Annotated in this window: 46 protein-coding genes, 2 pseudogenes and 1 riboswitch (1 of these 49 only partly in view); of the genes and pseudogenes, 20 read left to right on the top strand and 28 right to left on the bottom strand. The window is 36.2% G+C overall.

The features are described 5' to 3' along the window. Window positions 1–61 precede the first annotated feature (61 nt). The 3 genes from WAZ07_RS19380 to WAZ07_RS19370 all read left to right on the top strand — a co-directional run bounded on the left by WAZ07_RS19380 (window position 62) and on the right by WAZ07_RS19370 (window position 4,840). Window positions 62–1,459: an amino acid permease gene (locus WAZ07_RS19380; protein ID WP_090918930.1), complete on the top strand. Its 1,398-nt coding sequence runs from the start codon at window positions 62–64 to the stop codon at window positions 1,457–1,459. Between the two features lie 232 nt (window positions 1,460–1,691). After that, complete coding sequence (locus WAZ07_RS19375; RefSeq protein WP_336473740.1) at window positions 1,692–3,278, top strand: DNA-binding protein; 1,587 nt, start codon at window positions 1,692–1,694, stop codon at window positions 3,276–3,278. A 176-nt stretch (window positions 3,279–3,454) separates the two neighbouring features. Further along, the gene (locus WAZ07_RS19370; RefSeq protein WP_336473739.1) at window positions 3,455–4,840 is read left to right on the top strand and encodes a peptide MFS transporter; all 1,386 of its coding nucleotides are present in this window, start codon (window positions 3,455–3,457) and stop codon (window positions 4,838–4,840) included. Between the two features lie 180 nt (window positions 4,841–5,020). Here WAZ07_RS19370 and WAZ07_RS19365 read toward each other — a convergent pair whose 3' ends face one another. From WAZ07_RS19365 to WAZ07_RS19345, 5 genes are all read right to left on the bottom strand, one after another. Further along, entirely contained in the window at window positions 5,021–5,653 is a 633-nt protein-coding gene (locus tag WAZ07_RS19365) for a class A sortase (RefSeq protein WP_336473738.1), read from the bottom strand. A 124-nt stretch (window positions 5,654–5,777) separates the two neighbouring features. Then, window positions 5,778–7,211, bottom strand: a complete 1,434-nt coding sequence (locus WAZ07_RS19360; protein WP_336473737.1) for a YncE family protein — start codon at window positions 7,209–7,211, stop codon at window positions 5,778–5,780. Window positions 7,212–7,358: 147 nt separating this feature from the next. Continuing rightward, window positions 7,359–7,832 carry a DUF2178 domain-containing protein gene (locus tag WAZ07_RS19355; protein WP_336473736.1) on the bottom strand — a complete coding sequence of 158 codons (474 nt, stop codon included), beginning with the start codon at window positions 7,830–7,832 and terminating at the stop codon, window positions 7,359–7,361. Continuing rightward, window positions 7,825–8,043 carry a helix-turn-helix transcriptional regulator gene (locus tag WAZ07_RS19350; protein WP_336473735.1) on the bottom strand — a complete coding sequence of 73 codons (219 nt, stop codon included), beginning with the start codon at window positions 8,041–8,043 and terminating at the stop codon, window positions 7,825–7,827. The genes WAZ07_RS19355 and WAZ07_RS19350 overlap by 8 nt, the downstream gene beginning before the upstream one ends. A gap of 109 nt (window positions 8,044–8,152) precedes the next feature. Further along, window positions 8,153–9,343 (bottom strand): 3D domain-containing protein, encoded by a 1,191-nt coding sequence (locus WAZ07_RS19345; RefSeq protein WP_336473734.1) that lies wholly within the window; start codon window positions 9,341–9,343, stop codon window positions 8,153–8,155. Between the two features lie 731 nt (window positions 9,344–10,074). After that, window positions 10,075–10,216, top strand: a riboswitch (cyclic di-AMP (ydaO/yuaA leader). A gap of 60 nt (window positions 10,217–10,276) precedes the next feature. Here WAZ07_RS19345 and WAZ07_RS19340 point away from each other — a divergent pair. Beyond that, window positions 10,277–10,570, top strand: a complete 294-nt coding sequence (locus WAZ07_RS19340) for an antibiotic biosynthesis monooxygenase family protein (RefSeq protein ID WP_336473733.1) — start codon at window positions 10,277–10,279, stop codon at window positions 10,568–10,570. Window positions 10,571–10,947: 377 nt separating this feature from the next. Here the strand turns inward: WAZ07_RS19340 and WAZ07_RS19335 are convergent, their stop codons facing one another. From WAZ07_RS19335 to WAZ07_RS19325, 3 genes are all read right to left on the bottom strand, one after another. Continuing rightward, window positions 10,948–12,258 (bottom strand): D-arabinono-1,4-lactone oxidase, encoded by a 1,311-nt coding sequence (locus WAZ07_RS19335; RefSeq protein WP_336473732.1) that lies wholly within the window; start codon window positions 12,256–12,258, stop codon window positions 10,948–10,950. Further along, a complete protein-coding gene (locus tag WAZ07_RS19330) occupies window positions 12,246–13,418 on the bottom strand; it encodes an amino acid deaminase/aldolase (protein WP_336473731.1) in 1,173 nt (390 codons plus the stop codon). Before WAZ07_RS19330 ends, WAZ07_RS19335 begins: the two co-directional genes overlap by 13 nt. Window positions 13,419–13,596: 178 nt before the next feature. Further along, the gene (locus tag WAZ07_RS19325; protein WP_336473730.1) at window positions 13,597–14,448 is read right to left on the bottom strand and encodes a phospholipase C; all 852 of its coding nucleotides are present in this window, start codon (window positions 14,446–14,448) and stop codon (window positions 13,597–13,599) included. Between the two features lie 565 nt (window positions 14,449–15,013). On the opposite strand from WAZ07_RS19325, the gene WAZ07_RS19320 reads away from it, so the two are divergent. From WAZ07_RS19320 to WAZ07_RS19310, 3 genes and pseudogenes are all read left to right on the top strand, one after another. Next, window positions 15,014–15,553 carry a DUF3967 domain-containing protein gene (locus WAZ07_RS19320; protein WP_336473729.1) on the top strand — a complete coding sequence of 180 codons (540 nt, stop codon included), beginning with the start codon at window positions 15,014–15,016 and terminating at the stop codon, window positions 15,551–15,553. A gap of 1,285 nt (window positions 15,554–16,838) precedes the next feature. Further along, window positions 16,839–17,216, top strand: a pseudogene (locus WAZ07_RS19315) (CAP domain-containing protein); the annotation flags it as partial. Between the two features lie 561 nt (window positions 17,217–17,777). Continuing rightward, window positions 17,778–18,932: an MFS transporter gene (locus WAZ07_RS19310; protein ID WP_336473728.1), complete on the top strand. Its 1,155-nt coding sequence runs from the start codon at window positions 17,778–17,780 to the stop codon at window positions 18,930–18,932. Between the two features lie 601 nt (window positions 18,933–19,533). Here WAZ07_RS19310 and WAZ07_RS19305 read toward each other — a convergent pair. The 14 genes and pseudogenes from WAZ07_RS19305 to WAZ07_RS19240 all read right to left on the bottom strand — a co-directional run bounded on the left by WAZ07_RS19305 (window position 19,534) and on the right by WAZ07_RS19240 (window position 33,327). Further along, a complete protein-coding gene (locus WAZ07_RS19305; RefSeq protein WP_336473727.1) occupies window positions 19,534–20,223 on the bottom strand; it encodes a helix-turn-helix domain-containing protein in 690 nt (229 codons plus the stop codon). 1,284 nt (window positions 20,224–21,507) lie between these two features. Further along, window positions 21,508–22,155, bottom strand: a complete 648-nt coding sequence (gene fsa, locus WAZ07_RS19300) for a fructose-6-phosphate aldolase (protein WP_090920526.1) — start codon at window positions 22,153–22,155, stop codon at window positions 21,508–21,510. Between the two features lie 296 nt (window positions 22,156–22,451). Next, window positions 22,452–22,750, bottom strand: a pseudogene (gene rbsC / locus WAZ07_RS19295) (ribose ABC transporter permease); the annotation flags it as partial. Beyond that, the gene (gene rbsK / locus WAZ07_RS19290) at window positions 22,746–23,651 is read right to left on the bottom strand and encodes a ribokinase (protein WP_336473726.1); all 906 of its coding nucleotides are present in this window, start codon (window positions 23,649–23,651) and stop codon (window positions 22,746–22,748) included. The gene rbsK and the pseudogene rbsC, both read right to left, overlap by 5 nt. 339 nt (window positions 23,652–23,990) lie before the next feature. Further along, the gene (locus tag WAZ07_RS19285; protein WP_336473725.1) at window positions 23,991–25,613 is read right to left on the bottom strand and encodes an MDR family MFS transporter; all 1,623 of its coding nucleotides are present in this window, start codon (window positions 25,611–25,613) and stop codon (window positions 23,991–23,993) included. A gap of 19 nt (window positions 25,614–25,632) precedes the next feature. Further along, window positions 25,633–26,091, bottom strand: coding sequence for a MarR family winged helix-turn-helix transcriptional regulator (locus tag WAZ07_RS19280; protein ID WP_336473724.1), 459 nt, complete (start codon window positions 26,089–26,091; stop codon window positions 25,633–25,635). A 413-nt stretch (window positions 26,092–26,504) separates the two neighbouring features. Continuing rightward, on the bottom strand, window positions 26,505–26,882 hold the full coding sequence (locus tag WAZ07_RS19275) for an OsmC family protein (RefSeq protein WP_336473723.1): 378 nt from the start codon (window positions 26,880–26,882) through the stop codon (window positions 26,505–26,507). Next, the gene (locus WAZ07_RS19270) at window positions 26,857–28,284 is read right to left on the bottom strand and encodes an amino acid permease (RefSeq protein ID WP_336473722.1); all 1,428 of its coding nucleotides are present in this window, start codon (window positions 28,282–28,284) and stop codon (window positions 26,857–26,859) included. Before WAZ07_RS19270 ends, WAZ07_RS19275 begins: the two co-directional genes overlap by 26 nt. A gap of 189 nt (window positions 28,285–28,473) precedes the next feature. Next, window positions 28,474–29,118, bottom strand: a complete 645-nt coding sequence (locus WAZ07_RS19265; protein WP_090917509.1) for an amino acid ABC transporter permease — start codon at window positions 29,116–29,118, stop codon at window positions 28,474–28,476. Next, a complete protein-coding gene (locus WAZ07_RS19260; RefSeq protein WP_336473721.1) occupies window positions 29,119–29,775 on the bottom strand; it encodes an amino acid ABC transporter permease in 657 nt (218 codons plus the stop codon). A gap of 72 nt (window positions 29,776–29,847) precedes the next feature. Continuing rightward, the gene (locus WAZ07_RS19255) at window positions 29,848–30,672 is read right to left on the bottom strand and encodes a glutamate ABC transporter substrate-binding protein (RefSeq protein WP_336473720.1); all 825 of its coding nucleotides are present in this window, start codon (window positions 30,670–30,672) and stop codon (window positions 29,848–29,850) included. Between the two features lie 12 nt (window positions 30,673–30,684). Further along, the gene (locus WAZ07_RS19250) at window positions 30,685–31,413 is read right to left on the bottom strand and encodes an amino acid ABC transporter ATP-binding protein (RefSeq protein WP_090917514.1); all 729 of its coding nucleotides are present in this window, start codon (window positions 31,411–31,413) and stop codon (window positions 30,685–30,687) included. Window positions 31,414–32,019: 606 nt separating this feature from the next. After that, window positions 32,020–32,994 (bottom strand): phosphotransferase enzyme family protein, encoded by a 975-nt coding sequence (locus tag WAZ07_RS19245; protein WP_336473719.1) that lies wholly within the window; start codon window positions 32,992–32,994, stop codon window positions 32,020–32,022. A 129-nt stretch (window positions 32,995–33,123) separates the two neighbouring features. After that, window positions 33,124–33,327, bottom strand: coding sequence for a hypothetical protein (locus WAZ07_RS19240; RefSeq protein WP_336473718.1), 204 nt, complete (start codon window positions 33,325–33,327; stop codon window positions 33,124–33,126). Window positions 33,328–33,629: 302 nt separating this feature from the next. Here WAZ07_RS19240 and WAZ07_RS19235 point away from each other — a divergent pair, with 302 nt between their 5' ends. Beyond that, window positions 33,630–34,520, top strand: a complete 891-nt coding sequence (locus WAZ07_RS19235) for an SDR family oxidoreductase (protein ID WP_336473717.1) — start codon at window positions 33,630–33,632, stop codon at window positions 34,518–34,520. Window positions 34,521–34,588: 68 nt separating this feature from the next. Here the strand turns inward: WAZ07_RS19235 and WAZ07_RS19230 are convergent, their stop codons facing one another. Continuing rightward, the gene (locus WAZ07_RS19230) at window positions 34,589–36,547 is read right to left on the bottom strand and encodes an electron transport protein (RefSeq protein ID WP_336473716.1); all 1,959 of its coding nucleotides are present in this window, start codon (window positions 36,545–36,547) and stop codon (window positions 34,589–34,591) included. 566 nt (window positions 36,548–37,113) lie between these two features. Between WAZ07_RS19230 and WAZ07_RS19225 the strand changes: the two genes are divergently transcribed. From WAZ07_RS19225 to WAZ07_RS19185, 9 genes are all read left to right on the top strand, one after another. After that, window positions 37,114–38,538 carry an amino acid permease gene (locus tag WAZ07_RS19225; RefSeq protein ID WP_336473715.1) on the top strand — a complete coding sequence of 475 codons (1,425 nt, stop codon included), beginning with the start codon at window positions 37,114–37,116 and terminating at the stop codon, window positions 38,536–38,538. Window positions 38,539–39,192: 654 nt separating this feature from the next. Beyond that, window positions 39,193–40,755, top strand: coding sequence for a spore germination protein (locus tag WAZ07_RS19220; protein ID WP_336473714.1), 1,563 nt, complete (start codon window positions 39,193–39,195; stop codon window positions 40,753–40,755). Window positions 40,756–40,757: 2 nt separating this feature from the next. Further along, the gene (locus WAZ07_RS19215) at window positions 40,758–41,873 is read left to right on the top strand and encodes a GerAB/ArcD/ProY family transporter (protein ID WP_336473713.1); all 1,116 of its coding nucleotides are present in this window, start codon (window positions 40,758–40,760) and stop codon (window positions 41,871–41,873) included. Next, window positions 41,870–43,069 (top strand): Ger(x)C family spore germination protein, encoded by a 1,200-nt coding sequence (locus WAZ07_RS19210; protein ID WP_336473712.1) that lies wholly within the window; start codon window positions 41,870–41,872, stop codon window positions 43,067–43,069. Before WAZ07_RS19215 ends, WAZ07_RS19210 begins: the two co-directional genes overlap by 4 nt. Next, complete coding sequence (locus WAZ07_RS19205; RefSeq protein ID WP_090917531.1) at window positions 43,066–43,293, top strand: hypothetical protein; 228 nt, start codon at window positions 43,066–43,068, stop codon at window positions 43,291–43,293. Before WAZ07_RS19210 ends, WAZ07_RS19205 begins: the two co-directional genes overlap by 4 nt. Before the next feature lie 701 nt (window positions 43,294–43,994). Further along, window positions 43,995–45,521 (top strand): cardiolipin synthase, encoded by a 1,527-nt coding sequence (locus WAZ07_RS19200; protein WP_336473711.1) that lies wholly within the window; start codon window positions 43,995–43,997, stop codon window positions 45,519–45,521. Between the two features lie 259 nt (window positions 45,522–45,780). Continuing rightward, window positions 45,781–46,674: an ATP-binding protein gene (locus WAZ07_RS19195; protein ID WP_336473710.1), complete on the top strand. Its 894-nt coding sequence runs from the start codon at window positions 45,781–45,783 to the stop codon at window positions 46,672–46,674. A 3-nt stretch (window positions 46,675–46,677) separates the two neighbouring features. Beyond that, window positions 46,678–48,561 (top strand): vWA domain-containing protein, encoded by a 1,884-nt coding sequence (locus WAZ07_RS19190; protein ID WP_336473709.1) that lies wholly within the window; start codon window positions 46,678–46,680, stop codon window positions 48,559–48,561. Between the two features lie 169 nt (window positions 48,562–48,730). Beyond that, the gene (locus WAZ07_RS19185; RefSeq protein ID WP_336473708.1) at window positions 48,731–48,967 is read left to right on the top strand and encodes a hypothetical protein; all 237 of its coding nucleotides are present in this window, start codon (window positions 48,731–48,733) and stop codon (window positions 48,965–48,967) included. 65 nt (window positions 48,968–49,032) lie between these two features. Here WAZ07_RS19185 and WAZ07_RS19180 read toward each other — a convergent pair whose 3' ends face one another. Both WAZ07_RS19180 and WAZ07_RS19175 read right to left on the bottom strand, forming a co-directional pair. After that, complete coding sequence (locus WAZ07_RS19180; protein WP_336473707.1) at window positions 49,033–50,007, bottom strand: L-threonine 3-dehydrogenase; 975 nt, start codon at window positions 50,005–50,007, stop codon at window positions 49,033–49,035. A 34-nt stretch (window positions 50,008–50,041) separates the two neighbouring features. After that, window positions 50,042–51,232 (bottom strand): glycine C-acetyltransferase, encoded by a 1,191-nt coding sequence (locus WAZ07_RS19175; RefSeq protein WP_336473706.1) that lies wholly within the window; start codon window positions 51,230–51,232, stop codon window positions 50,042–50,044. Between the two features lie 207 nt (window positions 51,233–51,439). Here WAZ07_RS19175 and WAZ07_RS19170 point away from each other — a divergent pair, with 207 nt between their 5' ends. After that, window positions 51,440–52,171 carry a class I SAM-dependent DNA methyltransferase gene (locus tag WAZ07_RS19170; RefSeq protein WP_336473705.1) on the top strand — a complete coding sequence of 244 codons (732 nt, stop codon included), beginning with the start codon at window positions 51,440–51,442 and terminating at the stop codon, window positions 52,169–52,171. Window positions 52,172–52,212: 41 nt separating this feature from the next. On the opposite strand, the gene WAZ07_RS19165 is transcribed toward WAZ07_RS19170, so the two are convergent. The 3 genes from WAZ07_RS19165 to WAZ07_RS19155 all read right to left on the bottom strand — a co-directional run bounded on the left by WAZ07_RS19165 (window position 52,213) and on the right by WAZ07_RS19155 (window position 55,149). Beyond that, window positions 52,213–53,025 carry an ABC transporter ATP-binding protein gene (locus WAZ07_RS19165; protein ID WP_090917547.1) on the bottom strand — a complete coding sequence of 271 codons (813 nt, stop codon included), beginning with the start codon at window positions 53,023–53,025 and terminating at the stop codon, window positions 52,213–52,215. A gap of 64 nt (window positions 53,026–53,089) precedes the next feature. Beyond that, window positions 53,090–54,148, bottom strand: a complete 1,059-nt coding sequence (locus WAZ07_RS19160; RefSeq protein ID WP_336473704.1) for a FecCD family ABC transporter permease — start codon at window positions 54,146–54,148, stop codon at window positions 53,090–53,092. After that, window positions 54,145–55,149 carry a FecCD family ABC transporter permease gene (locus WAZ07_RS19155; RefSeq protein WP_336473703.1) on the bottom strand — a complete coding sequence of 335 codons (1,005 nt, stop codon included), beginning with the start codon at window positions 55,147–55,149 and terminating at the stop codon, window positions 54,145–54,147. Before WAZ07_RS19155 ends, WAZ07_RS19160 begins: the two co-directional genes overlap by 4 nt. Window positions 55,150–55,323: 174 nt before the next feature. Between WAZ07_RS19155 and WAZ07_RS19150 the strand changes: the two genes are divergently transcribed. Further along, window positions 55,324–56,289, top strand: coding sequence for an ABC transporter substrate-binding protein (locus tag WAZ07_RS19150; protein WP_336473702.1), 966 nt, complete (start codon window positions 55,324–55,326; stop codon window positions 56,287–56,289). Window positions 56,290–56,743: 454 nt separating this feature from the next. Further along, window positions 56,744–57,671: the 5' portion of a peptide MFS transporter gene (locus tag WAZ07_RS19145; RefSeq protein ID WP_336473701.1), read on the top strand. The gene runs 464 nt beyond the window's last position; 928 of the gene's 1,392 nt are visible here — the first part of the coding sequence; it begins with the start codon at window positions 56,744–56,746; its stop codon lies off the right edge, out of view.

Below are 57,671 nucleotides of genomic sequence, written 5' to 3'. Positions count from 1 at the left end.
ATAGTTAAATAAATTTGTAAGCGGATACAATATGTTTCTTACTAATTAAAGGAGGTTTATTATGCAGCAAACAAACAAAGCAGAAAATTTAAACCGTGGATTAAAACAACGACATATTACCCTTATGTCGCTTGGCTCTGCCATTGGGGTTGGACTCTTTTTAGGATCAGCTTCGGCTATTAAACTCGCAGGACCATCTATTTTATTTGCTTATATCATTGCTGGCCTTGCAATCTTTTTCATTATGCGAGCGCTTGGAGAAATGGCAATTGAGCAACCTGTTGCCGGTTCATTCAGTAAATATGCACATGACTATTTAGGTCCACTAGCAGGGTATATAACGGGCTGGAACTATTGGTTCTTATGGGTTGTAACTTGTATGGCTGAAATTACGGCAGCAGGAATTTATATGCAATATTGGTTCCCAAACACTGAACGCTGGGTGTGGGCGTTAATTGCTCTTGTATTAATGAGCGCATTAAACTTTTTATCTGTTAAGGTGTACGGAGAACTTGAGTTTTGGTTTGCTTTAATTAAAATTGTCACAATTATCTGTATGATCGTAATTGGCACCGGTATTATTTTATTCGGGTTTGGAAACGGCGGCGTAGCGACTGGAATTTCAAACCTTTGGTCACATGGCGGTTGGTTCCCAAATGGATTTTCTGGCCTTCTTCTCTCATTACAGATGGTACTATTTGCTTACTTAGGAGTAGAGTTAATTGGTGTAACAGCTGGAGAAGCAGAAAACCCGAAAAAAACATTATCTAAAGCGATTGATAACGTTTTTTGGCGTATTTTAATCTTCTATGTAGGTGCCTTATTCGTTATGATGGCAATTTATCCATGGAATGAGATTGGTGAAAAAGGAAGTCCATTTGTACTAACGTTTGAACAAATCGGCATTGCGAAAGCAGCAGGAATTATTAACTTTGTTGTCTTAACAGCTGCTCTTTCTTCTTGTAATGGAGGTCTCTTTAGTACAGGTCGTATGTTATTTACATTAGCACAACAAAAACAAGCACCAGAAAAATTTGGTCAATTAAATAAAAATGGAATTCCAAGCAAAGGAATTTTAGCAACAGCTTTCGTATTGTTAATAGGAGTTGCATTAAACTACGTTGTTCCAGCAAAAGTATTTACGTGGCTAACGAGTATTTCCACGTTCGGAGCAATTTGGACTTGGGGTGTCATTTTAGTTGCACAGCTTCGTTTCCGCAAAGGACTATCACAGGAGGCGCAAGGCAAATTAACGTACAAACTGCCATTGTATCCACTTAGCTCTTATGTTACGCTCGCTTTCCTTGCTTTAGTATTAGGTATTATGGCATACTCCGCTGATACACGTATCGCATTAATCGTTGGACCAATTTGGCTTATCGCTTTAGTAGCTGTTTATTATGCAAAAGGATTTCACACAACAGATAAAACATCGAAATCTTCTTCGCAAATTGGGTAAAGCTAATCCCTTCCTCATATGAGGAAGGGATTTTTTCTCCTCTACTGCTATATACAAAAATATTTCTCAACAAAATTCATCTTATTTTTACAAAATTTTATGAATTCCCCCTTTCTTCTTCCGTTATATTTCGGTAAAGTAATATAGAGACACTTTTATCCGTAGGGGCAGCTGATAGTTAGTTGAAAGAATCACACTCTTACTTAATTAAACTTACTTTAGGGGGATTATTATGAAGAAAGAAAAATGGCTGAAGCTCACATTAGCAACCGGAATGACTTTAAGTATGGCCACCATGTTTAGTTCAACGACTTTTGCTGAAAGCGCTTTAGATCCAGCTCCACAAATTGCAGCAAAAATCGTGAACGAAAACGCTGGAAAAAAAGTATTATTTGATAATACACATGCTCAAACAGCAGGAACAGCTGATTGGGTTATTGATGGGGGATTTTCTGATTTCGGAAACGGCATTGCAAACAAAGGCTTTTTTGTAAAAGAACTACGTAAATCAACACCTATTACTTATGATGACTTAAAAGATTACAATGTGTTCATCATTCCAGAAGCAAACATTCCGTATAAAAAATCAGAACAAGATGCGATGCTGCAATATGTGAAAAATGGCGGAAGTATCTTTTTTATAGCCGATCATTATAATGCAGACCGTAATAAAAACCGCTGGGATTCCTCAGAAGTTTTCAACGGGTATCGCCGCGGGGCATGGGAAAACCCTGCAAAAGGAATGTCTTCTGAAGAAGCATCTTCACAAGCTATGCAAGGTGTAGAAAGTTCTGATTGGCTAGCAAACAACTTTGGCGTACGCTTTCGCTATAATGCAATTGGCGATGTTTCAACAGATAAAATTGTAGCGCCAGATCAATCATTCGGAATTACTACAGGTGTTTCATCTGTTGCTATGCATGCAGGATCTACAATTGCAATTGTAAACCCGAATTTAGCAAAAGGAATTGTCTACTTACCAGAAAGTTTACCTAAATGGAATAACGCTGTAGATAGTGGTGTATATAACGGTGGCGGCATCGCTGAAGGCGCTTACGTTGCGGTGGCAAAAGTTGGTTTAGGAAAAGCAGCCTTTATCGGTGACTCTTCGCCAGTTGAAGATGCAACGCCAAAATATGTTCGTGAAGATACAGGACAGTCTAAAAAAACATATGATGGATATAAAGAAGAAAGCGATGCTACTTTATTAACAAATGTCGTAAAATGGCTTTCTACAAAAGAATCATATACGAGCTTAAAACAAGTAAACGGATTACAACTAGACACACCAACATCATTAAAAACATTTGAACAACCAAGTTCATCAACTGAGCCGCAACCAGAACCATGGGGTGCTCCTAACCAAGGATATCAATGGTTTAATTCAAGCACATTTAAACCTGGTTCTTACGGCTATAATAACAATAATACTGATAATAATAATAATGATGGAAACGTCTCAACAAGTGATTATAACTTTATTCACCCTAGTATTCTTCCAAACAACGGTGTATTTCAAATAAAAATACAAGCAGCACATTTATTACCAAACACTACTTACAGTAATTATTCTTTAGGTATTTATACAAGTGGTGGTACACAAGTAGCAAAAGTTCAAAATGCAAACGGAATTTGGCCTTCTTCTTATGGTTATAGTAATTCATTTTCCTTTACTACAAATAGCCAAGGTTCCGCTGAAAAAGTCGTGAATGTACAAATTGCCCCTAATACAGTAGGACAAGCTACATTACGCCTTCGTCAAAATACAACTGTAAAAGAAAATAAAACAGTTGTAATTGGAACACCTGCTATTCGATAAAAGGAGCCCCCTTTCGTGATGAAAGGGGCTTTTTTTATGTATCATTCCTCCTTTATCATTATATAAGAATATTTTTTTACAAAAATAGATCTTTATTGACTTCATAAATTTAATAAAGTAAACTATTAATCATATAAAATGATTAACTTTGTTTTTTATGTGAGGAGGAATTATATATGGAAGCTGCGCTACAGTTTGATGAAAAACAACCGCAAAAAAAGAAACATCCTCCAGGTTTGTATTTACTCTTTTTCACAGAAATGTGGGAACGATTTAGCTATTACGGATTACGAGGATTATTAACATTATATTTAACAACAGCCTTAATAAACGGTGGTCTTGGTTTTAGTAAGAGCTGGGCACTTACGATTTACGGCTTTTATACAGGCGCTTGTTATTTCACTCCATTAATTGGCGGATTTCTAACAGATCGCTTTCTTGGTAGACGATTAGCGATTACACTTGGTGGTATAACAATTGCCATTGGTAACTTGACGTTATTTGCACTGCAAAGCCAATTAGGACTATATCTTGGATTGGCGCTTATTATTATCGGGAACGGTTTCTTCAAACCAAACATTTCTACTCTTGTCGGGGAATTATATAAAGAAAATGACCCGCGCCGTGATGGTGCCTTTACAATTTTTTATATGGGAATTAACGTTGGTTCATTCCTTGCTCCACTCGTTTGCGGATATTTATCAGAAGATTTGTTTAAAACAACAGTAGACGGCGTTATGCATTACGGTTTCCGTTATGGATTTTTAGCTGCATCTATTGGGATGATTGTCGGACAAATTTTATTTACAACTTTATCAAATCGTTATCTTGGTGATATTGGTAAAAAACCGACAGCAGCTATACAAACAGGTACAAACAACAAAACAGCTGGCAATACACCATTAACGAAAAAAGAAAAACAACATACAGCTGTAATTGTCATTTTAACGTGTTTCGTTGTGTTCTTCTGGGCTGGATTTGAACAAGCTGGTAGTTCTTTAACACTATATACAAATAGTTTTGTCGACCGCTCTATATTCGGTTGGGAAATTCCAACATCTTGGTTCCAATCTGTAAACCCACTATTCATTATTTTATTAGCACCAGCTATTTCAACGCTTTGGACGAAGCTTGCTTCTACAAAACGCGGTGATTTAAAAATCCCAACAAAAATGGGTCTTGGGATGATCTTACTTGGAATTGGATATATGGTTCTTCTTGTCGCTACGTTAAAAACAGGAAGTAACGAACAACAAATTGCCGAAAAAGCAAACCTACTCTTTATTGTCTTTACTTACCTGTTCCATACATTAGGAGAATTATTCTTATCTCCAGTCGGACTATCAATGGTAAGTTCCCTTGCCCCTGTCAAACTCGCATCTTTATTAATGGGCGTTTGGTTATCAAGTACAGGTGTTGCTAATATTTTAGGTGGACAGTTAGCAAACTTTACAACTTCATTAGGTTACTCAGAAGTATTTGCTGTTATTGGAGCTGTCGCTATTTTCCTAGGATGTATCTTACTATTGCTTTCCAAAAAATTAGTAAAGTGGATGGACTAAAAGAGATGAGGGGTTACCCCTCATCTTTTTTCAGCATTTTCTCCTTTTTCTATCACTTACTTATATAACTCTTTATGCTCTTTGTAGTCACTTGATACAAAGCGTTTATAGAAGAAAGAAATCCCACCTTCAACAAAAGTGGAATTTCTTTTTAACTATTTACCCCCACTGATGGAAGTTTCACTTTATTTTTTTCACCTGCACCAAATTTCCGGATACTACATATCGCTTAGAATTATCAAGTACAGACGAACATGTAATCAAGGTTAGTTCATTCTTCCCGTGATCTTCAACAACTTCCCATTTATCCGGCGTGACTTTTGTTACTTGTTGTACCGCATACTCGTATTCATTTTCACTATCATATAAATATACTTTATCATTCTTTTTTAATTCCGAAATATCGCTAAATAACACACCTTTTTTCGACATGTTATGTCCTGCTAATGCATAATTCTCTTTTCCCATCTCTTGTTTTTCTTTTACTGTTGTTGCACCCGATAATAAATTTTTCTCTGTTGAACCATTTAAAATCGGTAGTTCTAATCCAATACTCGGAATAGACATACGCCCAATCACTTGTGTTTTATCTAATGAAGCATTTGCCACGTCTGCTAAATCCGGTTGTTTTATTTTAGAAGCATCAACAAATTTCGTTTCTTGTTTTTCATACTTCATTTTCTTAATAGCTTGTATGTTTTCTTCTTGCATCTTCCCAGCTTTGTAACCATCATAAAATGGTTTTGCAATTAAAACGCCACCTACAATAAATAAAAGAAGTGCCAGTATACTATAAATCTTTTTCTTATTCATGCTTCAATTCCTTTCCTTCACAAAGTTCCTCTTATATAAAATGATAAAGTAAGAATGCTAGATATACAAGTGACATGTACAAGACAAAGGAAATGGCACTCCTTATTAAGAAGTGCCATGATTATCATTTTTGCAAACAATAAAAGCTCAATGTTCCATCTGCTTCATCTGCACTTACAAATATATTACGGTTGCTAATCTTATGAATCCCTTCTGGTGCTTTGCCTCCTGAAGGAACAAGACCAATATAAACAGGGAACATCGGGATCGTTATATCAAAAAAGAGTACTGCATTTGCTCTTTCAGCAGCAACAGCCATAATCGGACTTTCTTGTATGATTCCTGTTGCAACATTTTCCACTTCACTGCCTCGGCTATTACTACGACTATCTAAATATAAACCTTTAGCTGCCACTTTTTCATCAATAAGATTCATACTATCATATATAAGCGAACCATTTTGACTCCATACAGATATATTGCGTCCACCTGATTTCACACCATCTTTAAATTCATTTTTCCCTAGGTCTCCTTCATTAGCAGTAATTACAAAACGCCCTGATTGATCCCACGTTATACCATCTGGTTCTGGTCTTGCAATCAGTTCATCTTGAAAAGAAACAACACCATCATTTTGCAAATCTGCTTTATGCTTTGTTGTTCCAAGGCCAAATATCGTTTCAATGTTTTGTCCTTGCAAATTAACAATAGCAACTGCATTGTTTTCCTGTAATGTGACAGCAGCTTTTTCTCCATTTGGACTAATCGCCACATATTCTGGCTGCGGATCATGCTTGTACACTGTTCCATTTCCAATCTGACTTATATCAATTGATAGCTCATGGTGAATTCCTTTCAATACATCTCCATTAGGGAACGTGATGATAGAAATTGTACCCGGTCGCTTTGTTTTTTTCATATTGACTTCGTTTCCGTCATTTGGATCTCCTTCTTCATCCTCATTACAAACAACAAGCTTTGTCCCATCTTTTGATAAAGCAATAGAATCTGGCCCTATACCCACCTCGTATATTTTCACAATATTTTTGGATGATAACTCTATAACTGCTATCTTTCCTCTATGCGCATTATACAAGTTATCCCCGGTACGAAAAGCAACAAATGCATACTTACCATCTGGTGTAACTGTTGTACTCGTCACCTCTGCTTCGGAATGAATTCCTTTCAAACTCACCGTCCCTTTCAATTGAATGTCTTGTAAATTTTCAATTGAAAGGATGCTAATTTGTCCTAAGTCTGCTTCTGTTACAACTAACGTCTTACCATCTGGTGAAGATGCCGCGATTTCTGCTTTTTTGCTTGGCATTGGAAAAATAGCCGTTCTTTCTATTTTTGTATTCTTATGCTTATTACTAATAAATTTATTTACCATTTCCTCTATTTGCCCACGAAATGCTGGGTTTGAAATACTCCCTTTTGGTAAACTTTCTATTTTATTGGCAAATTGTTTCGTTTCTTGATTTACTTCTGCGTTTACATTACTGCCTGTCCATAAGACACTCGCTATAATTCCCCCAGATAGCAAAACCTTCTTCATTCTCTAATCCCCCCAATTTCAATACTTCTTCTATTGTAAAAAGGATTTGTAAACTCTCTCTATAGCATTTCATTAAGCTTTTGTAAAAATGCGGAAAAATTTCTCGGGTTTTAAATATAAAAAAAGATGTGCTCTTTGGCACACCTTTTACACAACCTTGTTACGATATAAAGAAATATGAAATATTGTTGTTTGGATTAGTAAAATGATAAATATTACATACAGTGGATATTCCGGAATGTTTCGATTAAATAGTGGATAAGCAACTAACGTGGCAGCTGCGATAGGTAGAATACACCATAATGAAAGAAGGGTAGTTCGACACGCTTTCGCCGTCAATATTTCTTCCCTCTCATCTTCACTTGGAAATAATAACGGAAATGTCCAAAATGATAATTTCTTATATTTCTTTTTTTGCACCTTGTAACCAATGAATATCCCTACCCCTACAATCAATAGCAATGTAATTGGCAGCATATTCATCGTGACAGTCCACGTTTGCTTTTCAGTACTGATGATGTTTGCAAGTTCCGTAATGACATGAAAATTCTCAACGAACCCCCAACCCGCTATAACAAGTATACCTATATTTATTAGATAAGAAAGACCAATTCTATTCATTTTCTCCCTCCTCCTTTTGCAGTACAAATACATCTTCCATCTGCAAGCCAAACACATCACAAATCATAAGCGCTAATAATAATGATGGTACATAATCCCCCTTTTCAATAGCAGCGATCGTTTGTCTCGTTACCCCCACCTTTTCAGCCAATACACTTTGCGAAAAATGAAAGCGGGCTCGTAGTTCTTTTACTCGATTATAAATGGTCAATTTTACCACCTCTCACCATTATTGTATGCTAAACTTCACAAAATGTAAACCCAACTTAACATTTAACAATAAAAAAATCTACTTTGCTTTTGCAAAGTAGATTTTTACTTTAATCTAAAATGATAACACGAACTTGTTTTCTACCCCAAGCGCTAGAAACCTCTTTATTTGGTACGAAAACATCAATACGGTATCCTTTGATAGCACCACCAGTATCAGCAGCAATAGCTTCTCCATAGTTTTGAACCCACACGCGTGAGCCCAATGGAATAACCCTTGGATCAACGGCAATTAACTTCATGTTTGGGTTTGCAGTTAAATCATAGTGCCCCCAAGCAGAATATACATGCTCACCTGGCTGTTTCCCATTTTCACTTGGATCATTTGTGTAAGCCGTAGCTTCTACAAAAATTTCACGACCGCCTTTAGTTGGTTTTTCTGGAGTTTTTTCATCTCCTTTTGGTGCTTGTGAAACCTGTGGAGCTTGTGGAGCTTGTGAGGCTTGTGAGTCTTTCAAAGCTTTTTCACGCTCTGCAGCTGCTTGTTGTTCACGAGCAATTGTATCTTGTACGCTCTTCATATCTGCTTCAATCTTTGCTTTTTCTTGCGCAGCAAGTGTCAGCTGACTAGAAATTTGATTATACTTTGCTTGTACAGATTGTAGATTATCTTGACGTTTCTTTAAGTTGTCTTGTAAATCAGCTTGTACTTTTGCTAATTTTTGTTTATCGCCTTCTAAAGATCTTTCTTTTTCATCAATTACCTTTTTATCAGCTTCAATTTGACGAAGATCTTGTTCTTGTAAACGAAGAATCTCTTTATCTGCATCCATAATTGTAGAAACTGCAGTCATACGTTGCAGAAGCTCTGCAATGTTTTTTGAATCTACAATTACTTCTACTACTAAATTTATATTTGAGTTATCTTGAACAGAGACCATACGTTTTTTCATAATATCTTTACGCATAAGTACTTTTTCTTCTAAACTAATAATCTCTTTCATCTTTTGCTCAATTTGCTTATGCGTTTCATCGATTTTGCGCTGAATTGCATCTTGCTCTTCTTTATTTTTTGCAATTGTATTATTTAAGTCTGATAATTCCTTTTGAATGCCCTCAATGTCTTTCATTACAGCTTGCTTTTCTTTTTCTTTTTGCTGAATGTCATTATTATTATTTTGCAATTGCTGCTGCATGTTGTTTAATTTCTCGTCGTTTGACTCAGCTTTTACAGCAACTGTACTAGTGAAACAAATAAATCCAGCTAATACAAAACTACTGATACGCTTAAAATAGTTCATAATCCGACTCCCTTCTTCTACATTTATACATGATTTATTTTACAGTTTGTTTACAAACTCATTAAATACAGTTTATTTTTTATAACAAAATATAACGAATCATAGAAAAACTGTAATAAACTTATTTTAATATCTTTATTTTTCCATATATACACATTTAAAAATAACACTACAGCCCAATATAAAGCGAAAAATTTCTCAATGAGAAGCCTCCTTATTCTTCATTGAACAAATCGAACTCTTCTGAGCAGATTTCTACTTATTCCTTCATTACTCACAAGTAACGAGATAAAATGAGATTTTAAAAATCTCACTACCTATTATGAAAAGAAACAGAAAATCATAGAAGCTTGGAGAGAAGACTATATAAATCCATTTTAATTTTTCAACATCTTTGTCTAGCTCTGCCTCCTAGGCTCCGCTTTTCTTTATAAGTCGCTGCTATGCAAAATACAACATGACCGCTACTTGCTTGCTCCCTTTGTTTTAAACCTCGCATGTGGCAGGAAAAGGCCCTGACCGCTTCTATGCACGGTCAGATGCTCTCGTCCTCGCCTAAAAAGAAAGGGGGGTTATGTCGGTTTTTCAATTTGCATTTATATATGTTTACAAATTACAAAATCAAATACAAGAATTAGAACATCAAAATGTGATCACTTCATTTTTTTGTAAGAAATTGTCGTCTCCTTTGCGTTTACTCTGATTTTTCTGAATAGTATTATATTTTATATAAATACTTTTTGCTAAATCCATACGGAGCGGAGGAACTATTATTGTAAGCAGTAGCTTACTAGGGGTGAATCTTTTACAGTAGGGTACCCTTCAATCCCCGAGCCCGACAGCTAGCTTCGTAAGCATAACTAGAGAGATTGCCTATGTTATGACTGAAGAAAATCAATGCTAATCTACTACTAAAAAAAAGAGGGATTCATTATGTTCATTGTGACAAATACGCTTTATATAAAAATAGATTGCGAAAACGAAGTACTAAAAGCATTAAAACAATATTATCCATCTCCTAATATGCTAGGTTTTATTAATATAGAAATCTCCTATACAAAACATGTTAGAGATACTACAGAATTCTTTATTCGCACATTATGGAAAACGCAAGAGGACTACCGAGAATGGCTAACTTATCAAAAGAAATCTACTACAATTACATGGCAGCAGCAAATTCAACCATATATCATTTCTTCCAAGTCTAACGCAGTTCAACTACATTAGAATTCTACTAAAAAAGAGTATGGAAGCAATATAGCTTCCATACTCTTCAAAATTAACACACTTTCTTTTCTTGACAGTATAAGTGAATAACATGTTCATTCTTCCGAAACACATCATGTGTTATATTTTACCGCCCGCTCCTCCCGACAACTATAGCTCTTGTGTAAGGAGCCATTCATCATAAAAAACATTCTCATTATACTTCCGCATAAAGGAAGTTCTACTTTATCCCGCATTAACGGACAGTAAGATCCCCACCTCAAGATTCAGAGAGAAGCAAAGAAGATAGGTGGGGGATAACTGCCCGTAAAAGCCCGATTGGTTCAACTAACCGTCAGCGGGGGATGAAGAAAACCCCCACTGACGGAAGTTTCACTTTATTCCATATTTAACGAAAATATTTTTGCTAAATATGGATTTAAAAACATTGCTGTTGGATCTACTGTTTGTCTCACCTCTAAAAAATGATGCAATTTTGGATATACTTGCTGCAACGAATCATATGTCATTGTATGCATTTTTCCCCAATGCGGACGTCCTTCATACTTTTGAAAAATACGTTCTACTGCTTGAAAATAAGGTGTGTACTGCATCCCTCTGTACATATGAACCGCAATATAAGCAGAATCTCTTCCATATGACGGACTAAGCCAAATATCATCTCCTTTTGCATAGCGACATTCAATAGGAAAATGTACTTGAAAATTTTTTTCGTAAATGAGATTATAAATTTCTTCTACTGCTTCTTTCATATATTCTGCTGGAATACTATATTCCATCTCATAAAAACGGACGTTGCGAGCAGTTGCAAACACCTTATAACTTGGACCTACAATTTTGGTATTTGGTACTCCCTTAGCCGATAATTGACTAACACTTTTACTTATAGAAGGAAAAAGGCGACAACTCTCTGATAACAATGAAAAAGCCATATTTTCTATTAAAGCTGTTTTGAGTTTATGCCACTTTAGTTCTCCTCCTACTTCCTCCGTTACGTTTGTAATTTTCACTTGAACATCGTCAGAATATGGAAAGATAAAAAACTCAAAATGACGATTCTTCTTATATTCTTCCAATTTACTCATAACAGTAGCAAATGATTCTTTTTTACTTTCATAAGCAAGTGAATATGCTGGAATGACTTTTAGTTTGACTTTTACAATAATCCCTAGCATGCCAAGTGACAATTGAAACCCCTTCCAATATTGTGGATATTCTTTTTCAGAACACGTGATCACTTCTCCTGATGCAAGAACCGCCGTTACTTCCACAACTTGTGTTGCTAAATTTCCAAGTGAAATTCCTGTTCCATGCGTGCCTGTACTAATTGCCCCAGCAATAGACTGCGCATCAATATCCCCTAAATTCTCTTGTGCATATCCGTTCTCTTGCAATATTTCACCTAACTGATATAGCTTTGTACCTGCCCATACTTCTACAATTAATGTTTGTGAATCAATCCCGCTAATCCCTTGTAATTCATCCAAAGAAATTAAAATCTCTTCAGTTTGAACAAGTGGTGTAAAAGAATGCCCTGAACCAACCACACGAATACGCTTTCCAACTTCTTTTGCAAAATTTACAGCCTGGGCCACTTCTTGAATACTTTTCGGATACATCGTATACTGCGGCATTCCTTGCACATTCCCTGTCCAATTTCGCCACTTCTGGCCCCTTATAGAAAGCATTGCCCGTCCCCCCGATATGTTCGATATTCTCCTACTACTTCACCATCAGAAATACGATGTAAAGAAGAAAATCTTTCACATAACTCCCCTGCTTTACTATGCCGAAACACAATCCCCTCCCCAATTCTTAATTGTTCTGTTCCTTCATAGTAAACAGGTGTTTGCACTTCACCTGCTCCTTCTAACGGAAGTAACTTTGCTCCACTTGGCATATACGGCTGTGGTTGCTTCTCCTTTCCAGTCATTCCCGATGCAATATATCCTCCACCTAAACATGTATAAACACGAGGTTCTGGCTGGCGGACAATTGGTAATACAAATCCAACTGCTGGCTCAAATGCAATATCTTTGTAATAATCAAAAAGTAGCGGAGAATAAAAAGCAGACCCAACCGTAATTTCTGTAACAGACTCATCCTGAACGGTTGTCTTTATACTGCCTGTTCCCCCGCCATTTACAAAACGTAATGAAATTCCTTTTTGCCCTAATGCTTGTACAATTAACTCTCGTCTTTTTGCAACTTCTCTTACTGATCGTCTTTTTAAATAAGAAACTACTTTGTTGTGTAAGCTTTGTTTTGGTACATTATCTCCTACACCTGCTATCTGTGCTTCATAACCCATAACACCATCTATTTTGAAACAAGATGATTGTAAAACTCTATCAGCTACTTGTAATACTTGTTCTGCGGTACGCAAAGGAGACCGTTTTACTCCAAAATGAAAACCAAGAAAACGACTGCTCATATCAATATCAAAACAAATGCGAAACTTTCCTTCTACTTGCAATGCAATATGCTCCAAATACAGAATGTGCTCTTCGCAATCTACCATACAAGTAATCTTGTATCCTTGTTTTGTAAGTATACTTATTTTTTGCAGAGCCTCTTCATCCCATGCCGGATATCCAAGCAATAAATCATCAAACCCCTGTTCAATTAAAAACAGGACTTCCGCTGGTGAGTAGCACATAATTCCTTGAAAACAAGAATGTGATTGTAAAATTTTCTTCATCACTGAAACAGAGCGCAATGATTTGCTCGCAATCCGAACACGTTTTCCTTTATGAAGCTGAATAATAGATTGAATATTTCTCTCTAATGCATCTTCATTAAGAAAGGCACATGGCATTGAAAGTCCTTGAAACGTTCTACGATCCACATCTCTCCCTCCCCTTCTATATATTTCTTATATATATTGGAAGGAACATGAAATTTTCCTCTTCAAAAGAAAAAAAGTTCCTTCTCATCGAAGAAACTTTTTTTCTTATTTCATAGAAATTGTGGCTTGTACTGGATAATGATTGGGATACATATATGTTTTAAACAAAAATTCGTCATTAACGATTTACGTACGTATCAAACCATAAGTGAATATAACCAGCTGTAACGCGCTGTGCTTCCGTTAAGCGTTTCCCTGTCATTGGTGTCACTTCTGCCCGCCATTTATTTGCATATTCTTGAGATGTAGCTGCTTTTACAAACCCATTTTTTGTTGAATCATTCACAATACCTGGATAATCTTGTTTAGCTGCTGCCGCCGCTCCGTGAATCCACTCTTCTGGGTTTGTTCCCTTCCAATTCCAATATCCGTTACCATCTGCAACTTTATAGTTATCTTTAATTGTATCAACAAAATTTTCATACTTGGAGTGGAAACCCATTGGATAAGAAAGATTCGTAAAGTTTGCTGCGTGCATTGGCTGATTTACATCTCCTAAATAATGAAGAGATAATCCTAAATAGAAGAATGCTTGTTTCATATCTTTGTTTTGGTACGCTTCACCAGCAAGTTTAAAATATTTCGATCCCGTTTCTTTTGCCTGTTTTGCAAGAGGGATATATGTTTTCTGTGTATCTGGATCATAAAAGTGAGAAGCAAATGTACTATTATCATAATAAGGATTCTCATAATCAGCTGAATAAATCCCGTTTTCTAAGTCTTCACGCCACTCATTTAATAAAGCAGTTTCATTTGGTTTTACAATTGTTGTATTACGAGACATAATATCAATTGCACGATTTACAATCCATAAATGAGAATTAACACCTTCTTTATGTCTATCCTCAGCAGACCATCTTAAAATTGGTGCCTGATGCCCACCACAATCATTTGTGTGTGCAAACGCTATACTTTGAACTGGAGCAGCCAAAGTAACCATAGCAGCTAATGCCAATACTTTCTTTTTCATAAAAAAACCTCCCATTTTATATGTAGTCCTAACATAAAATAAAATTCTCTAGTGATATTTGATTAACCTACGATAAGAATATCTTATTTTCCAATCACTTTCTATCATTAAAGTGAAATATGTAAATGTTCATACCCTATTTTTGGGATTCATATTATAGAGGGTGTTGAAAAAACCATAAATATTCAATCATACATGCATAAAAAAATCCGTCTTTTTGGAAGAATGATAGTAGGCTAAACTATCTCCAGAAAGCACAGATTTACTCGTACGATAACTACATTTGAAGAAACTCAATCCCTTTTACACATATTATTTGCTTACGTGGGCAATTTAAACCTCGCATGTGGCAGGAAAAGGACCTGACCGCTTCTCTATACACGGCTAGATGCTCTCGTCCTCCCCTAAAAAGAAAGGGGTTTTTATGTCGGGTTTTTATGTCATTTTTTTAACTTGTATATATATAGTTTTGTAACACCCTCATTCGTTTATTACTAACGTTATGAATAAATGATATAATCTATTTTTATCTTATGTAATAAATTCATTGAAAAGGTGAGAAAGCATGGAGAAATGGTTTACACTTCGAGAAATTGCTCGAAATACATCTATACCTATTCAAACGGTAAAGCGCTATGTAGAGGATTATCAGTCATATTTAAATATGCGTAACGAAGAAGGAGTTTATATATTTCATGAAACATGTGTTTCTACACTACAAGAGGTTAGACAATGCTATAAAGAAGGAAAGAATAAAGAAGAAATTAAAGAGATTTTGAACAAAGTTTGTAACAATTCCACAGCAATGGTAGTCAAGGGGAGTACATGTAATGAGGTCCCTCTATTATTAGAACTACATAAACATTTGGAAAAAGAAAATAATGTTCATCAAAATCTTATGAAAATGGTTCAGGAGCAAAGTAAAGAGATAAGTAAGCTACATCAAAAATTAAATGAGCATTTAGAACAAAAAGAGCGTATCGCAATAGAAGAAAGAGATCGTACATTAACACAGTTACTTAGAGAGATGCAAAATGTAAAAAGAGAACTAGCAAAATCAAAAAAGAAACCTTGGTGGAAAGTTTTCTTTTTTGAAAAGAACTGAAATTACATTTATATACATGCTTATCTCGCTATTCACGGATAGTAAGACCTTCACTGATTAAAGTTTCACTTTATTTTTAGTAGAATCATGTATGTTTCCTTTCTTTTTGAAAATGCTAGACTTTTTTTGACGATTTTATTAAGGTAAATATTGTGCACAAAAAGGAAAGCTCAAATTTGAGCGTTGGGAGTAGTTTATGACAGAAAATAAACAACAAAAACGCTTAATACTCTTGCTAACTGTTGTGCTGGTTGCAGTATTCCTATGCGTTAGTTGTCAAAGTAAGAAAACAAGTTTGAAAAAGTCTCATGATGATGTAGCGGATGTACATGAGGATAAAGATTCGGAAAAATCCAGTCAGAGCGATTCTTCTAAAGCAAATGTTAAAAATAATGTTTCTACCGAAGTACAGAAGGAAGCTACTTTCGTTAAGTTAGGACAAAACGACAACGATCAAACTTCAAACAGCATGAATAATTTAATACAGCCAGTACAAGTTAGTAAGGCACAGGAAAAAGAAAAGCTAGAAGCAGCTAGACAGCAAGCTGAAGCAGCTAAACAGCAGGCAGATGAAGCTAGACAGCAGGCAGAAGCAGCTAAACAGCAAGCAGATGAAGCTAGACAGCAGGCAGAAGCAGCTAAACAGCAAGCAGATGAAGCTAGACAGCAGGCAGAAGCAGCTAAACAGCAAGAGGATGAAGCTAGACAGCAGGCAGAAGCAGCTAAACAGCAAGAGGATGAAGCTAGACAACAGGCAGAAGCAGCTAAACAGCAAGCAGATGAAGCTAGACAGCAGGCAGAAGCAGCTAAACAGCAAGAAGAAGCTAGAAAGCAAGAAGAAGCTAGAAAGCAAGCTGAAGCTAGAAAGCAAGCTGAAGCTAGAAAGCAGGAAGAAGCTAGAAAGCAAGAAGAAGCTAGAAAGCAAGAAGAAGCTAGAAAGCAAGAAGAAGCTAGAAAGCAAGAAGAAGCTAGAAAGCAAGCTGAAGCTAGAAAGCAAGCTGAAGCTAGAAAGCAAGAAGAAGCTAGAAAGCAAGAAGAAGCTGGAAAGCAAGAAGGAGCTGGAAAGCAAGAAGGAGCCGGAAAGCAAGAAGAAGCTAGAAAGCAAGAAGAAGCTAGAAAGCAGGAAGAAGCTAGAAAGCAAGCTGAAGCTAGAAAGCAGGAAGAAGCTAGAAAGCAAGAAGAAGCTAGAAAGCAGGAAGAAGCTAGAAAGCAGGAAGAAGCTAGAAAGCAGGAAGAAGCTAAAAAGCAAGAAGAAGCTAAAAAACAAGAGAATAAAGGTCATGTACTAAATGCGTTTGAAAAACGTGTTGCGGAGCTAGTTAATGTAGAACGAGCGAAAGCGGGCTTATCTCCATTACAGATAGATACAGAGCTTAGTAAAGTAGCACGTATAAAATCAGAGGATATGTTGAAAAATAATTATTTTGATCATAATAGTCCGGTTTATCATTCACCATTTGACATGATGAAACGTTTTGGTATTTCTTATTCCGCAGCAGGTGAAAATATTGCTAAAGGGCAACAAACACCAGAAGAAGTTATGAACGCTTGGATGCACAGTCCAGGGCACCGTGCGAATATTTTAAATGGTAATTTTACTTATATAGGTGTTGGTTACGTGGAACAGGATAATATTTGGACGCAACAATTTATCAAAAAATAAATAAAAATTGTTGATAAACTCGAGTTTTTAGCAAAAAACTTTTTTGGACTTGCAAGTGATGGGATTTTAATTATGAAACGAATTCAACCGTTTGATAAATGTATTCCATAAAGAGTTCAATAAAAAGTTTTGAACGACAGAAGTCATTTTTACGAATGACTTCTGTTTTTTTTATTGTAAGCGTCAAATATTCTCCACCTACAATTTGTAAATAGCCCATAAGATACTCTTCTTGCATACGATATAAATACAAATTAAAAAATCGACATAAAAAAACTCTTTCTTTTTAGGCGGGCGAGAGCATCTGGCCATGCAAGGTTTAAAACAAAAGGAGAAAGCAAGTAGCGGTCATGTTGTATTCTCCATAACAGCGACTTAGATGGCAAAAAATTAAAATAGATTGATATAAATAGAATGAAGACATGCAAAACTCTATTTTTCACTACCTTCTAATATCTTTCATCTCCTATAACCCCATACGCAAATTTCCAAACATACCAATCAATTTCATTGCGGAGAAAATTAGCATTATGTCATAATAGCACAAGAGAGGTGAAAGAGTTGAAATACTTTATTTATTTTATTGTTATCATCGCATTTTTCGATACATTTTCACAATTACCAATTATGAGTACATACGCACAAAATCTCGGGGGAACTCCTCTTATTATCGGTCTTGTCGTTGGAATGTACTCGTTCGCTAATATGATTGGCAATATTATTGCAGGTGCATCTGTTGATAAATATGGTGCAAAAAAAGTTCTTTATATTAGCATGGGTATTACAAGTCTCATAGTTTTGTTATATACCATTGTTCAAAGCGGAGAACAACTTATTATCGTTCGTTTTCTGCACGGATTTAGTGATGGTTTCTTAATACCAGCTGCCTTCACTTTCTTATCAAAACAAACAAACTCAACAAAACAAGGGAAAGCAATGGCTTTATCTGGTGCAGCCGTTGGAACAGCAGCTATCATCGGTCCTGCATTCAGTGGGATTATGAAAGCAAAAGCTGGTATACACTGGGTCTTCATTACAATTTCTATCTTAATGATACTTGGTACAATGATCTCACTTTTCTTGCTGCCAAATAACATAACAAGAACAAAGTCATCACGGATACAAATGATGAACAAAGAAGAACTGCTTGAATTATTAAAGTTCGAACCACTATTACAAGCATATATCGGTGCTTTCACCTTAATGTTTTCACAAGGAATTGTCACATATATGTTACCTGTAAAAATAGAAGCCTTAGGACTAAAAACGTCTACAACAGGAATGATGCTTAGTGTCTTTGGAATCACTGCAATCCTCTTCTTTTTACTACCTACAAATCGTATATACGATTTCTTTAACCGTCAAAAAATGATGGTTATCGGTATTGCAATCATGGCATTGGCACTATCATTGCTTGGTATATTTACAACAAAGAGCATGCTTTTTGTTGTAATGATGATTTACGGAATTGGATTTGCCATTCTCTTTCCTTCTATTAATGCCTTACTTGTTGAAAATACAACAGAAGACAATCGCGGAAAAGCATTTGGATTATTCTATGCATTCTTCTCATTAGGCGTTGTTGCCGGTTCTTTTACAATTGGAGCAATCGGCGCCTCACCGAGCGTAAGCTTTGTAATCGGAACAGCTTTCTTACTTACTTTTGCTTCAACAATTTATGTACGAGGAAGATTTAAAAAAGCAATGATGGAATAATCCCCATCGCTATCAAGCTAACAAAACAAAATACCCCCTAAAATGAAAAAATACGCTATTCTTTCTGTAAAATCATAGGAAAGAATGGCGTTTTTGTATGTCTATTTCTGTATGGGGTAGCACCACATCGCCATCAAGCTAATATTTTAGAGTATCCCAAAAACGAAAATTTGATCTCTTCATAGTTGACCATGAAAATTCAGTTCATTTTTTTCGTTTTTGGGAACAATGAATGTCTTAAGTTGATGAGCATATGATACTCCCCCTATAGAAAAATTGGGTAGATCAGGCAAGATGTTAATGATATTTTATTGATGTTACTAATGTAGTTACCAATGTATATGCCATACATAGTAAGAATAAAAAGATAAATATATCTAGTGTTAAAAAAATATATAATATTACTTTTATTTTTTTAGACTTATCATTTCTAATCATATATATAATAAATAGAATTGTAGTTGATTGAAATAAAATAGTAAAAAATACAAATACGGTAGAAAACACTATATTTGGTATAAATATGGTGTTCGCAATAAGCAAACAACTAATTACATTAAGAACAAATGTAGTTACTATAAAAATATACTTATAAACGTTTTTAATTTTGATCACCTACTTTATCATTTTTTCTTATTTGATAATACAGTTGTTTATTTTTATGGTTATATATAAGTATTTTGTTATTGTTTTCGTCTACAATATAAACATCTTTTTCTTCCCAATCTATTCCATGAGATATATCTTTTTTAATAGAAAATAAAACCTTTTTATTTTTAAAAGGAATTGAATTTCGATTAGCATGAATATCTATTTCATGTTCTTTTATTTTGAGGCTATAATCCCCTGAATAATTGGAGAAAAAAGGTTTTAATTCACTATAAATATATAGAATTTCTTTTTTATCGGTTTCTTTATAAAAGTGTGAATTAATAACCTTTAGATCTGATGTTTTTATATCCTTTGGTATAAGTAAAAAAGCAACAAAACAACAAAGTATAACAATAATAGTAAATAAAGAATATATATATACATAGGTCATCATCAAATATCTTTTGTAATTACTTTGTTTTATTATTTGATTTTGCAAATTTGAATCCTCCTTTAATAAAGAATCAATTGAAACATTAAATAGTTTGCTTAAGGCTAATAAATTGGTTAAATTCGGAAGACTTTTTCCTAGTTCCCATTTAGATATAACTTGTCTTGAAATAAATAATTGGTTGGCTACATCTTCTTGTGTCATTTTATTTATCAATCTTAAATGCTTTATCTTCTCTCCTATATTCATGTTTGTACCTCCTTTAATTAATTTAATTTATTCTAATATTAAATAGTAAGAAACGAATCGTAGCATTACAAAAAAAAAACATGCAACGATCTGTTGCAGACCTTTTTATTGTGATTTATCTTCTATTTTTAATAATTAACAATTAAGAAGATGAGTTATATATATATCCAAATTAAAAATCCGACATAAAACCATTTTTTTAGGTGGGCAAGAGCATCTGGTCATGCGTAGAAGCGGTCAGGGCCTTTTTCTGCCACATGCGCAGTGAAAACCAGAGATAGCAAGCGAGTACAGTTTCCTTTTTCTCTGCATAGCAGCAATCTATATGTCGAAAAGTTAAAGTGGATTTATATAGCTTATGAAAGGGGGGAATACAAGACTAGAGGATATGGCAAAACGATTATTGGAAGAAGGCAAATAATTGTTAAGAGTCAATGGTAAGCGGACCGTAGGGGTAGCGTCCCGAAAATGTGGACTTACAGCGTTAATCTGTTTGTAGCATTAAAAACAAAGAATTTAACAACGATAAGACTTTTGAGACAAGTCATACGATACACTAGCAGGCTTTATTTGATGTGAAATCGCTTAAGTCCCAAAACGTTTTTATATCAATACTTACCTAAAAGTTGGAATGAACCCCTTCTAATTTCTATTCTATATTTAATAACCCATATATTTCTAGGTTTTGTTCCAAGTTTTTCATTTTAAAAAGCATATTGAGATAATCACTTTGCTGACAACGGTAGCTGTTGTTGCTGTTCATAAACAGAATCTAAATAAAAAAATAGAATAACTTTCGACAATTCCCCCGGAAATATTTTTTCTCTCTGCACAACTCGATAAAATATTTAGGAATTTATCCCGCTATTTGTGGGCAGTAAGACCCCCACCTCAAGATTCAGAGAGAAGCAAAGAAGATAGGTGGGGGATAACTGCCCGTAAAAGCCCGATTGGTGAGAGCTTTCCGTCAGTGGGAGATGAAGCCCCCCCACTGACGGAAGTTTCACTTTATTACAAACTATAAATCCATTTTAAATTTTCGACATAAGTGTATAACTTAATAATGTCGTTACTGCAAATGCCGAAAAAACTCGAAACGGTGTTTTCTTCCCTACTTCATATCCCTTCCATCTTTTCTTAAAATTTTAATATTCACCTTTTAAAATACTTATTGCATTTGAAGGAATTTCTAATAAAAAACGGTCGATATATCAGTGGACATGTAAGAAGGAATTATCCAAAAAAAAAATGGTTCAACGTATCCGTTGAACCATTTTTTTTATATTATTTTCCTTGCGTTTTTTCCCAATCCGCTAAGAATTTCTCAATTCCTTGATCTGTTAATGGGTGTTTCACTAATGAAGCGATAACATTTGCTGGAATTGTTGCGATATGCGCACCGTTTAACGCTGCGTCTGTTACGTGAACAGAGTGACGTACAGATGCTGCAATAATTTCTGTTGGGATACCATGGATCGCGAAGATATCAGCGATTTGACGAATTAAGTCCATGCCGTTATGACCGATATCATCTAAACGACCTAAAAACGGAGATACATATGTTGCACCAGCACGTGCTGCAAGTAATGCTTGTACTGCTGAGAACACTAATGTTACGTTTGTGCGAATTCCTAAATCAGCGAACGCTTTCACTGCTTTTAAACCTTCTGTCGTCATTGGTACTTTCACAACAACGTTTGGTGCAATTTTCGCTAATTCTTTTCCTTCTTCAATCATTTTATCTGCTTCTAGGCTAATAACCTCTGCACTTACAGGTCCTTCTACAACACTGCAGATTTCACGAATACGCTCATGAAAATCTACGCCTTCTTTTGCCACAAGAGATGGGTTCGTTGTCACACCTGCTAATACGCCAAGGTCGTTTGCCTCTTTAATTTCGTCAATGTTTGCTGTATCAATAAAAAATTTCATGTTTTTTCTTCCTTTCTGAATGTAAGTATGTGTTTATTTTTTCTTAATACGGTCTAATTCAACCAAAATATTTTTTACTTTTTTCCTTTGCCACACTTACTACCGATGTAACTGCATTGGAATTCGTTGAAATAATACCGATTACATATTGCTTTTTAAACGAGATTTTGTACATCTACTTCTATTCATTTTACGGTAATATTCGCAAATGCTTGCAACATTCCGTAAAAAACATAAATGATTACTGTCATACACGTTACAGAAATATCAAAGCAATAACTAAAATAATTGGTCAGACGTCTGTCCATATAAACGAGTGTAAAGCCCCTAAAAACATCACTGTTGATAAAAGATGCTACTTTCTCTTTCTCAATGATGACACCGTTTACAATTCCTCATTATAAGAACAGCTAGCAATCCCACTCCTATTGCAAAGAATGAATTCATGCCAGCAATAAGTGTACGTAATAATGCTAAAATAGAACCTACTAATAAGTCAATACCTCTAAGTTAAAATTACGATAAAAGTCATAATCTTACATGCATTTGACAGTTCAATATACGCTAAATTTAATGTTGCAATAACAAAGCTAATTAAACCATCCTACAATCCTCTGTACTTCTCGTAATTTATCTCTTGATGGCATACCACCTTGTGCTCCTAATTTCGTTACAGAAAGCCCGGCTGCAATGTTTGCAAAACAAATTGCTTTTTGCAATTCTTCTCCTTCTGCAGTCGCAACTGCTAATGCACCGTTAAATGTATCTCCAGCTCCTGTCGTATCAACAACTTCAACAGATATGCTTGGTACATGAACAATTTCTATGCCATTATGGAAGCGAACACCGTTTCCACCTTCCGTCATCAATAATTTATTGGGATATTTTTCAAGAAGTGATTCAATTGGTGATGTAAAGTCATCTAAAACAATTCGACATTCATGCTCATTTGGTGTAATATACGTTGCTTTTTGCAATACTTCCTCTGGCAATCTTTGTGCTGGAGCTGGATTTAAAATAACTGGAATTTGATGTTCTTCACAAATATTTAGTACATATGTTACTGTTTCAAGTGGAATTTCTAGCTGTAAAACAACCATATCCGCTTTCATAAGAAGATCTTTTGCACGATTTACAAGTTGTTCATTTACAGAACGATTTGCACCTTGCACAACAATGATACTATTATCTTCTTCAGCCAATACGATATGGGCAATGCCTGTTGTTTCATGCGTAATCGCTTCCACGTATTCATTAAAAATATGCTCATTCTCTAAATTTTTTCGAACGAATTTTCCATAATTATCATTTCCAATTGCTCCAACCATCGCAACATTTGCACCTAAACGTGCTGCAGCTACAGCTTGGTTTGCACCCTTTCCACCCGGAACAGTATAAAATGCTTCACCAATTACTGTTTCACCAGCTTTCGGGCGTTTTTTTGAGATGGCAACTAAATCTATGGAAACACTGCCAACTACTACAATATTTGGCAATACCTTCCCCTCCTTACTGTACCGAATGCAATCAAATCATTTCCTGCAACGATACGATCAATTGCTATAACCGGCACTTTTAATACTCTAGAAACAATAACAAAAGATACCCCCGCTAGTTTCGCGACGTCTTTTATCGCACATTCTTTTCTCTCTTTACCATATGTAACCGTTTACGCAAATAATATAACGTATTCATGAAAATCCGTCAATTGTTTGTAAATGACAAGATCATCTCCAACTCCTTTACTTTTTCAACATCCAAAATCGCTCTCCCACCAGTAAAAATTGCGATTATATAAAAAGCATCGCCACTACAGGCGATGCTCTTCTTTATGATCAATAAGATACACTTGCACTTGTATCTTTCTCTTCTTTTTCATTCTTTTGTTCTTCTGTTCCCTTTTTACGATCAGAAAGCTTAATTTTCTTCAAGAACAATGTAAATACAGCACCAACTAGAATAAATACTAATCCAGTTATAAATACATGATGAAGAGAATCTAATAATGATGTCTTTAATACAGGCACAATACTGTTTGCAATTGCTTCTGGCATCTGCTTCATTGCTTCTGGACTAAATAACATTGAATATAGCCCTTGCGGATCTGTGTGAATCATATCTTTAAACTTCGTCACGATTTGTCCTGCTTGTGGTGGGAACGTATTCAGTACAGGCACTAATTTTTCTGTTAATACTGTACCAGATGTGTTATTCATAATGGAACCTAAAATCGTAATCCCAAATGTACCACCGATTTGACGGAAGAATTGACTTGATGAAGTTACAATTCCAAGATCTTTTTTCGGGAAGCTTTCTTGTAATGCTAATGTTAAAGTTGGCATTACAAGACCCATTCCAAAACCAATAATCATCATATACGACGTTGCAACAAGCTTACTTGTATGCATATCCATTGTCGTTAACATTCCAAATCCGCCAGCCATAACTAGCATCCCAGTAATAATTTGTGGTTTTACTCCAACTTTTAACACAAGTTGACCACCAATAATACTCGTGATGATCATCGTGATCATCATTGGCGTCATAATCGTTCCTGATTCAGCAGCACTTACACCAACAATACCTTGCATAAAGAATGGAACAAACATGATTGCTCCAAACATTCCAATACTCATAAAGAAACCAATTGCATTTAATAATGTAAATGTACGATTTTTAAAGAAATGGACAGGTAAAATCGGTTCTTTCGCTTTTTTCTCGACCATCACAAAGCTGATAAGGCCAATAATCGCAAGCGCAAATAAACCAATGATTTGCCAAGAATCCCAAGCGTAGTCTTTTCCGCCAAATGTTAATGCTAATAATAAGCTCACAACACCGACGATCATCGTGAAAATACCAGCGATATCAATTTGAATTGGCCCTGTTTGTTTCTTCCCTTTTAAGCCCATTGCGATAAAGATTGTCGCTAAAATTCCAACTGGTAAGTTAATGTAGAATACCCATCTCCAGTTCATTGAATCAACAATCCAACCACCAATTTGCGGACCAATGACAGAAGCAAGACCATAAAGCGCTCCAAAAACCCCTTGCCATTTCGCACGTTCTTTTCCTGTAAACATATCCCCAATGATAATCATAGCCATCGGCATCATAATACCGCCGCCAAGCCCTTGAATACCACGGAAAATAATTAATTCAGTCATACCGTTCGCCATACCACAAAGCGCAGAACCAATCATGAAGACGATTAGTCCTGTCATATATACAGTGCGGCGACCTAATAAATCGGCTAATTTACCGGCGATTGGTACAACCGTTGTTGATGATAACATATATGCTGTTGTTAACCATGTCATTAAACTTAATCCGCCAAGTTCACCGACAATACGCGGCATTGCTGTACCAACGATTGTTCCGTCTAATGCAGCAAATAGCATCGCGATAACTAAGCCAATTAACAACAACGTTCTATTTTGATTTGCTTGTTGTTCCATATAATCTCCTCAACTCTCTTTAGTTTGTCTCTTTCTTCTCTGATGATTGACAAATAATTGCTTCTAGTTTTTCAAATAATCGCAACAAATCTTCTCTCTCTTGTACTTCTAATTCGGAAAAGTACTTGGCAATATGTTGATTACGAGCAATCATTGCCTCTTCTAGAACAGCTTTCCCCTTTGTCGTTAACTCAATTACAACCACACGGCGATCATTTTCATCATGATAACGCAAAACCAAATCGTGATCGATTAAACGATCAATCATGACTGTAATGGCACTCGGTTTCACATACATTTTCTTCGCTAATGTTGTTGCTCTTGATGCACCGTAACGATCTAAAATTTTTAAAATATAAAATTGCGGTGGTGTTAATCCAGATGACTGTAATTTCTCTAATAACTCCGTTTGCAATTTCTTTCCAATAGAAAATGCAAGAGCTTGAATTTTATCTATATGAGTCATGTCATTTTGCATATTTTCTACCCCTTATTTAAACAATAAAATATTTAACGTCTTTAAATATTAAACTCCGAAATTAATAATGTCAATGATTTTGTTTCTTGCAAACTTTCGTATTTTTTCGGTAAAAAAATACGAAAATCATGCTATATACAAGTTAAAAAAGCGACATAAAAACCCCTTTCTTTTAAGGGAGACGAGAGCATCCGGCCATGCATAGAAGCGATCAGGGCCTATTCCTGCCACATGCCAGGTTTTAAACAAAGAGAGCAAGCAAGTAGCGGTCATGTTGTATTCTGCACGGCAGAAACTTATATGTCGAAAAATTCAAATGGATTTATATAGATGAAATGCTAGGATGATTTTCTCATAACAAAAAACTACCATTACTATGCATACACCACATAGCAATGGTAGTCTTTACTTTTTTATGAAATCAATTCAATTGTTTCAATAATTTCAATGCTATCCTTCACAGATTGAACAATTGTACAATTTTTCATCGCAAGCTCTAATGCCTTTTCTAACTGTTCTTGCGTAATTCCTTCCGCTTTTATTTTATAGTGTAAATGAACGCTCTCCAATGGTTTCGGTAAAGTTTCGCTTCTTCTAATTTCCGTTTCCATTGTAAATTCATTATAGGTAATACGTTTTTTTTCTAAAATTGTTCGAAATACAATTGCACTGCACCCTGCAATCGAAGCAATCAAAAGTTCTAATGGTGTATACCCATTCTCTTTTCCAATTTGCAATTCACCATATGGAATCTTCGTTATGATTTCATCGCGCTTGACTATTAGTTGCATATGTATTCTCCTTTTCCATTTGCACCTTTTGCTGTCTCTTTTTATTTATATAATAATATATATAGCAAAAAATAATAAATGGAATACCGCAATATAATGCCATGCGCTGTTCTGGGATGAAAGCTAAACTAATCACAACAATGCTGTTTAAAACAAGCGCTGCAATTGGCACAATTGGATATAATGGTGTCTTATATTTTAATTCTTCTAACTTGCCGCCGCTCTTTACATATTGTTGTCTAAATCGAATTTGTGAAAATGCAATAATAATCCAACTTGACACCGCAGATAACCCTGCAATAGATAGTAAATACATGTATACAGTACTTTCCGCGAATACGCTTGTTAATAACGATAGCGCTGCAATAATCATCGTTACAACTAATGCTGTAATCGGGATCCCTCTTTTATTCACCTTCTTAAAAGAAGTTGGTGCCATTCCCTCATTTGCTAGCGACCATAAAATACGCGTTGCTGCATATAATCCAGAGTTTGCTACCGATAATAGAGCAGTGATAATAACAAAGTTCATAATATCCGCCGCATACGGAATACCAATTTTATCAAAGACAACAACAAACGGACTTTCAATAACTCCTGCTTCTTTCCACGAAATTAATCCTACTAAAATCGTTATCGTTAAAATAAAGAACAACATAATACGCCACACTGTATTACGAATAGCACGTGGAATCGTTTTTTCCGGTTCCTTACTTTCACCTGCCGCAATTCCGATTAACTCTGTTCCTTGGAAAGAGAAGTTTACCGTGATCATTGTTAGTAACACAGCTCCAATTCCATGTGGAAACAACCCACCATCATGTACGAAGTTAGAAAAAAGCGGTGCTGCTGCTTTTCCATCGTATGGTAAAAAACCAAGTAGTGCACTTCCACCAAGAAGAATAAATGCAATAATGGTAATTACTTTAATACTCGAAAACCAAAATTCTAATTCTGCATAGCTTTTTGCTGATACTGCATTTGAAATGAATAAAAGACTTCCGAACAAAAGGCACCATACCCAAACATTTACATCCGGAAACCATCTTTTCATCATTAGACCAATTGATGTTAACTCTAAACCAACAGTTACAGCCCAGCCTAACCAATACAGCCAGCCAATCATAAATCCTGTTCCAGGTCCAATAAATTGCGTCGCATATTTTTGAAACGATCCCGAAACGGGCATGGCAACTGTTAATTCACCAAGGCAAAGCATCGTTAAATACATAATAAAACCGCCCACTAAATAAGAAAGAATCGCTCCTCCTGGTCCTGCTTGATTAATTGTATATCCTGATCCGAGAAAGAAACCTGTCCCGATTACTCCTCCAAGTGCAATCATAAATAAATGTCTACTCTTCATTGTACGATGTAAATTCTCATTCGCTGCCTGATTCATCTTCTTCCTCCCCTTGAATACCCCTCTATATTTTAAAATTTCTGATAATACCAAATATACAATAAAGCGTTTACAATTTCTATATAAAATTAAAATTTTTCTAAAAAAATAACTCTTGCATAAAATAAAATGCAAGAGTTATCCCGCGATTCGCGGGCAGTAAGACCCCCTACTGATGGAAGTTTCACTTTATCTGCTTTCCAGTCGTCTTGAAAAAAGAGACAAACTATAATTTACAATGAAATACATACATGCGACGAGAAGAAATATTGGAATCATATAGTTTACATTTTGACCATTAATAATTTGAGCATTATGCATTAATTCTGGCAATGAAATTACGACCGCCAACGATGTATCTTTTAAAAGAGATATAAATTGACTGACAAGCGGCGGCACCATACGCCGCAACGCTTGCGGTAAAATAATGTGCTGAAGCGTTTGTACATACGTTAATCCAGAAGCACGTGCTGCTTCAATTTGCCCTTTCTCAATTGAGAATAAACCACTGCGAACAATTTCTGATATCATCGCTGCTTCAAATATCGTCAAAGCCACAATGGCCGCTGTTGTAATCTCTAATTTCAATCCAGCTTCTGGGAGCGCAAAATATGTAAAGAAAATAATTAATAACAGCGGTAAATTACGAATGATTTCAACAATACAAGCAAGTATTGTTGATACAACCGGTATTTTCGTATATCGCAACGTACCGATGACGCTACCAATGATAAAACTAAGGAAGATTGCAATAAGAGCGATTTCTAGTGTAACAAGTAATCCTTTTAATAAAAAAATAATATGATCTCCTGTATAAGCACCTCGAAAATCCATCTACACAGCTCCTTTCGCCAAGTGTTTCTCTAAGAAGCGAACACCCATGCTAAGCGGAACAGTTAAAAGTAAATAAAACATACCAACAAATATATATACATCAAATGTGACAAATGTTCTTGTAGAGATTAAATCACCTTGGTACATTAAATCCGTCCCAGCGATAATCCCTAATATAGAAGAGTTTTTCACTAAATTTAGAAATTGATTACCTAGCGGCGGAATTACAATTTTTATCGCTTGTGGCAAAATAATATAATACATCGCTTGTACATATGTTAAACCAGAAGAACGTGCTGCTTCCATCTGCCCTTTCGGAACTGATAAAATTCCTGCACGAATTGCCTCTGTAATAAAAGCCGCTGTATATATCGTAAGTGCAGTTGTACCAGCAACAAATCCACTTAATGTAACACCGATTACCGGAAAAGCAAAATAAAAAGCAAATGCAACGAGGACTAAAGGGATATTCCGAATAAACTCTACATATGTTGCCCCAATCCAATTTAAAACGCGAATTGGCGCAATTCGCATCACTGCGATGATGATGCCAAGAATAAAACTACCAATTAACGCAATCAAACTAGACAGTACTGTGTATTTGAATCCTTCTAAATACAAATCTAGATTATTTGAGAGAATCGAAAAATCGGGCACAAACGCTCCCCCTCTTTTTTCATAACAAGAGGATGATTATTTCTCATCCTCTTGTATCCTATATTTGTGGTATTACTCCGGCTTTTTCCCAATCCACTTTTCATACAATTTATTGTATTCACCGTTTGCTTGCATCTCTTTGAGTAACTCATTCATTACTTTCGTAAGCTCCGTTTCTCCTTTTCTCACCGCAATGCCATATGGCTCATCTGTGAATTTTTTTCCAACCACTTCATAGTTTGCGTCTTGCTTTTCCATACCATATAAAATAGCATTATCTGTTGTTAAAACATCGCCTTGTCCTGCCTTCAATGCCGTAAATGCTTCGCTATAATTTTCAAATTCAAGTACAGTCGCTTCCGGTGCTTTGGCACGAATATTGTTCGTAGAAGTAGAACCTTTTACAGCTAACACTTTTACCCCTTTTTTCACGTCAGCTATATCTTTAATTCCACTTCCTTTTTTTACAAGCAAAGATTGCCCAGCTTTAAAATACACATCTGAGAAATCAACTTCTTTTTTGCGTTCCTCGGTAATTGTCATTGTCGCAATAATTGCGTCAATATCGCCGTTTTTAAGCATTGGGATGCGCGTTTTAGAAGTAACTTCTTTTAATTCTAATTTATTCTCATCGCCTAAAATTTTTTTCGCGAGTGCTTTTGCAACATCAATGTCAAATCCTTCTACCTTTCCTGTTGCTGGATTCTTTAATCCAAATAGATTCGTATCATACTTCACACCGACAACTAATTTTCCACGTTTCTTAATTTGATCAATAACAGTTTCTTTTTCATTTTTTACAGCTTCTTTTTCTTTCTTATTTCCACACCCAGCTACAACCAATACAAATAAACAGGCAAAAACGATAAGCGTAAACCAATTTTTCATTTTAATCATCAAATTCCTCCTTTAACGATTCAGCACACGACTTAAAAATAATCGGGCGCGTTCTTGCTTTGGATTTACAAAGAAATCAGCAGGCGAGGCCTCTTCCACAATTTCACCCTTGTCCATAAATAAAATGCGATCAGCTACCTCGCGGGCAAATCCCATCTCATGTGTAACAACAACCATCGTCATGCCTTCTTTTGCTAATGTTTTCATCACATCAAGTACCTCACCGATCATTTCAGGATCAAGCGCCGAAGTCGGTTCATCAAACAGCATAATCTCCGGCTTCATCGCTAGTCCCCTTGCAATGGCAACGCGCTGTTGCTGTCCCCCTGATAGTTGGTGCGGATAGGCATTTACTTTATCCGTAATCCCTACTTTTTCTAAATAAAACATGGCAATTTTTTCTGCTTCTTCTTTCGGCTTTTTAAGTACTTTTATCGGGGCAAATGTAATATTTTGAAGCACCGTTTTATGAGGATATAAATAAAAGTGTTGAAATACCATGCCGATACTTCGTCTTAATTGATTTATATCTTTCTTTCCCTCATGTATGTTGACACCATTTACAACCAATTCACCATTCGTGATCATCTCTAGTTGATTCATGCAGCGCAGCAACGTGCTTTTCCCTGACCCCGACGGGCCAACGACCACGACGACTTCCCCTTTTTCAATTTGCAAATTAATATTTTTTAAAACTTGAAAGTTGCCGTAATACTTGTTGACATCGCGAAAAACAATCAATCTACTCCCCTCCTTTACAACTCAAAAGGCCTGTATAGTTTTTTATATTCGAAAACATCTAAAAAAATAACTAGTAATCTTTTAAACAAAAGAGAAGCAAAGAAATCACCTTCTTTGCTTCTTTCACTTCTTTTAGGAAACCTCTTCTTGTTTATCTTTTCCATATACCATTTCATTCTTAGTCCCTTTTCAATGTAATAAGCTGGATCACCACGAAATTCTCCTTTTTACAAATGATTTTCAGAATATATAAAAAAACACAAAATATACACCTTATGAAACACAATATTATTCCGATAAAATAAACACATTTTTGTATAAAAACACAAAAGGGATCTCAAACAATTTATCTAATCATATGTATTCAAATGAACTTATCTATCCACTTCGATTTGAGTACATATAAGTCGCTGCGTTGCAGAATACACTATGACCGCGACTTGCGTTCTCCTTTTGTTTTATAGCAAAAAAGGCCCTGACCGTTACTATGTGCCGCCAGACGCTCTCGCTCACCTAAAGAAAAAAGGTTTTTTCGGTTTTGTGTTTATATAGTAAAAAACTGACCTAAAACACTATAATAGTGCTTTAGGTCAGTTCTCGTTTTACTTACCATTCAACAATTGCTTTTCTCGCAAGAATTCTCTTATAAATACCATTTGTTAATGTTTGAAAATACTCTGGCATTTCTTTACCGTGAAACTTTTTCATAATCGTTCCATATAAAGCAACATCTCGAAGGCGCATGAAAAGTGGTAGAGTATTATATACGGAATCATCGAGAATATGCTCTGTCTCATATCCTTCTCTCAATACTTGCAACTGGTGACGTGCAAACATCACCTTTTTTTCTTCTGACCAATCTTTTTGCAGGGCAGAATAATATAAAATCATTGCAATGTCATGTGCAAAATAATTGTACGTGGCATCATCAAAATCAAAAATGGTTAACTCCTCATTTTCATAGTGAAAATTCTTATGATGAATATCTCCGTGAATCAATCCAAATGTGTGATTTGTCACAGGTAAATTTTTAATTTCTGCTACAACTTCATACCCAATTTCCTGTAGCTCCTTATCTTCCTGTAACATATCAATAACAGTAATTTCATCTTCCATCCACGTAATACGATTCTCCGTCTTTGGATAATCCATCGTAAGTCGATGTAACTGCCCAATTGCTTTACCCCAAGCGTAAAAAAGCGTATCATTCCAAACAGCAGAATCTACATCTTTCACTCTTTCTCCTTTTGCATAGTCAAAAAGTGAAATGTAAAAAGATGTGCCATCAGTTGCTTGTAGACTTTCGACAAATAGAGCATTTTTTGATCGATGCGGCGCGGCTACCTTTGCACCATTTTTTCCGAGATATGCTAGAAAATCTAATTCGGCCTCAATTTGCTTATATGTACGATGAGATGAATGTGTCAAACGTAAAACATACGGTGTACGATCTTCTCCCTCGGCACGAAAAATATAATTTTCAAAGTCCCCTAATGGTTCTTCCATAACCGTTACTCCGAAGCGCTTCGCTCCTTCTTGTAAAATTTCTTTTGTAAACACTTTTTCAACTGCTAATTCCATATGAACACTCCTCTCTTCTCTACATAATTCGCCATAAATCTTAAAATCACTGCTGAGAATTGAAAAAAGGAGTAGAACATTCTACTCCTTTTCCATTCCAATAATAAGGAATTTATATCGATAACAGCATTACCATTTCCCTTCCAATATGAGCGTATACATACCCATGCTCATAACAAACAGCGCAACCCCTAACGTAATAATCCATAACGGAATTTTCAGTTTTTTAACTTTAAAATAAGCTCCGTACCCTTTATATTTAACAGAGCGATATACACTAATTCCCCCTACACAAATCATGAAAATGCTTAAAATATGTACGACATACGGCAAGCTCCCACCCCTTAAAAAAACCTCTTTATAAGATTATCACATCGCCCTTCTATTTACAGTAATTTCTAAATAATATTTATCATGAAAATATCAAATGAACTACCCCCCACTTAAATTCTAACGAATTTTGAAGTGGGGGCTTCTCAATTCCACGACGAAAACAACTCTCCCTGAGAGTTACTTCGGGTTATTCCCCCCCTAGATGTCCAACTTCATGTTTACACAGACAGGGAATGGGCATGCACCTATAATCTTTTTAAGAATATGCTAAATCACATATAACCGAAGGGGGCTTGCTTATTATGTCTGAGTATTTTGGGTTTATAGAAAAATGCGATACAGTTCCAATCGAATTTCCCCCGCAGTACCAACCTCAGCAGCCGGGTATTGAATCTTTGATGATTCCAAGACCTATCTCCGAAAATCCTAATTATTCTGGAAGCAACAAACTATTGAACAAAGTCGCCATCATTACTGGAGGAGACAGCGGGATCGGTCGGGCTATCACCATTGCTTTCGCAAAAGAAGGGGCGGATATTGTAATTGTTTATTTAAATGAGCATGGGGATGCATCCGAAACAAAAGACAGAGTAAACCAATTGGGCAGACAATGCCTGACAATCGCAGGTGATATTGGGGATGCCGGATTTTGTCATTATATCGTTAAAAAGACAATAGAAGTATTTGGCCATCTTGAAATCCTGATCAATAATGCGGGAGAAGGACATGCACAAGCAAGTATCACCGACATTTCAGCAAAGCAGCTCGAACGTACTTTTAAAACAAACATTTTTTCATATTTTTATTTAACACAAGCAGCCATGCCCTATTTAAAAAATGGAAGCTCTATTATCAATACGACTTCACTCGCCGCATACAACGGACTTGATCCCGCGATTGATTATGCCGCTTCCAAGGGAGCTGTCGTTGCATTTACCCGCTCGTTAGCATTATCAGTCATTAATCAAGGAATCCGGGTCAATGGCGTTGCTCCAGGTCCTGTATGGACCCCTCTTATTCCTTCAAGCGCTCCTCCGGAAATTTATGCAACATTTGGAAGCAATACACCAATGAAACGTACTGCACAACCTTTTGAACTAGCACCTGCCTATGTTTATTTGGCGTCGGACGACTCCTCATATATGACAGGACAAATTCTTCATGTAAACGGCGGAGTGATTATAAATGGATAATATGAAACTTCCATGAGTGGGGTTTCTTCATTCTCCGCCTATCTTGTTTGCTACAGCATACTTCTAAATCATTCTAATGTGAGTAAATAGTTGATTAACGCATCTTGCTCTTGTTTTGAAAAACCTGTAGAAGAATCTACCCAATATTCATGTCCTTCTCCTGTAATATGTGCGTCTTGTAAATCCTTTGAATTTTTGTTTGCTTCGATTACTTTTCTTCTCAAGTTTTGATCAATTAATGCTCGTAAGCTGTTAAACGGATTAGGCTCAATTCCTTTTGATACCGTTCCTGTCATACCTAGTTCACTCTCCACGTTTTGGCCAACCGCAACACCTCCATCATGTAAATACGGTGCTCCCCAATAAAGCCCTAACAAACTTGGAACTTTGTAACCACCAGGTGAACCATTTAACATATATGCTAAGTTAATCTTATCTTTTTCTAATGAATAGGCTGGAACCTTTAACAATTTTGCTCCTTTTGGCACAGGTACAGGTGTATCTGGTGAATAAATAATTGGCTCCGCTAAGTCTTTACCTATTGCTTCAAATGATTTTGCTCTTGATGGCTCGGTCTTAATTTCATTAACTGGAATAATCCTATTATTTGTGTAGGTTTGTCCTGCATGACAAGTAATACAACCTGCACGTGCAAAAACGTTCTTCCCCTTTTTCATCGTCTTATCATCAACAGATAATGGTGGTTTTGGGGAAACGAATGTATTTTGTAATGCAGACATTCCATTATTTTGCTCCATAACCCGATAGCCAGGAGAACTTGATACTAAACCATTAGGAGAGATTAAAGACGGCCTTGGAAATGTCGGAAGCGTAATTAATTCATTTACTCCCGGAACTCCTGGAGTTGGGTCTACTGAAGCAAAAAACTCAGATGGTTTCTTTCCACTTTTAGGATCATATCGATATTTTAGATTCGCTGCATTTTGTAACATTGTTCCTAAATAAACTTCCTTGTCGATTTTGAAAAGGAATGGACTAGCATGTGCTAATGTCGTTAAATCTGACCCTTGAATATTTACAGCACTATTAATTACACTTAGTCCTTTAAATGGACCAGCTTGTGCAAACCCATTCCACCCATAAGGATGATCTCCAAATGTAAAAGAATCTGGAATTTGTGTTGGATTATTCACCAAATCACTACTCGCATCAAAGTTTCCGCCTGGCCATTTTAATAAAGTACGATCTACAGCCTCCTCTATCATCTCTGGATCAGGAAGCGGAGCTTTTTTTCCATCAGAAGTTACTACTGTTCGCCCTAAATCTTTCATATAGTCTTGTAATGACTTAATTTCTGCACGAGAAAAATAAGCTGTTGAATTTGTCCCTAGTGCTAAAATGAGACCGCCATTAAAATCATTATTTGCAGCACCTTCAATAACTTGTTTTGTATCTCTAGTCACCGTTGCGTGGCATGCAGCACAGCTTACTCCTATCTTCTCTCTTCCTTCAGACTTAATAATAGGCATTCCTAATACTTCATTAGAACCTCTTGCAACATCTAAGCCAGTATCAACCTTTGTTCCTTTTTCAAACGTTTTATCTCCTATTTTCACAGTTTTCGCCAGTTCAACACGTAAATTTGTTGTCCCTTTTCCATGTAAGTCGTGAATTGCTTTTTTAATATTTTCTAAAGTTAACGCACCATTTAAAACACCCATTATGTCTGTAAGAAACACTTCATTTCCAAATGTTTCTTCATAAAAAGACTCTCTCCCCAATTTTAATAAATTCTTATTAATTTTCACTGCTCCGTTTTGTGGTGATAATAACCTTTTGCCCTCTTCCGTTTTCAACAACTCATTCGCCTTTTTTTGCGAAATCGTTTGTCCCCAAATATCATATGCTGGTTGATTTTCCGCAGTTCCATAATGATTCAGTTTACTTTTTACAATTTGCTCTTCAGAAGGAATATAAGCGTATGTTGGTTTTGAAAAGTTAAAAAGAACAACACATACAAACATTATCCCCAAAGCAAGAGATCTAGCCGACTTCCTATGTTCCATTTACTTTCCTCCATGTTCATCAGAAAATATTACAAACGCTCAGTAACAGCCTTAATATTCCCTGTCAAAAAAGAAATAAATACAAGAACATAATTTCCGTCTTCTTTTTTCATTTTATAAACATCTAGCGTATACAATTTTGTGATATCTTAGCTTATTTCTAAAAGCCTTTTCAAATAAGGCCTGTAAAATATCGAAAGAAAAATCACTATAAATATTTAATCAGCAATACGAATTTTTATAACGCAATATACATTTTTCTCTTCCCTTTCTAAAAAACATGTAGTATACTTACTTCAAAATCAGAGGAGAAAGGGAGCAAAGGACTATGCTTACAAATACAACTGTAGTTACATTTGCACAAAAACATCATCATCATACGTAAACCCTTGAAACCTAGCGGAAAAATTCACGCGTAGGTACAAGGGTTATTCCCGTTGTACCTACGTTAGGCAAAGAGCCATGTAGGTATTTTTTATCTACATGGCTCTTTTTTATTTCCAAAAAACACTAGGTACAATAAATCATAAAACAAAAAAACTATCATCAAAAGGAGTTAGACAATCATGGACACAAAAAAATGGGGTTTATGGATTTTAACAGCATTCGTTGTTGGAAATATGGTTGGCGGCGGCGTGTTTATGCTTCCGGCAAATTTAGCACAAGTATCAGGGCCAATGGGTTCCACGCTGGCATGGACAATTACCGGGCTTGGTGTATTTATGATTGCACTCGTATTTGGAAACTTAGCAATGCGAAAACCAAATTTAAAAGCAGGTCCGCAAAGCTATGCGCAAGCAATGTTCACTTCACCAAAATCTGGGAAAGTTGCTGGTTATAGCATGGCTTGGGGCTACTGGGCTGCAAACTGGGCTGCAACAGCTTCTGTTATTATTTCATTTGCAGGATATTTATCTACATTTTTCCCAGTTATGCAAAGTAAACAAGTTTTATTCACGACAAATGGTTTCTCATTAGAACTAGGAAAATGCCTAACATTTGCTGTATGTAGTATTATGCTATGGGGCATTCAATATATTCTTTCGCAAAATATTGATCGTGCTGGTAATATGAATTTACTTGCAACTGTCGCAAAAATTATTGGATTTACGATGTTTATTATCATTACATTATTCATTTTTAATGCAGCTAATTTCGGCGATGGTCAAACGTTTATGAATGAGGCTGGAAAATCCATTCCATTAGGCGGACAAATCAACGCTGCTGCCATCTCAACACTTTGGGCGTTTATTGGTATTGAATCAGCTGTTATGCTTTCAAACCGTGCAAAGTCACAGCGCGATGTAAAAAAAGCAACGATTTTCGGATTAGTAATTGCGCTTCTTATTTATGTATCAATTACATTGTTAACAATGGGTGCTCTTCCGCAAGATGCGCTAAAAGAATCACAAAAACCATTGGTTGATGCATTAAATATGGCTATTGGTAATAAAGGTGCATACATTATGGCATTTCTAGCACTTGTCTCTCTATTCGGTTCTACAGTAGGTTGGATCGTTGTAAGTGCAGAAGTTCCATATCAAGCAGCGAAAAGCGGACTATTCCCTGCTTTCTTTGGAAAAACAAATAAAAAAGGAAGTCCAACAAACTCATTGTTATTAACAAATATCATGACACAAATTTTCTTATTCTCTACTATTTCTGGTTCAGTATCAGAAGCATATAACTTTGCAATTGTTGTCGCTACGCTTGCTTATTTAATTCCATATCTTGTTTCAACATTGTATCAATTAAAACTCATTATTACTGGTGAAACATATAGCAACATGCAAGGCTCTCGCAAAGTTGACGGAGTAATCACAGTACTTGCTCTTATATATTCAATTTGGGTTATCAAAACAGGGACATCTGATATAAAAACTTTCTTACTAGGAATAGGATTATTCGTAATTGGATTAGTTCTTTATCCATTTATCATGAAAAATACCGCTGAAAAGAACATAGAAACACTTGATACAAAAATTAATTAAATTCAAAAACACTAGCTCTTTACGGAGCTAGTGTTTTTCGGTTAAAATTCATTTTTTAATTCTGATACTGTTAACGGTTTTGTATATTGAACTACCCTCACCTATCTTCTTTAGAAAAGTGGAAGTGGCTCGTCCAGAATGTGAGGGGGATGGAGCTTCTGACGTAGAGGTGTATTTTACCTCGTAGGAAGAAGCGAAGCCACCGAACATTCTAGCCACTGGAACTAGACAATACTCTCTCTGAATCTTGAGGTGGGGGTCTTACTGCCCGCAAATAGCGGGATAAAAGTTAATAGGTACACAAAACCTGTATATGAATTCATCTTAAATGATGAATATTTTTCAAAGGAATTGCAAAAATAACATTATATTTGGTTCTGGCGCAAATCTCGAATGTTTTCAAAATATACATAAAAATACAGTGTAAATACCGAACAATCTAGACCATTCTCATTATGAAAGTTCATCATAAAGAATTTAACTGCGAAAGAAACAGACGTATTTATTAGTTAAGATTCATTTCGATTTTGCTATTTAATTCTTTTTGTACCAGAACTGAAAAAAAGAACAACAACTATTAAAATAAGTACATTTGCTTAGAATAATTTAGTAAATTAAGATTCTTTTTTATTCTGTTTCAAAGGGGAGACGGTCATGCTTCGAAGAAATTCTCGAATAAAGTCAAAAAATAGATCGCTCTTATCTCCAAAAAAGGAGATTCAAAAATATTCCCAACCTCTTTTTTCGGATTTAGAACAAAATCTCCATTTTTTTCAAATGACTTTTACCGATTGTTCAGATGTAATTTTCCGTTCCTTTTTAATTGGGAATCAAATCAAAGCTGTTTTGATTTATATTGAAGGCTTATCTGATCTTGAAGAAATGGATAAAAATCTCCTTTCTCCTTTAATGCAGGATATAACCGAACAAAAAGACATTATAAATCAATTAAAGAAAAGCAAAATTGCGGTAGCCAGTATACAAGAGGTGGATACCGTCCATGAAGGAATAGAGTCGATTCTGCAAGGAAATCCCCTTCTTTTAATAGAGGGAGAGAAACAGGCTCTTTCTTTAGGGTTGTCTAAATGGGAGAAACGGTCAATTGAAGAACCGGTTGCAGAAGGGGTGATACAAGGGCCAAGATCCGGTTTTGTGGAGACTTTAAGAATCAACACATCTCTCTTGCGTAGAAAAATTAAAAGTCCAGATTTGAAATTGAAATCGATGAAAATCGGGCGCTATACGCAAACAGATGTGGTAATTGCTTACATCGAAGGACTTGTAGACCAAACGCTTCTTAAAGAGGTTCAAAACCGGCTACAACGAATCGAACTGGATGGAGTATTGGAAAGCGGATATATCGAAGAATTGATTGAGGACAATTCTTTTTCGCCATTCCCTCAAATCCTCAATACAGAACGCCCGGATGTTACAGCTGCAAATCTTTTGGAAGGAAGAGTAGCTGTCATGATAGATGAGACACCTTTTGTTTTGATTTTGCCTGTCACGTTTTTTTCGTTGCTTCAGGCTCCGGAGGACTATTATCAACGATTTCTTATAAGTACTTGTATTCGATGGATGCGCTATTTATTTATTGGGATGTCTCTTCTGGGTCCCTCCATATATGTAGCCATCATGACATTTCATCAAGAAATGGTTCCAAACATGCTGTTAAATAGTATTGTCGCATCACGTGAACCTGTTCCTTTCCCGACAATCGTAGAAGCTTTTATCATGGAACTTACATTCGAAGCATTACGTGAGGCAGGAGTCCGGCTTCCGAAACAAGTTGGGGCTGCTGTTAGTATTGTAGGTGCTTTAGTAATTGGTGAAGCTGCTGTCCAAGCTGGTCTGGTTTCCGAAATTATGGTCATCGTGGTGGCCATCACCGGTATCTCCTCCTTCATGATTCCGCGTTATGTTCAAGGGACAGCATTTAGGATGCTTCGTTTCCCTTTAATGTTCGCTGCTGGAACGCTTGGATTACTTGGAATTATGTTTGGGATAATTGCGATTAGTATCCATTTGTGTTGCTTGCGCTCCTTTGGAGTTCCCTATCTGAGTCCGATTGCTCCCGTAAAAGTGCGCGGTTTGAAAGATGTGTTATTCCGGGCGCCTTGGTGGATGATCAGTCCTCGTTCCCATTTAACAGGAGAATACGATTCTGACCGACAATCTTCCAATCAGAAGCTTAATCCATCAAAGGGAGGTGAATAAACATGTTGGAGAAAGGAAAGATTTCTGCCATTCAGATGGGGCTCATAGCGTATCCTATGATTTTAGGAACCACTGTTCTGGCCGTTCCTACAATTATGGGCAGGGAGGCAGAACGGGATATGTGGATTTCCCCTATTTTTGCTTCATCCATGGGCTTTCTTTCAGTGTTTCTTGCTTACCGGCTTAACAAGATCTATCCCGACGAGACGTTTATTCAATACAGCGAACAGATTATAGGACGCTTTCTTGGAAAGATTATTAGTTTTTTTTACCTGTTCTTCTTACTGGAGAATATCGGTAACTTCCTACGGCAATATGCAGAGTTCACAGTGGGGGCCATTCTCCCGCAAACACCACGTATTGTTATCATTTCCTGTCTTACCTTGCTTTGCGCCTTTGTAGTTTATGGAGGGATAGAAGTATTGGGCAGACTGGCTCAACTTTATATCCCATTATTTATTGTTCCTTTATTCATTATGCTTCTTCTTCTTCTGCAGGACTTTGAGACCAAAAATATGTTTCCCATCATGATGCATGGGATCAAGCCTTCTATATCGGGAGCGATTATCCCAGGGTTAGGTTGGTTTACAGAGTTTTTCGTCATTTCATTTTTATTACCTTTCTTAACAGATAGAGAGAAGGGAAAGAAATGGGGCATGATCTCTGTTTTGGCAGTTACACTCACGATGATAGTAATCAACCTTACCGTCCTTTTCTTATTTGGAGGAAAAATGACCAGTAACTACCTTTATCCGGTGTTTGAGGCAGCTCGATATATCAATATTAGCGATTTTTTTGAAAACCTAGAAGCCATCGTTATGGTGGTTTGGGTAACGGGGATTTTCCTTAAAATATCGGTTTTCTACTATGCTCTTGCATTAGGTACTGCTCAATGGTTAAATTTGTCTGATTATCGTCCTGTTGTCTTTCCTTACGGTTTGCTTATGGTCGTGTTCGGCATATGGGCACACCCTAATATACCGGAAATGAGTCAATTTTATAAATTGGTAAGCCCGCTTTATAAACCGCTTTTCCTCCTTGTAATTCCATTATGCCTCCTGTTTCTGGCTATGGTTCGTCAGAAACATAACAAAAAGAAGGGAGAGCACCAACAGTGAAACGTTATGTGCCTATTAGCAGAAAAAAATCACTCTTAGTTCTTCTCGTTTTTATATGTCTTCTTCCACTCACAGGTTGTTGGGATCGAATAGAAACAACTGAGATGGCAATTGTATTAACAACAACCATTGATAAAAGCAAAGATCAGACTAAAGTGTCGGTTCAGGTTTTAATTCCTAAAGGGGAGAAGAGTGCCGGACAAGCTAAAGCGGGGGGAGACGATAAATCGACTATAGTGAGAACCGCATTGGGTAAAAATGTTTCGGATGCTATGTCAAAAATTCAAGCGAAAACCCCCCGTGAGCTCTTCTGGGGGCAATGCAGAGTTTATATTTTTGGGGAACAGGCTGCGAAAGAGGGCCTTCATGATGAAATAGATTTCTTTGTACGTCACCCAGAACCCCGGAATCGTTCATATTTATTTGTCAGTGAAGGGGATGCAGCTCATCTTTTAACACTTCAGTCTCCGCTTGAGGGATATATAGGGAAGTCCCTACGGAAGCTTGTGGATGAACGAATGGGTCCAGTTGTCACTTTAAAAGATTTTCAACAAATGGTTACGGGAGAGGCGGGGGGAGCTATTCTTCCTTACATTAATACTAAAAATTTGGAACAGATTGAAGAAAAGGAAACACTTGGTCCTATTCTTGAAACATCTATTTTTAAGAAAGACAAAATGATTGGAAAAATTAATCCAGAAATGACAAAAGGGCTCCTTTGGTTAAGAAATGAAATTCTGGAAGCGGTCGTGGCAGTAAAACCTCAGGGGGAAAAAGAGACCATAACGATGGAACTCACTCAAGAACATACAGATATAGCTCCTAAAATTGAAAATAATAAATGGAAAATAACAGCAAATATTAGAACTGAAGGAAGTATCGTAGAGAACACTACTAATTTAGATGTTATGAAACCAGAAATAAATAAAATGATTCAAAAAAAATTGGCAAAGGCTATTCAACAACGGCTTAACCAGACTTTAGAAAAGGTACAAAAAGAAATGAAAACGGATGTTTTTCACTTTGCAGAAGCTTTTGAACGAAAATATCCGGACAAGTGGGATAAAGTAAAGGATAGGTGGGATGAGATTTTTCCACAAGTGGAAGTTGGCATTGATATCAAAGCTTATGTGCGGAGGCCGGGATTAGGAACGAGACCTGGAGGTTTGCCTAAACAAGAGGGGGAAAAGAAATGAAGATAGGACCAATAGTTGGTATTACATTCTTAGTGTGCCTTATGGCTCTCTATCAGTGGCCGAAAATGAATCGTTATCCAAAAAAGGATAAATTCGTTTTTGTTTCTTTGACAGCAATTGGATGGATTCTGGCTATACTGCTCAATCACTTTCCTGATATGCCAGGTCCTAACAAATTGATTCAAATTATTTTCGAACCGCTTGAAAAGATGGTACCAAAATAAAGAAAATCGAGAAGGTTGATTCTGGTGCAAAGATAAATTGATAAGAAAATAGGACCTATATTACCTACTAATTTGTGAGTTATGATGCGATTCCAAATAACTTATGTATTGATCCAATCTCATTTTGAGCAGCCTTCATCCTTGGGTGAAATCGCCCTTTTTTTATCATATACCTGGAACGGACTCGCTGTTTTTATATTTATTTCATAAAAATTAATCTCTTTATTTCTAAACAAATACCACCTTATTTGTTCTAAAAGGTGGTACTCCTTTACAATAGTTTGCAATTTCCCTTTTCTGCACAAAAAATTCTTAATAACCGTAGCCATATAAAGTGAAGCTTCCATCAGTGGGGGTTTTTTCATCCCCCACTGATGGAAAGCCCACCCAATCGGGCTTTTATGGGCAGTTATCCGCCACCTATCTTCTTCGCTTCTCTCTCATTCTTGAGGTGGGGGTCTTACTGCCCACGAATAGCAGGATAAATAAGGCGGACCTTGGCATAGGTAAGGGGGTGGATAAGGATATCCATTCCCCCACCAATAGGACGACTTACACCATTCATCAAATTCTCTCCTCTTTAAAACGAAAAGTTCCGATAATTAAGAAGCGTAGGCTATAATATTTCCTATTTGTTTAATGTAAATAAAACCTTTTATAATAAGGATATAACTAATCAGAAAAAGGTGACATTCCTACCAATGAAAAATCGTGTTCTTCAATTACTATTCGTTGTTGCAGTTTCAACTATTATACTAATAGTATTAAACAGATCATCTATATCGTTATACACCTTCGTTGGATCACTATTCTTTATTACAGCTGCTGGCATTGCTTTCATCATCTTTATTGAAAATCGCTCCCCGCAAAGTACGTTAGCTTGGTTTTTAGTGTTAGCCATTCTCCCTATTTTTGGCGTATTTTTGTATGCTTTATTTGGCCGAAGCAGATGGCGCCGAAAAAAACATTTACATCGTGCTGAAGAGCAAAGAAAGTTGTTCCGTGAAATTTTAGAAGGAAGACGATTGAAACAGGCAATACCATCGTCTCTAAATGAACACTCTGCCCATTTGACCACGATCATTCAAAAGTTTGGCGGGGGCCCTATTGCAGATGAAACGGCAACGAAATTATTAACAAACGGAGAAGAAACATTTACAGAAATCTTGTCCTCCATTCAAGAAGCAAAACATCACATTCATATTCAATATTACATTTACCGGGCTGATGAAATTGGCACAAAAATTCGGGATGCTTTAATTGAAAAAGCAAAAGCTGGTATAACTGTCCGCTTTTTATTTGATGATCTCGGAAGCTATCCATTACGAAGCACCTTTTTGCAACCGATGAAGGATGCAGGAATTGAGGTAGTAGAATTTGACCCTGTCCTTTCTCCGTGGTTAATCGAAACTGTCAATTACCGTAATCACCGAAAAATCATTATTATTGACGGGAAAATTGGATTTACAGGTGGATTGAATGTTGGGGATGAATATCTTGGTCGTTCTAAGAAATTTCCAATTTGGCGAGATAGTCATTTAAAACTTGAAGGAAAAGCATTATACAAACTACAAGCCATCTTTCTAGAAGATTGGTTATACGCATGTAGTGGATTAAATAACTATTCTTGGGAACCTTTTATGAATAAAGAGTATTTTCCAAGGTGGACGACTCAGGCAGAAGGTGCTGTCCAAATTGTCGCAAGTGGCCCGAGTGCAAATGACAAAACAATTCGAAATGCCCTATTAGCGGCAATGACATCAGCTAAACGGTCCATTTGGATTGCGACGCCATACTTTATTCCGGATCAAGAAACATTAACATTACTACGTTTAAGTGCAGTCGCTGGAATTGATGTCCGTATTCTGTATCCTGGCATAAGCGATAGCGTTATAAGCGACCAAGCTTCTCAATCTTACTTTGCTCCGTTATTGGAAGCAGGTGTTTCTATTTATCGTTATAAAGATGGATTTATGCATGCTAAAATTGTATTAATTGATGATGAAATTGCAACAATTGGTACAGCAAATATGGACATTCGTAGTTTTGAATTGAATTATGAATTAATCGCCATATTATACAACTCTCCGACTGTCCTTGATATTAAACGTGATTTCGAACAAGATTTTAAGGATTCTACAGAAATTCGCTGGGAAGTATTTCAAATAAGAAGTATTAGAAAAAGAATGCTTGAATCACTGATGCGACTTATTTCGCCACTTTTATAAAGTGAAACTTCCATCAGTGGGGGGCCTTATCCCCCACTGATGGAAAGCCCGCCCAATCGGGCTTTTACGGGCAGTTATCCCCCACCTATCTTCTTTGCTTCTCTCTAAATCTTGAGGTGGGGGTCTTACTGCCCACGGATAGCGGAATAAGGGAACATCTTCCAAATTGGAAGATGTTTTTTCTTTGCTTCACTTATGAAAACACGTTATCATAAGAAGGATTGTTTACTTTATGAAAATAATGTTAGGTGGGAAATACATGTTAGAACAATTTCATATACATGAGGGATTAAAAGAGCAACTTGTAAATATTCATGAAACAAATAAATATGCAGCGGGCAATGCTGCTACTTTAATTGGAACAAAAATGTATAAAGCAGCGGATAGCAGTATTATTGAAGATGCAATTACTGCCTTACTTCTTGGTAAAAATGTTCTATTAAAAGGACCTACTGGAAGCGGTAAAACCGTTCTTGCTGAAACGCTATCTTATCTATTCCAAAAGCCAATGCATAGCATTAACTGCTCTGTTGATCTAGATGTGGAAGGTATTTTAGGATACAACACATTAACAACAAAGGACGGTGCCTCTGAAGTTACTTTCGTGGACGGCCCGTTGATGAAAGCGATGAAAAATGGTCACTTCCTTTATATTGATGAAATTAACATGGCAAAACCAGAAACGCTTCCACTTCTTCACGGTGCACTCGACTACCGCAAAATGATTACAAACCCATTCACACAAGAAGTTGTGTATGGCAGTGATGAATATCGTGTAATTGCTGCAATTAACGAAGGATATGTTGGAACGAGCGAACTAAATGAAGCGTTAAAAAACCGTTTCGTTATTATTGAAGTTCCTTATATTCAAGGTGAAACATTAAAAGAACTGTTATTAGCTGAATCAAAATTACAGAATGCAGCAACAATCGAAAAGTTTGTGGCATTCGCAAGCGACTTAATGCCGCTAGCTCGCGATGGTCGTGTAAGTGAAGAAGCTGCAAGTATTCGTGGTATTATCGATGCATGTGATTTAAGTGTATATATTCCAGTGATGCGTGCAATTGAACGAAGTATTATTGCAAAATTAAGCGATGAAACGGAACAAATGACAGTACGTGAATTAGCAGAAAGCTATTTCTTTGAGGGATAATTCATGAGACAAATTTTTAGCGACAAGAAAATCGATGCGTCTCTGTTTCTACAAATGGAAAACTTAATGTACGCCCTTCTAAAAGAAGAAAATGCGTATTTAGAATATGGATATAAAGCATATTATGACGAAATCGAAAATAAAATTGTCATCAGTCATTTTTGGGATGATCGAAGTGAAGCGGATAAAGTAATCGGCTTAAAAAGTGAAGTATATTTAAAAGCGCTTGGCTACAAACATCATTCCGATATGAAACTGATTCGTAGTTATGCAAAAGAATTACAGCAATCACCGCTTAAAAATTTTTTAACGCAGTTATTCGTTCTATTAGAGGATTTACGAGTTGAAGAAATTGTAAAACGAGAGCGTCCTGGTACAAAACCAATTTTTGCACGCCGCAAAGAAATGTATCGAAATTATTTCAGCTCACAATACGAAATTAACCGGATCCGTAATTATCATGCTGATATGCTTATTTGCTTATGTTACTTAACAGTAACGAGCGACAAATACGAAATGTTTAACAACGACTACTTTGAGCACATTGAAGCAATATTACACGAAACGTTCCAAACGCGTACAACAGAAGATACGATGTATGTTGTCGAAAAAATTCGCTATCGTTTAGAAGAACTTTTAGAAAATGATATGATTAATAACTACTTTGGACTTGCGCCGCTCAATACTTCTGTCGTTTTTGACAAAATTGAAGAACGAGTAGATGAATTAGCAAACGATGATGTTCAAATCGTTGATGATGACGATAATAAGAGTAAAATCAAAGAAAGTTTTTCGACTTGGCATCGTGAAAATAAAAACAATGAAAACGAAAACTTCTTACGCTTTGAATTAGAGAGCGGTACAAAAACAAATATGATGGGTGATACGGCCCGTGAATCTGAGGATAGTGATCAAGCACTTGCTTCTGTGCAAGGTACTTCCCAAAAAAGTACGCAGTCGAACTTCGACGGTGCAGATACTGAAGATACGAGAGCATCTCATGCTTCTAGCCAAAATGAAGGTGTATACGGTAAATATAACGCCGGCGCATCGCATACTTTTAAAGAAGCTCGCAAACCGCAGCCTGACGAAAAGAAAGACTATCAAGCGATAAAATCTGTCGTAAATAAAGATGTAAAAGAACTAAAGAAGATCATCGAAAAAACAATTGAAAATAAAACGAACGCAAATGCTGATAAATACTACGGAAGACTTCGTAAAAAGTTCCTGCGTATTTATACAGAAAAACAACCACGTATGTTTTATAAAAAAGGACAAGAATCACAAGAGCTTGACGTTGTCTTTCACCTGTTAGTTGACTGCTCTGGTTCGATGTATAACAAAATGGAGGAAACGAAAAAAAGCGTCGTTCTTTTCCATGAAGCTTTAAAATCGTTAAAAATTCCGCACGCTATTAGTGGATTTTGGGAAGATGCTTCTAGCGCCACACACGAAAATAAACCAAACGTCATTCATGAAGTCGTAACGTATCAAAACTCAACGCTGCCAAGCATTGGTCCAGAAGTCATGCAACTTCGTGAAGAAGAAGATAACCGCGATGGATACATTATTCGGATCGTTTCCGAAAAACTAGCGAAACGTCAGGAAAAGCATAAATTTTTGCTTGTCTTCACAGATGGCGAACCATCTGCATTAGACTACCAACAAGACGGTATTTTAGATACACACGAAGCTGTGAAACTTGCTCGCAAAAGCGGCATAGAAGTCATCGGAATCTTTATCGAAGAAGGCGAAGCAAAAGAAGCAACCTATCAGCTGATGAAAAATATATACAACCACCACTTCTTAGTAGCGAATCATGCGGAAGATTTACGCTTGAAGATTAAACCGTTATTGAAGAAATTACTATTGAAGACGATTGAATAAAACCAGGAGCTGAGGTGCAGCTCCTGGTTTTTTGTTGTTTTATGTCGAAGAGTCTTTAAATTGTGTCGAATCGCCGATATATAGTAAAAAACGGTCGATATATTTGAAAAATCGCCGATAAAAAATGAAAATTTTTTGGGCATATTAAGAATCAAATATGTGTGAAAGGATGTTTCATTTGTCCACAAAAAAGGATGAACAATATACGGATGTTACAACTGCTGAAGCTAGACATCAATATGTCATTCCTGAGGAATTTCCTGAAGGGCCTTACGGTTCTTCTGCTAACAAAAAGTTAGGAAAATCAAATCCTTGGGATAAAGATCAAAAAACACATAAAGCATTTAGCAACGAATATGAAAAACAATTTGAAGAAACGGAAAGGCAATATCCCGATACCGAATAAGATAAATTTCTTATCTAGGCTAACTAAAAAAGAACCGATTCAACACATTGAATCGGTTCTTCTCATTAGCTAATTACTAGCTCAGTTTCTAATTTTTTTTTTAATTTCTCAAGCATATCTGCTGTCATTTTGTCTAAATCATATTCTGCTTTGAAGCCCCACTCTTCTTTTGCTGCTGTTGCATCAATTGAGTTTGGCCAGCTATCTGCAATTTTTTGGCGAGCTGGATCAACCGCGTAATCCATCGTGAATGTTGGAATGTGTTTACGAATAGATGCCGCAATTTGTTCTGGCTCGAAGCTCATTGCTGTAATGTTAAATGCATTGCGGTGTTTTAACTTACTTGGATCTGCTTCCATTAACGAAATGATCGCTTGCAATGCATCTGGCATGTACATCATATCCATGTATGTTCCTTCTGCAATGTAAGAAGTGTACGCACCTTTTTTAATTGCTTCGTAGTAAATTTCAACTGCATAGTCAGTTGTTCCTCCACCAGGAGGCGCAACGTATGAAATTAAACCAGGGAAGCGCACACCGCGCGTATCTACACCAAACTTTTGATAGTAATAATCACATAATAGTTCTCCAGCTACTTTGTTTACCCCATACATCGTAGTTGGACGCTGAATGGTGTCTTGCGGCGTATTATCTTTTGGCGTTGCCGGACCGAATGCACCAATTGAGCTTGGCGTGAAAAACTTACAGTTTAACTCACGTGCCGCTTCTAACGCGTTTACAAGACCGCCCATGTTTAAGTTCCAAGCAAATAGCGGATTTTTTTCTGCCGTTGCAGAAAGTAATGCTGCTAAATGAATGATTGTATCCACTTCATTACGTTTTGCAATATCATGTAATTTTTGACCATCCGTTACATCTAAAATTTCAAATGGGCCAGACTTTACAACTTCGCTATCTGTTTCACGAATATCTGTTGCAACAACGTTTGATGCACCGTATACATCACGAAGTTTCGTTACAAGTTCAGAACCAATTTGACCTAAAGAACCGGTTACTAGAATTTTTTTCATTTTCCCCACTCCTCATTAGCAAGCTTTCATAGATGTAAATGTCTTAAATAATACCCATTTCTTTTCCAACTTTTTCGTACGTGCGAATTGCTTCATCAAGCATTTCTTTCGTATGTGCTGCTGTTGGCATATTACGAACACGTCCTGTTCCTTTTGCTACAGTTGGGAACACAATTGATTTTGCGTATACGCCCTCTTCGTTTAGACGTTGGCTAAATTGTTGTGTTAATACTTCATCACCAATAATACACGGTGTAATTGGTGTTTCACTTTCACCAATGTTAAAGCCAAGCTCTTTTAAGCCTTGTTTCAAATAACGGCCATTTTCCCATAAACGGTCATGCAGCTCAGTGCTTTCCATTAAAATTTCAATTGATCTCATACAAGCCGCTGCATCAGCTGGTGTTAATGCTGTTGAGAACAAGAATGGACGAGAGCGAACTTTTAACCAATCGATTAAGTTTTTCTTACCAGCAACATATCCACCGATTACACCAATCGCCTTCGATAATGTTCCAATTTGAAAATCTACTTTATCAGATAGTCCAAAATGTTTTACTGTACCAGCACCTTTTCCAAGTACACCAGAACCGTGTGCATCATCAACATATGTCATTAAATCTAACTCTTCTGCAATTTCAACGATTTCTGGTAGTTTTGCTACATCGCCATCCATTGAGAATACACCATCTGTAATAACCATTAATTTATTGTATAAACCAGATTCTTTTGCTTCGATCGCTTTTTTACGTAAATCTTCCATATCGGAATGTTTAAAAACGATAATTTTTGCTCTTGATAAACGGCAACCATCAATAATAGATGCATGGTTTAATTCATCAGAAAGAATTGCATCATTTTTATCCATAACAGCTGAAATCGCTGCCATATTACAATTAAATCCAGATTGATATGCAATTGCTGCTTCCGTATGCTTGAATTTGGCAATTGTTTCTTCTAATTTAATATGCAAGTCAAGTGTACCGTTAATTGTACGAACAGCTCCTGCACCAACACCATATTTATGAATCGCGCCGATTGCTGCTTCTTTTAAACGCTCATCTGTTGCTAATCCAAGATAGTTATTTGAAGATAAATTAATATATTCTTTTCCGCCAATTGTAATGATTGGTCCATTCGAACTCTCAAGCGGATCAATAACGTTATAAAGCCCCTTTGATTTTAAATCCTCTAGGTTTTCTACTAAAAAATTGTCAAGTGTTTTGCTAGACATCGTGAAACCTCCCTATCGTTCATATAAAGAAAGTATTACCATAATACTCCCTTTATTAGCTTAACACGTTTTTAAAAATTGTTATAGGAAAATAGCTTAAAGTAAACGCTTACATCTACTGATTATATCTTATCTAATGACGGAAATCTATTATTATTATTTAGATTTTGATAGAATTAAAAAAAACGCTTTCAAGGAGTGGATACAATGTCTTATACAGAATCTGACGTTTACAATGAGGACTTATTTTTTGAACAATACATGAAACGTAGGCATCGAACTGATAACCCAAACGACACGATTGAAAAGCCTGTTCTCTTACAATTACTCGGCCATATAAAAGATAAAAGTATTCTTGATCTTGGCTGCGGTGATGCACAACTTGGAGTAGAACTATTACAGAAAGGCTGTCAATCTTATACCGGAATTGAAGGCTCCCATCGCATGTATGAAGAAGCTAAGAAGCAATTACAACATACAAATGGAATTGTCCATCTTTTAAACCTCAAAGACTATACATACCCATCTTCTACTTTTGATATCGTTACATCTAGACTTGTCCTTCACTACATTGAACATATTGATGATACTCTCAGACAGATTTTTCAAACGTTAAAACCTGGCGGGACTTTTGCTTTTAGTGTTCAGCACCCAGTTATCACTTCTGCATTTGAAAGCTTACAAAGTACTGGAAAAAGAACAAGCTGGCTTGTTGATGATTATTTTAAAACTGGCAAACGCGTTGAGCCATGGATTAATGAACAAGTGATTAAATACCACCGGACAATTGAACAATATTTCATATCTTTACAGAAAGCTGGTTTTACGATTACTAGTTTACGCGAAGCAACACCGGAGTTGCAGCATTTTCAAAGTGAGGAAGAATATACACGTAGGCTGCGTATCCCCCTGTTTCTATTATTTTCGTGTACAAAATAAAAAGGCGATGTTGATGCATCGCCTTTTATATATTTTCCCTTTTAATTAACCGCTTGCGGAAGTATACGTCTTCCCTTTCCTTGCGGGATACAAAGCGGTGTACCGAATAACGGGTCTGTTATAATTTCACAATTCATGCGAAAAACATCACGTACAAGCTTATCATTAATAATATCTTCTGGTTTGCCTTGTGCATAAATTTGTTTATCACGAATTGCTACAATATGATCTGCATAACGACAAGCTAAATTTAAATCATGCAGCACCATTATGATTGTCCGTTGCTCATTCTCATTTAACTCAAATAATAAATCAAGCACTTCAATTTGATGTGTCATATCTAAATATGTTGTTGGCTCGTCTAATAAAATGATATCTGTATCCTGAGCAAGTGTCATTGCAATCCATGCACGCTGACGTTGTCCACCAGAAAGGGCATGAACATCTCGTTCTGCAAATTCAGTCATCCCCGTTGCAGCTAATGCTTTCCATATCATTTCTTCATCTTGCTTTGACCATTGCTTTAACCATGTTTGATATGGATAACGTCCTTGTTTAACAAGCTGAAGAACAGTTACTCCTTCTGGCGCTTGCGGGCCTTGTGGCAAAATTGCAAGCTGGCGAGCAATTTGCTTCGTTTGCATATTTTGAATAACTTGATCTCCTAATAAAATATCCCCAGATGTTGGTTTTAATAAACGTGCAAGTGAACGTAATAAAGTAGACTTCCCACAGCCATTTGAACCGATAAAAATCGAAATTTTCCCTTTTGGAATTTCTAAATCTAATTCATCAATAATAATTGTTTCACCATAAGACAACGTTAATGATTTTGTTTCTAATGCTTTTTGCATGTTTATCTTCCTTTACTCCGTTTTTTAATAGATAGTAAATCATCTATATATTTTTTCTTTACCTTTATGAATTTCGACTTTTATAAAGTAAATAAATAAAATATGGAGCACCGATTGCTGATGTAAATACACCTGCTGGCACTTCAAGCGGAGCAAAGATTGTGCGCCCAATTAAATCTGCAGCAAGTACTAAAATCGCACCTACAACAGCTGCTACTGGAATTAACGCACCATATAAAGAACCTACTAACCTTCTTGAAATATGTGGTGCCATTAAACCAACAAATCCGATTCCACCTGCAAAGGCAACCGCTCCTCCAATTAACGCTGTACTAAGGAGCAAGAGGAAAAGACGTGATTTCGTTAGACGAATACCAAGTCCAGTAGCAATATCATCACCAAGTTCTTGTGCATTTAAATGTCTCGCAGCTATAAATGCAACCACTGTTAAAATAAGAACCCAAGGTGCTAACACCCCTACGTTTTGCCAGGAAGCTCCGTAAACAGTACCGGTAATCCACACATTGGCTTGGCTCGCTTGATAGATTGGTGCTAGCAGCATGAATAATGTTGTCGCTGCTTTCGTTAGTGCCCAAAACCCAACACCAATTAAAACAAGACCAGTCGGCGATAATCCATCATTTCTCCACGCAAATAAATATACAAAAAATGCAACGATGGTTGCCCCAATAAAGGCCGCAAGTGGCATATAATGGATACTTACTGTTAATGCATTATTTTTATCACTAAATATAGCTAGGAATAATACAACCGCTACACTTGCCCCGCCCGTAATGCCAATAATGTCAGGAGAAGCAAGCGGGTTTCGAACGAGCCCTTGTAAAATACATCCGGCTACAGCAAGAGCTATTCCTACGAGAATTGCAATTAGAATACGTGGCATACGAAACTTATTTACAACCATATTAGACATTGCATCACCGTTTCCGATAATTGCTTGCCATACATCATATGGAGCTACTTTCATCTCTCCCATACCCGCACTTGCAAAAAATAATCCGATTAAAACAACTAATAAACCTAACAAGACGAGACAAGCTCGTTTATACATTAAAAACGAGAGACCGTCTTTTCCTATACGAAACGGAATGTACTTCTTCATTTGCTAAGCCCTCTCTTACGTGCGATATAAATAAAGAATGGTGCACCAATAAATGCTGTCATAACCCCTACTGGTACTTCTTGTGGCATAATCACATATCTCGCAGCAATATCTGCAAGTAATAACAAAATGGCACCTAACAATCCACTATACGGAACTCTCCAACGATGATCTACACCGACAAGAGCTCTTGCAAAATGAGGGATAATAATTCCAACAAATCCAATTGGTCCTGCAACAGCAACAGATCCACCTGACAATAAAACAATAATAAGCAGTACAAGTGCCTTCATTATCACTGTTCGTTGTCCTAGCCCTTTTGCTACATCTTCTCCCATCATGAGCGTATTCACTTTCCCTGCCATCAGGAGAGAAGCAATCCAGCCAACTAATAAATATGGAAATACAGATTGTAATACTTCTAACTTTCTACCTTGTACAGAACCAGCAAGCCAAAACAATACTTCTTCTAATGCTTTTTCATTTAATACAAGCAGTCCCTGTGTTAAAGAAGAGAATAAAGCACTTATCGCTACCCCTGCCAATGTTAACTTAAGAGGAGTTGTCCCTTCTTTTCCTAAAGAACTAGAAGCAAATACAAGCGCGGCAGCAACTGCTGCACCTAAAAAGGCAATCCACGTAAACGCTGACAAAGATGAAATCGAAAAAACAACAATCGCTACAACAATGAAAAAGGCAGCACCTGAGTTTAATCCGATAAAATCCGGAGCAGCGAGTGGATTTTTTGTTAAAGTTTGCATAAAGCAACCAGCGATGGCTAAACTAGCACCGACACTAGCAGCAATAAGCGCACGAGGTAAACGTATGTTTTGAATAATAATATGTTCATTCGAACCATTAAAATGGAAAAAAGCATCCAATGCTAATTTCCCACTTGTATTTGTATATCCCAAAATAATACTCCCCCAAATACAAGCAATAACTGCAATGATTCCACCAAATAATCCAACCCATTTTGCCTGATTTGTTTTTAATAACATGCAGCGTTTCTCCTTTAATACATAATGATACGTTGTTAGTGTATTGTAACTTAATTCGCATCGTCAATGATAGTAATAATTATTTTCAATTGAACCTATTGACAATCTATTTGTAACACCTTAATATCAACCTTGTTAATTGAAAAACATTCTCAATATCTAGGGGGCTACATAATGAATTTCATCAAGCAAAAATCATTTGCATTATTTGTATTCGTGTTATCATTTACCCTTCTTTTAGGGGCATGTGGGAAATCAGATAACAAAGCTGAGCCTAAAAAAGAAGAAAAGAAAGAAATGATTACTGTAGAACATGCAATGGGTAAAACAGAAGTTCCTGCTAATCCAAAGCGTGTCGTTGTTTTAACAAATGAAGGAACAGAAGCTTTACTTACCCTTGGTGTAACACCAGTCGGTGCTGCTGAAGCACCTACCGGTAACCCATGGTATCCACATACGAAGGACAAACTGAAAAATGTAAAAACTGTCGGTACCGAGCTTCAACCCAATGTAGAAGCAATCGCTTCTTTAAAACCCGACTTAATCATTGGTAACAAACTGCGTCACGAAAAAATATACGAGCAATTAAAAGGTATTGCTCCTACTGTTTTCTCAGAAACACTACGCGGTGAATGGAAAGATAACTTCAAACTTTATGCAAAAACAGTAAATAAAGAAAAAGAAGGTCAAAAGGTACTAGCTGATTACGACAAACGTATAAAAGACTTAAAAGGTAAACTTGGAGATAAAGTAAATCAAGAAATTTCTATGGTGCGCTTTATGCCTGGTGATGTACGTATTTATCACGGAGATACATTCTCTGGTGTTATTTTAAAAGAACTTGGTTTCAAACGTCCTGGTGATCAAAATAAAAATGACTTTGCAGAACGTAATGTATCTAAAGAGCGCATTTCGGCAATGGATGGCGATATTATCTTCTACTTCACATATGATAAAGGTAATGAAAAGAAAGGTTCTGAATTAGAAAAAGAATATATCAACGATCCTCTATTCAAAAACTTAAATGCTTCCAAAAATGGCAAAGTATACAAAGTTGACGATGTCATTTGGAATACAGCTGGCGGTGTAATGGCTGCGAACTTGATGCTAGATGACATTGAAAAACGCTTTGTAAAATAAAGTGAAACTTCCATCAGTAGGAGCTCTTCATCCCTACTGATGGAAGGATAAAACATCTTATTGAAATGGTATAAATCGGTAGTTTCCATCTCTTAATTTATTACTTAGTAAAAAACAACTCTAGCATACAAGAGTTGTTTTTTATTTTGTATTCTTATGCGAAATATGTTATATTTAAAAAATATCCAAAAGAACAGTTCAGTATATCAGAAAAATTTATTTAGTTAAAATTTTCTGATTAGCGATTATTTTACATTCTTTTCGGACAAGAAAGAATACACTTGAAAACGCTTATTTTAAATTTTTCAAGGGAAAAATATGATAACGGAAACAGTTTTCACAGAATTTACAAAATTTTTTATTCTATTTCCATATAATTCTATTGACTTCTAAATATTTTGTAAATTAAAATGATTACATAAATATCCGTTGAACAAGATTAGGAGGAATGAAAATGGATGCAGCTTTAAAGTTAGACAAAGCTGAAGAACAACAATCACCAAAGAAACATCCTCCGGGATTATATTTGTTGTTCTTTACAGAAATGTGGGAAAGATTTAGCTACTATGGAATGCGCAGTCTTTTAGTTCTTTATTTAACAACTGCAGTTATTAGCGGAGGGCTAGGGTTTGACAAAGCAGCCGCTGTACAACTTTATGGTACATTTACAATGCTCGTATATTTCACGCCAATTATTGGTGGGTGGTTAACTGACCACTTTATCACAAAACGCCACGCAATTACTATTGGTGGTATCATTATGGCAATTGGTAACTTTGTTCTTTTCTCAATGAATACATCAACTGGACTTTATTTAGGATTAGGATTATTAATTATCGGTAATGGATTTTTCAAACCAAACATTTCAACTCTTGTAGGTTCACTTTACGGTGAACACGATAAACGCCGTGACTCGGCTTTCACAATCTTCTACATGGGTATTAACTTAGGCGCTTTAATTGCACCGTTACTTTGTGGTTTCTTGGCAGAAGATTTCTTTACATCAACTGTTAACGGCGTTATGGTAAAAGGATACAAATACGGCTTCTTAGTTGCTTGTATTGGTATGATTATTGGTCAAGTTCTCTTTAACTTACTAGCTAAACGTTATCTTGGTGATATCGGAACAACAGTTGTTGGTAAAAAATCAAAAGATAGCAATGCAAAAGTTATCGAGAAAAAACCTTTAACAAAACAAGAGAAAAACCGTACTTGGGCAATTATTATTTTAACTTGCTTCGTTGTCTTCTTCTGGGCAGGCTTCGAACAAGCAGGTAGTTCTTTAACTCTTTATACAGATAAATTCGTTGATCGCACTATTTTTGGATGGGAAATGCCAACTTCTTGGTTCCAATCTGTTAACCCATTGTTTATCGTTTTAT

The organism is Bacillus bruguierae (genome assembly GCF_037104725.1).
GTDB lineage: Bacteria > Bacillota > Bacilli > Bacillales > Bacillaceae_G > Bacillus_A > Bacillus_A bruguierae.
The sequence above is the reverse complement of the archived record's forward strand: the minus strand, read 5'-3'. Positions and strand labels throughout refer to the sequence as shown.

What these genes read in the sequence shown, in the direction of transcription:
- WAZ07_RS19155 (WP_336473703.1), bottom strand. Translation starts at nt 55,149, where the DNA reads ATGTTATTAAAAACAAATCAGGCAAAATGGGTTGGATTATTTGGTGGA.
- WAZ07_RS19345 (WP_336473734.1), bottom strand. Translation starts at nt 9,343, where the DNA reads ATGAACTATTTTAAGCGTATCAGTAGTTTTGTATTAGCTGGATTTATT.
- WAZ07_RS19285 (WP_336473725.1), bottom strand. Translation starts at nt 25,613, where the DNA reads ATGGAACAACAAGCAAATCAAAATAGAACGTTGTTGTTAATTGGCTTA.
- WAZ07_RS19190 (WP_336473709.1), top strand. Translation starts at nt 46,678, where the DNA reads ATGAGACAAATTTTTAGCGACAAGAAAATCGATGCGTCTCTGTTTCTA.
- WAZ07_RS19230 (WP_336473716.1), bottom strand. Translation starts at nt 36,547, where the DNA reads ATGGAACATAGGAAGTCGGCTAGATCTCTTGCTTTGGGGATAATGTTT.
- WAZ07_RS19320 (WP_336473729.1), top strand. Translation starts at nt 15,014, where the DNA reads ATGGAGAAATGGTTTACACTTCGAGAAATTGCTCGAAATACATCTATA.
- WAZ07_RS19360 (WP_336473737.1), bottom strand. Translation starts at nt 7,211, where the DNA reads ATGAAGAAGGTTTTGCTATCTGGGGGAATTATAGCGAGTGTCTTATGG.
- WAZ07_RS19280 (WP_336473724.1), bottom strand. Translation starts at nt 26,091, where the DNA reads ATGCAAAATGACATGACTCATATAGATAAAATTCAAGCTCTTGCATTT.
- WAZ07_RS19205 (WP_090917531.1), top strand. Translation starts at nt 43,066, where the DNA reads ATGAAGATAGGACCAATAGTTGGTATTACATTCTTAGTGTGCCTTATG.
- WAZ07_RS19235 (WP_336473717.1), top strand. Translation starts at nt 33,630, where the DNA reads ATGTCTGAGTATTTTGGGTTTATAGAAAAATGCGATACAGTTCCAATC.
- WAZ07_RS19255 (WP_336473720.1), bottom strand. Translation starts at nt 30,672, where the DNA reads ATGATTAAAATGAAAAATTGGTTTACGCTTATCGTTTTTGCCTGTTTA.
- WAZ07_RS19220 (WP_336473714.1), top strand. Translation starts at nt 39,193, where the DNA reads ATGCTTCGAAGAAATTCTCGAATAAAGTCAAAAAATAGATCGCTCTTA.
- fsa (WP_090920526.1), bottom strand. Translation starts at nt 22,155, where the DNA reads ATGAAATTTTTTATTGATACAGCAAACATTGACGAAATTAAAGAGGCA.
- WAZ07_RS19270 (WP_336473722.1), bottom strand. Translation starts at nt 28,284, where the DNA reads ATGAATCAGGCAGCGAATGAGAATTTACATCGTACAATGAAGAGTAGA.
- WAZ07_RS19225 (WP_336473715.1), top strand. Translation starts at nt 37,114, where the DNA reads ATGGACACAAAAAAATGGGGTTTATGGATTTTAACAGCATTCGTTGTT.
- WAZ07_RS19305 (WP_336473727.1), bottom strand. Translation starts at nt 20,223, where the DNA reads ATGAATATAGGAGAGAAGATAAAGCATTTAAGATTGATAAATAAAATG.
- WAZ07_RS19355 (WP_336473736.1), bottom strand. Translation starts at nt 7,832, where the DNA reads ATGAATAGAATTGGTCTTTCTTATCTAATAAATATAGGTATACTTGTT.
- WAZ07_RS19175 (WP_336473706.1), bottom strand. Translation starts at nt 51,232, where the DNA reads ATGTCTAGCAAAACACTTGACAATTTTTTAGTAGAAAACCTAGAGGAT.
- WAZ07_RS19370 (WP_336473739.1), top strand. Translation starts at nt 3,455, where the DNA reads ATGGAAGCTGCGCTACAGTTTGATGAAAAACAACCGCAAAAAAAGAAA.
- WAZ07_RS19335 (WP_336473732.1), bottom strand. Translation starts at nt 12,258, where the DNA reads ATGCTTTCTATAAGGGGCCAGAAGTGGCGAAATTGGACAGGGAATGTG.
- WAZ07_RS19215 (WP_336473713.1), top strand. Translation starts at nt 40,758, where the DNA reads ATGTTGGAGAAAGGAAAGATTTCTGCCATTCAGATGGGGCTCATAGCG.
- WAZ07_RS19275 (WP_336473723.1), bottom strand. Translation starts at nt 26,882, where the DNA reads ATGCAACTAATAGTCAAGCGCGATGAAATCATAACGAAGATTCCATAT.
- WAZ07_RS19165 (WP_090917547.1), bottom strand. Translation starts at nt 53,025, where the DNA reads ATGCAAAAAGCATTAGAAACAAAATCATTAACGTTGTCTTATGGTGAA.
- WAZ07_RS19325 (WP_336473730.1), bottom strand. Translation starts at nt 14,448, where the DNA reads ATGAAAAAGAAAGTATTGGCATTAGCTGCTATGGTTACTTTGGCTGCT.
- WAZ07_RS19340 (WP_336473733.1), top strand. Translation starts at nt 10,277, where the DNA reads ATGTTCATTGTGACAAATACGCTTTATATAAAAATAGATTGCGAAAAC.
- WAZ07_RS19170 (WP_336473705.1), top strand. Translation starts at nt 51,440, where the DNA reads ATGTCTTATACAGAATCTGACGTTTACAATGAGGACTTATTTTTTGAA.
- WAZ07_RS19160 (WP_336473704.1), bottom strand. Translation starts at nt 54,148, where the DNA reads ATGAAGAAGTACATTCCGTTTCGTATAGGAAAAGACGGTCTCTCGTTT.
- WAZ07_RS19150 (WP_336473702.1), top strand. Translation starts at nt 55,324, where the DNA reads ATGAATTTCATCAAGCAAAAATCATTTGCATTATTTGTATTCGTGTTA.
- WAZ07_RS19365 (WP_336473738.1), bottom strand. Translation starts at nt 5,653, where the DNA reads ATGAATAAGAAAAAGATTTATAGTATACTGGCACTTCTTTTATTTATT.
- WAZ07_RS19380 (WP_090918930.1), top strand. Translation starts at nt 62, where the DNA reads ATGCAGCAAACAAACAAAGCAGAAAATTTAAACCGTGGATTAAAACAA.
- WAZ07_RS19375 (WP_336473740.1), top strand. Translation starts at nt 1,692, where the DNA reads ATGAAGAAAGAAAAATGGCTGAAGCTCACATTAGCAACCGGAATGACT.
- WAZ07_RS19245 (WP_336473719.1), bottom strand. Translation starts at nt 32,994, where the DNA reads ATGGAATTAGCAGTTGAAAAAGTGTTTACAAAAGAAATTTTACAAGAA.
- WAZ07_RS19195 (WP_336473710.1), top strand. Translation starts at nt 45,781, where the DNA reads ATGTTAGAACAATTTCATATACATGAGGGATTAAAAGAGCAACTTGTA.
- WAZ07_RS19265 (WP_090917509.1), bottom strand. Translation starts at nt 29,118, where the DNA reads ATGGATTTTCGAGGTGCTTATACAGGAGATCATATTATTTTTTTATTA.
- WAZ07_RS19200 (WP_336473711.1), top strand. Translation starts at nt 43,995, where the DNA reads ATGAAAAATCGTGTTCTTCAATTACTATTCGTTGTTGCAGTTTCAACT.
- WAZ07_RS19185 (WP_336473708.1), top strand. Translation starts at nt 48,731, where the DNA reads ATGTTTCATTTGTCCACAAAAAAGGATGAACAATATACGGATGTTACA.